This is a genomic window from Streptomyces sp. NPDC040589 (assembly GCF_055594445.1).
The window spans coordinates 344,183-400,203 of sequence record NZ_JBVIWP010000007.1; the positions used below are offsets into that span (position 1 = coordinate 344,183).

The 56,021-nt window shown below is 72.5% G+C and carries 50 protein-coding genes and 1 pseudogene (2 of these 51 running past the window's edge); 17 read left to right on the top strand and 34 right to left on the bottom strand.

Annotated elements, in window-relative coordinates:
• The 3 genes from ACZ58V_RS29630 to ACZ58V_RS29640 form a co-directional block, all read left to right on the top strand.
• On the top strand, positions 1-447 hold the final stretch of the coding sequence (locus ACZ58V_RS29630; protein WP_468192136.1) for an aminotransferase class V-fold PLP-dependent enzyme. It extends 750 nt beyond the left edge of the window; 447 of the gene's 1,197 nt are visible here — the last part of the coding sequence; the start codon falls outside the window, past its left edge; the stop codon is at positions 445-447.
• Positions 448-537: 90 nt separating this feature from the next.
• The gene (locus tag ACZ58V_RS29635) at positions 538-1,302 is read left to right on the top strand and encodes a class I SAM-dependent methyltransferase (RefSeq protein WP_471293685.1); all 765 of its coding nucleotides are present in this window, start codon (positions 538-540) and stop codon (positions 1,300-1,302) included.
• A gap of 152 nt (positions 1,303-1,454) precedes the next feature.
• The gene (locus ACZ58V_RS29640; RefSeq protein WP_189721697.1) at positions 1,455-1,754 is read left to right on the top strand and encodes a hypothetical protein; all 300 of its coding nucleotides are present in this window, start codon (positions 1,455-1,457) and stop codon (positions 1,752-1,754) included.
• Between the two features lie 29 nt (positions 1,755-1,783).
• On the opposite strand, the gene ACZ58V_RS29645 is transcribed toward ACZ58V_RS29640, so the two are convergent.
• From ACZ58V_RS29645 to ACZ58V_RS29670, 6 genes are all read right to left on the bottom strand, one after another.
• Positions 1,784-2,437, bottom strand: a complete 654-nt coding sequence (locus tag ACZ58V_RS29645; RefSeq protein WP_468192140.1) for an ABC transporter ATP-binding protein — start codon at positions 2,435-2,437, stop codon at positions 1,784-1,786.
• Complete coding sequence (locus ACZ58V_RS29650) at positions 2,430-3,356, bottom strand: ABC transporter ATP-binding protein (RefSeq protein ID WP_471293823.1); 927 nt, start codon at positions 3,354-3,356, stop codon at positions 2,430-2,432. The genes ACZ58V_RS29645 and ACZ58V_RS29650 overlap by 8 nt, the downstream gene beginning before the upstream one ends.
• A gap of 95 nt (positions 3,357-3,451) precedes the next feature.
• Positions 3,452-4,351: an ABC transporter permease gene (locus ACZ58V_RS29655; RefSeq protein ID WP_471293689.1), complete on the bottom strand. Its 900-nt coding sequence runs from the start codon at positions 4,349-4,351 to the stop codon at positions 3,452-3,454.
• On the bottom strand, positions 4,341-5,309 hold the full coding sequence (locus ACZ58V_RS29660) for an ABC transporter permease (RefSeq protein WP_468192143.1): 969 nt from the start codon (positions 5,307-5,309) through the stop codon (positions 4,341-4,343). Before ACZ58V_RS29660 ends, ACZ58V_RS29655 begins: the two co-directional genes overlap by 11 nt.
• 20 nt (positions 5,310-5,329) lie before the next feature.
• Positions 5,330-6,916, bottom strand: coding sequence for an ABC transporter substrate-binding protein (locus tag ACZ58V_RS29665; protein ID WP_471293692.1), 1,587 nt, complete (start codon positions 6,914-6,916; stop codon positions 5,330-5,332).
• Between the two features lie 117 nt (positions 6,917-7,033).
• Positions 7,034-7,474: a DUF6299 family protein gene (locus ACZ58V_RS29670; protein WP_471293695.1), complete on the bottom strand. Its 441-nt coding sequence runs from the start codon at positions 7,472-7,474 to the stop codon at positions 7,034-7,036.
• Between the two features lie 244 nt (positions 7,475-7,718).
• Here ACZ58V_RS29670 and ACZ58V_RS29675 point away from each other — a divergent pair, with 244 nt between their 5' ends.
• Positions 7,719-7,910 (top strand): DUF5999 family protein, encoded by a 192-nt coding sequence (locus ACZ58V_RS29675; protein ID WP_468192147.1) that lies wholly within the window; start codon positions 7,719-7,721, stop codon positions 7,908-7,910.
• Between the two features lie 8 nt (positions 7,911-7,918).
• Here ACZ58V_RS29675 and ACZ58V_RS29680 read toward each other — a convergent pair whose 3' ends face one another.
• Both ACZ58V_RS29680 and ACZ58V_RS29685 read right to left on the bottom strand, forming a co-directional pair.
• Positions 7,919-8,317 (bottom strand): RidA family protein, encoded by a 399-nt coding sequence (locus ACZ58V_RS29680; RefSeq protein WP_468192149.1) that lies wholly within the window; start codon positions 8,315-8,317, stop codon positions 7,919-7,921.
• Positions 8,314-9,453 carry an acyl-CoA dehydrogenase family protein gene (locus tag ACZ58V_RS29685; protein WP_468192150.1) on the bottom strand — a complete coding sequence of 380 codons (1,140 nt, stop codon included), beginning with the start codon at positions 9,451-9,453 and terminating at the stop codon, positions 8,314-8,316. Before ACZ58V_RS29685 ends, ACZ58V_RS29680 begins: the two co-directional genes overlap by 4 nt.
• 127 nt (positions 9,454-9,580) lie before the next feature.
• On the opposite strand from ACZ58V_RS29685, the gene ACZ58V_RS29690 reads away from it, so the two are divergent.
• From ACZ58V_RS29690 to ACZ58V_RS29700, 3 genes are all read left to right on the top strand, one after another.
• Positions 9,581-11,203, top strand: coding sequence for an AMP-binding protein (locus ACZ58V_RS29690; protein WP_471293700.1), 1,623 nt, complete (start codon positions 9,581-9,583; stop codon positions 11,201-11,203).
• 15 nt (positions 11,204-11,218) lie between these two features.
• Positions 11,219-12,031, top strand: coding sequence for a PaaX family transcriptional regulator (locus ACZ58V_RS29695; protein WP_468192154.1), 813 nt, complete (start codon positions 11,219-11,221; stop codon positions 12,029-12,031).
• 87 nt (positions 12,032-12,118) lie between these two features.
• A complete protein-coding gene (locus tag ACZ58V_RS29700; protein WP_468192156.1) occupies positions 12,119-12,676 on the top strand; it encodes a cysteine hydrolase family protein in 558 nt (185 codons plus the stop codon).
• A 16-nt stretch (positions 12,677-12,692) separates the two neighbouring features.
• On the opposite strand, the gene ACZ58V_RS29705 is transcribed toward ACZ58V_RS29700, so the two are convergent.
• Both ACZ58V_RS29705 and ACZ58V_RS29710 read right to left on the bottom strand, forming a co-directional pair.
• A complete protein-coding gene (locus ACZ58V_RS29705) occupies positions 12,693-15,098 on the bottom strand; it encodes a bifunctional salicylyl-CoA 5-hydroxylase/oxidoreductase (RefSeq protein WP_471293704.1) in 2,406 nt (801 codons plus the stop codon).
• Positions 15,083-15,910 (bottom strand): enoyl-CoA hydratase family protein, encoded by an 828-nt coding sequence (locus ACZ58V_RS29710; protein WP_471293707.1) that lies wholly within the window; start codon positions 15,908-15,910, stop codon positions 15,083-15,085. Before ACZ58V_RS29710 ends, ACZ58V_RS29705 begins: the two co-directional genes overlap by 16 nt.
• Before the next feature lie 309 nt (positions 15,911-16,219).
• On the opposite strand from ACZ58V_RS29710, the gene ACZ58V_RS29715 reads away from it, so the two are divergent.
• A complete protein-coding gene (locus ACZ58V_RS29715) occupies positions 16,220-16,687 on the top strand; it encodes an ATP-binding protein (RefSeq protein WP_468192161.1) in 468 nt (155 codons plus the stop codon).
• Between the two features lie 7 nt (positions 16,688-16,694).
• Here ACZ58V_RS29715 and argF read toward each other — a convergent pair whose 3' ends face one another.
• The 6 genes from argF to ACZ58V_RS29745 all read right to left on the bottom strand — a co-directional run bounded on the left by argF (position 16,695) and on the right by ACZ58V_RS29745 (position 23,481).
• Positions 16,695-17,702: an ornithine carbamoyltransferase gene (argF, locus tag ACZ58V_RS29720; protein ID WP_471293709.1), complete on the bottom strand. Its 1,008-nt coding sequence runs from the start codon at positions 17,700-17,702 to the stop codon at positions 16,695-16,697.
• 100 nt (positions 17,703-17,802) lie between these two features.
• Complete coding sequence (locus tag ACZ58V_RS29725; RefSeq protein ID WP_399021374.1) at positions 17,803-19,026, bottom strand: arginine deiminase; 1,224 nt, start codon at positions 19,024-19,026, stop codon at positions 17,803-17,805.
• A 93-nt stretch (positions 19,027-19,119) separates the two neighbouring features.
• On the bottom strand, positions 19,120-20,826 hold the full coding sequence (locus tag ACZ58V_RS29730; protein ID WP_471293712.1) for an HEXXH motif domain-containing protein: 1,707 nt from the start codon (positions 20,824-20,826) through the stop codon (positions 19,120-19,122).
• Positions 20,827-20,910: 84 nt separating this feature from the next.
• Positions 20,911-21,138 (bottom strand): hypothetical protein, encoded by a 228-nt coding sequence (locus ACZ58V_RS29735; RefSeq protein WP_189721715.1) that lies wholly within the window; start codon positions 21,136-21,138, stop codon positions 20,911-20,913.
• Between the two features lie 106 nt (positions 21,139-21,244).
• Positions 21,245-22,351, bottom strand: coding sequence for an effector-associated domain 2-containing protein (locus ACZ58V_RS29740; RefSeq protein WP_471293715.1), 1,107 nt, complete (start codon positions 22,349-22,351; stop codon positions 21,245-21,247).
• Complete coding sequence (locus tag ACZ58V_RS29745) at positions 22,348-23,481, bottom strand: alpha/beta fold hydrolase (protein ID WP_471293718.1); 1,134 nt, start codon at positions 23,479-23,481, stop codon at positions 22,348-22,350. The genes ACZ58V_RS29740 and ACZ58V_RS29745 overlap by 4 nt, the downstream gene beginning before the upstream one ends.
• A 185-nt stretch (positions 23,482-23,666) precedes the next feature.
• On the opposite strand from ACZ58V_RS29745, the gene ACZ58V_RS29750 reads away from it, so the two are divergent.
• Positions 23,667-25,031, top strand: coding sequence for a cation:proton antiporter (locus ACZ58V_RS29750; RefSeq protein WP_468192172.1), 1,365 nt, complete (start codon positions 23,667-23,669; stop codon positions 25,029-25,031).
• 46 nt (positions 25,032-25,077) lie between these two features.
• Here ACZ58V_RS29750 and fxsT read toward each other — a convergent pair whose 3' ends face one another.
• The 5 genes from fxsT to ACZ58V_RS29775 all read right to left on the bottom strand — a co-directional run bounded on the left by fxsT (position 25,078) and on the right by ACZ58V_RS29775 (position 36,437).
• The gene (fxsT, locus tag ACZ58V_RS29755; protein ID WP_471293721.1) at positions 25,078-29,562 is read right to left on the bottom strand and encodes an FxSxx-COOH system tetratricopeptide repeat protein; all 4,485 of its coding nucleotides are present in this window, start codon (positions 29,560-29,562) and stop codon (positions 25,078-25,080) included.
• 79 nt (positions 29,563-29,641) lie between these two features.
• The gene (locus ACZ58V_RS29760; protein WP_471293723.1) at positions 29,642-30,733 is read right to left on the bottom strand and encodes an AAA family ATPase; all 1,092 of its coding nucleotides are present in this window, start codon (positions 30,731-30,733) and stop codon (positions 29,642-29,644) included.
• A complete protein-coding gene (locus tag ACZ58V_RS29765) occupies positions 30,730-32,280 on the bottom strand; it encodes a VMAP-C domain-containing protein (protein WP_468192178.1) in 1,551 nt (516 codons plus the stop codon). The genes ACZ58V_RS29760 and ACZ58V_RS29765 overlap by 4 nt, the downstream gene beginning before the upstream one ends.
• Before the next feature lie 156 nt (positions 32,281-32,436).
• The gene (locus ACZ58V_RS29770) at positions 32,437-34,977 is read right to left on the bottom strand and encodes a polynucleotide kinase-phosphatase (protein ID WP_471293726.1); all 2,541 of its coding nucleotides are present in this window, start codon (positions 34,975-34,977) and stop codon (positions 32,437-32,439) included.
• Positions 34,974-36,437 carry a 3' terminal RNA ribose 2'-O-methyltransferase Hen1 gene (locus tag ACZ58V_RS29775; protein WP_471293729.1) on the bottom strand — a complete coding sequence of 488 codons (1,464 nt, stop codon included), beginning with the start codon at positions 36,435-36,437 and terminating at the stop codon, positions 34,974-34,976. The genes ACZ58V_RS29770 and ACZ58V_RS29775 overlap by 4 nt, the downstream gene beginning before the upstream one ends.
• Before the next feature lie 127 nt (positions 36,438-36,564).
• On the opposite strand from ACZ58V_RS29775, the gene ACZ58V_RS29780 reads away from it, so the two are divergent.
• A complete protein-coding gene (locus ACZ58V_RS29780; RefSeq protein WP_468192185.1) occupies positions 36,565-37,356 on the top strand; it encodes an SAM-dependent methyltransferase in 792 nt (263 codons plus the stop codon).
• Between the two features lie 87 nt (positions 37,357-37,443).
• Here the strand turns inward: ACZ58V_RS29780 and ACZ58V_RS29785 are convergent, their stop codons facing one another.
• Complete coding sequence (locus ACZ58V_RS29785; RefSeq protein WP_471293732.1) at positions 37,444-38,367, bottom strand: LLM class F420-dependent oxidoreductase; 924 nt, start codon at positions 38,365-38,367, stop codon at positions 37,444-37,446.
• Positions 38,368-38,605: 238 nt separating this feature from the next.
• Here ACZ58V_RS29785 and ACZ58V_RS29790 point away from each other — a divergent pair, with 238 nt between their 5' ends.
• A complete protein-coding gene (locus ACZ58V_RS29790) occupies positions 38,606-38,779 on the top strand; it encodes a hypothetical protein (protein WP_468192189.1) in 174 nt (57 codons plus the stop codon).
• Between the two features lie 253 nt (positions 38,780-39,032).
• On the opposite strand, the gene ACZ58V_RS29795 is transcribed toward ACZ58V_RS29790, so the two are convergent.
• The 4 genes from ACZ58V_RS29795 to ACZ58V_RS29810 all read right to left on the bottom strand — a co-directional run bounded on the left by ACZ58V_RS29795 (position 39,033) and on the right by ACZ58V_RS29810 (position 41,668).
• Positions 39,033-39,503: a DUF6099 family protein gene (locus ACZ58V_RS29795; RefSeq protein ID WP_468192190.1), complete on the bottom strand. Its 471-nt coding sequence runs from the start codon at positions 39,501-39,503 to the stop codon at positions 39,033-39,035.
• 173 nt (positions 39,504-39,676) lie between these two features.
• Positions 39,677-40,006 carry a nucleotide pyrophosphohydrolase gene (locus ACZ58V_RS29800; protein ID WP_468192192.1) on the bottom strand — a complete coding sequence of 110 codons (330 nt, stop codon included), beginning with the start codon at positions 40,004-40,006 and terminating at the stop codon, positions 39,677-39,679.
• Positions 39,999-41,180, bottom strand: a complete 1,182-nt coding sequence (locus tag ACZ58V_RS29805; RefSeq protein ID WP_471293736.1) for an AAA family ATPase — start codon at positions 41,178-41,180, stop codon at positions 39,999-40,001. Before ACZ58V_RS29805 ends, ACZ58V_RS29800 begins: the two co-directional genes overlap by 8 nt.
• Before the next feature lie 92 nt (positions 41,181-41,272).
• Positions 41,273-41,668, bottom strand: coding sequence for a cell division protein SepF (locus ACZ58V_RS29810; protein ID WP_031134653.1), 396 nt, complete (start codon positions 41,666-41,668; stop codon positions 41,273-41,275).
• A 194-nt stretch (positions 41,669-41,862) separates the two neighbouring features.
• On the opposite strand from ACZ58V_RS29810, the gene ACZ58V_RS29815 reads away from it, so the two are divergent.
• Positions 41,863-45,933: a molybdopterin-dependent oxidoreductase gene (locus ACZ58V_RS29815; RefSeq protein ID WP_471293739.1), complete on the top strand. Its 4,071-nt coding sequence runs from the start codon at positions 41,863-41,865 to the stop codon at positions 45,931-45,933.
• Between the two features lie 25 nt (positions 45,934-45,958).
• Here ACZ58V_RS29815 and ACZ58V_RS29820 read toward each other — a convergent pair whose 3' ends face one another.
• Complete coding sequence (locus ACZ58V_RS29820; protein ID WP_468192197.1) at positions 45,959-46,474, bottom strand: YceI family protein; 516 nt, start codon at positions 46,472-46,474, stop codon at positions 45,959-45,961.
• Positions 46,475-46,593: 119 nt separating this feature from the next.
• Between ACZ58V_RS29820 and ACZ58V_RS29825 the strand changes: the two genes are divergently transcribed.
• From ACZ58V_RS29825 to ACZ58V_RS29845, 5 genes are all read left to right on the top strand, one after another.
• A complete protein-coding gene (locus tag ACZ58V_RS29825; RefSeq protein ID WP_468192198.1) occupies positions 46,594-47,097 on the top strand; it encodes a MarR family winged helix-turn-helix transcriptional regulator in 504 nt (167 codons plus the stop codon).
• A 200-nt stretch (positions 47,098-47,297) separates the two neighbouring features.
• Entirely contained in the window at positions 47,298-48,632 is a 1,335-nt protein-coding gene (locus ACZ58V_RS29830) for a hemolysin family protein (RefSeq protein WP_468192199.1), read from the top strand.
• The gene (locus ACZ58V_RS29835; RefSeq protein WP_471293743.1) at positions 48,629-49,651 is read left to right on the top strand and encodes a hemolysin family protein; all 1,023 of its coding nucleotides are present in this window, start codon (positions 48,629-48,631) and stop codon (positions 49,649-49,651) included. Before ACZ58V_RS29830 ends, ACZ58V_RS29835 begins: the two co-directional genes overlap by 4 nt.
• 411 nt (positions 49,652-50,062) lie before the next feature.
• On the top strand, positions 50,063-50,287 hold the full coding sequence (locus ACZ58V_RS29840) for a hypothetical protein (protein WP_189721733.1): 225 nt from the start codon (positions 50,063-50,065) through the stop codon (positions 50,285-50,287).
• Between the two features lie 192 nt (positions 50,288-50,479).
• Positions 50,480-50,647: a hypothetical protein gene (locus ACZ58V_RS29845; RefSeq protein WP_189721941.1), complete on the top strand. Its 168-nt coding sequence runs from the start codon at positions 50,480-50,482 to the stop codon at positions 50,645-50,647.
• Here ACZ58V_RS29845 and ACZ58V_RS29850 read toward each other — a convergent pair.
• From ACZ58V_RS29850 to ACZ58V_RS29880, 7 genes and pseudogenes are all read right to left on the bottom strand, one after another.
• Positions 50,616-50,705 (bottom strand): annotated as a pseudogene (locus tag ACZ58V_RS29850) (DUF3140 domain-containing protein); the annotation flags it as partial. The gene ACZ58V_RS29845 and the pseudogene ACZ58V_RS29850 sit on opposite strands and share 32 nt — an antisense overlap.
• Positions 50,706-50,770: 65 nt before the next feature.
• Positions 50,771-51,001 carry a hypervirulence associated TUDOR domain-containing protein gene (locus ACZ58V_RS29855; protein WP_471293746.1) on the bottom strand — a complete coding sequence of 77 codons (231 nt, stop codon included), beginning with the start codon at positions 50,999-51,001 and terminating at the stop codon, positions 50,771-50,773.
• A 55-nt stretch (positions 51,002-51,056) separates the two neighbouring features.
• Positions 51,057-52,148 (bottom strand): acyltransferase family protein, encoded by a 1,092-nt coding sequence (locus ACZ58V_RS29860; protein WP_471293749.1) that lies wholly within the window; start codon positions 52,146-52,148, stop codon positions 51,057-51,059.
• Positions 52,149-52,289: 141 nt separating this feature from the next.
• Positions 52,290-54,251 (bottom strand): ABC transporter ATP-binding protein, encoded by a 1,962-nt coding sequence (locus tag ACZ58V_RS29865; protein WP_471293752.1) that lies wholly within the window; start codon positions 54,249-54,251, stop codon positions 52,290-52,292.
• A complete protein-coding gene (locus ACZ58V_RS29870) occupies positions 54,248-55,024 on the bottom strand; it encodes an ABC transporter permease subunit (protein ID WP_468192454.1) in 777 nt (258 codons plus the stop codon). The genes ACZ58V_RS29865 and ACZ58V_RS29870 overlap by 4 nt, the downstream gene beginning before the upstream one ends.
• 14 nt (positions 55,025-55,038) lie before the next feature.
• Complete coding sequence (locus tag ACZ58V_RS29875; protein WP_471293755.1) at positions 55,039-55,998, bottom strand: ABC transporter permease; 960 nt, start codon at positions 55,996-55,998, stop codon at positions 55,039-55,041.
• Positions 55,995-56,021: the 3' end of an ABC transporter substrate-binding protein gene (locus ACZ58V_RS29880; RefSeq protein WP_471293758.1), read on the bottom strand. It continues 1,548 nt past the right edge of the window; 27 of the gene's 1,575 nt are visible here — the last part of the coding sequence; its start codon lies beyond the right edge, outside the window; it ends in the stop codon at positions 55,995-55,997. Before ACZ58V_RS29880 ends, ACZ58V_RS29875 begins: the two co-directional genes overlap by 4 nt.

Consider the following 56,021-nt stretch of genomic DNA (forward strand, 5'->3'; position numbering starts at 1 on the left):
GCCCGGCAGGCGCGCGGCCCGGCGTTCACACCCGGCGGGTGGAGCGGCACGCCGAACACCGTGGGCATCGCCTCGCTCGAAGCGGCCCTGGACTGGCTGGACGCCGCCGGTGTGGAGCGCATCGAGCGGTGGACCGTCGCCCTGGCGGCCCGGCTCACCGACGGGCTGCGCCGCCTGGACGCCTACGAGATCCTCGGCTGCCCGCTCAGCCTGGCGGCCGACTCGACCGTGCAGCGGCGCCAGAGCATCGTGACCCTGCGGCACCGCGCCATCGACTCGGGCGACCTGGGCTTCATCCTCTTCAGCCACGGTTTCATGGTCCGCTCCGACCACCACTGCCAGGGCGACGCGGGCGAGAAGACCGGTTCGGTGCGGGTGAGTCTGCATGTGTACAACACCGTTGAGGAGATCGACCGGCTGTTGACCGTCCTTGCGTCACTCCAGTGACTCCGCCGACTGGGCGTAATGGGAACCGTTTCCACCTGTAGGCTCGGGCCGGCAGGAGTCAGGTGCGAAACGGCAAGGTGGCGCGTCCGGATGGGGCTGAGTCTGGCGACGGCGGAGCGATGGGTGGAGCGCTGGGAGCTCCAGCAGCAGCGGTACGCCGTCGACCGCGAGGAGCGGTTCACGGTGATCGCCGATGTCGTCGAGCACGTCACGGCGGGGCGCGAGGGCCGGCCGCTCGTCGTCGACCTGGGGTGCGGGCCCGGCTCCCTGGCGGCCCGGCTGGTCCGGCGGCTGCCGGACGCGGAGATCGTGGCCGTGGACCGGGACCCCGTCCTGCTGGAACTGGGCCGGACCCACCACCCGGACGCGGCCCGCTACGTCGACGCGGAGATCGGCGCGCCCGGCTGGACCGGGACACTGGGACTGGACCGGCCCCTGGACGCGGCCGTCTCCACGACGGCCCTGCACTACCTCGACCGCGACACACTGCTGCGCACCTACCGGCAGCTCGCCTCGCTGCTGCGACCCGGGGGCGTCCTCGTCAACGGCGACCATCTCCCCCAGGACGACACGGGCCCGGCCGGGATCGCCGCCCATGTCGGGCAGTGCCGGGCCCACCGGCAGCGGGTGTTCGCCCATGAGGACTGGGGCTCCTGGTGGACCGCCCTCTCCCGCGACCCCGAGCTGACCGACCTCCTCGCGGAGCGCCGCCGCCGGGAGGAGCCTCTCGACACCGGCCGCCCCGCGGAGCTGCCCCTCTCGGCCCATCTGGAGCTGTTGCGGCAGGCGGGGTTCGGCACAGCGGGGCTGGTCTGGCAGTACGGGGACAGTTGCGTGGTCGTCGCGGTGCGCTAGGGCCCGCATGGCCCCTTCGCGCTCCGTCAGATGGCGGACGGCGGCGAGTGCTCGGACAATGTACGCAGAAATCGCCATACAGTCCTGCCGCCGAACCGCAGCCCCGCCGAAGGGCCAGGGGCCGTAGCGCCCACACCTGAGGAGCCACCCCCATGACCACCGCCGAGCACATCACGCACGAGGACCACCCGCACGCCCACGGCGACGACTGCGGGCACGTCGCCTTCGCCCACGGGGACCACACGGACTACGCCCATGACGGCCACATCCACCGGATGCACGAGGGTCACATCGACGAGTGCGCGAACGGCGGCCACACGGTGCACCAGAACCACGACCACCAGCACGGCGACGACTGCGGCCATCTGGCCGTGCGGCACGGCGACCACACCGACTACGTGCACGACGGTCACCGTCACGCCGGCCACGAGGGGCACTGGGACGATCACTGAACCGTGACAGAACGCCGCGGTAGCGCTTCTCAGGACAGGTTGTCCCAGTCGGCCGTGCGGTCGCACCAGCGCCCGAGCAGCGTGCGGTCGTGGCCGACGGCCAGCAGGGCGGCGCCGGTCGCGGCCCGGTAGTCCTCGACGGCCGAGACCAGGGCGGCGGCGGTGGAGGCGTCGAGCATGGCGGTCATCTCGTCGCACACCAGCAGGCGCGGGCGCAGTACGAGGGCGCGGGCGAGGCAGGCGCGTTGCAGCTGGCCGTCGCTGACCTCGTGCGGCCGTCGGGTCAGCAGGTCAGGGGTGAGGCCGACGGCGGGGGCCAACTCGGCCACACGGTCGGGGATTTCCCTGCTCCGGCCGGTGGCGCGCAAGGGTTCGGCGATCAGGTCGGTGAGCGGCAGCCGGGGGTCGGCGGAGAGTCGGGCCTGCTGGAAGACGACCCCGAAGGCGGTGCGCAGGGCGCGCGGCGCGCGGTGGCGCCAGTGCCGTACGGGGTCGCCGTCGAGGACGAGGGTTCCGGAGTCGGGCCGGTGCAGCAGGGCCGCGACCCGCGCCAGGGTGGACTTGCCGCAGCCGCTCGGGCCCAGCAGGCCGACGGACTCGCCGGCTGCCACGGTCAGGGAGACGTCCCGGACCACCGGCGCGTTCCTGGTGTATCCGGCGGTGATGGAGCGCAGTTCAAGCACGGACGTCCTCCGGCATGTGCGGGTGGTGGCAGGCGACCGCGCCCGGGGGCGGCGGGGCGGCACAGGTGCCGGTGGCCCGGTCGCAGCGGGCGGCGAAGGCGCAGCCGTCGGGGAGGTCGCCGAGTTCGGGCGGCATGCCGGGGATGGCCGTGAAGGCGCGGTCGGGGAGGGCCTGGAGCAGGCCGCGGCTGTAGGGGTGGCGGGGCCCCGGTGAGCCGAAGAAGTCCGCGGCGGCGGCCAGTTCGACGATCCGGCCCGCGTACATCACGGCGACCCGGTCGGCGATGCGCTCGGCGGCCGCCAGGTCATGGGTGATCATCAGCAAGCCCCGTCCCCGGCCGCCCGCCTCCCCCGGCTCGTCGACGTGCCGCCGCAGTTCGCCGACCGTACGGTCCACCAGGTCGCGGTCGAGCCCGGTGGTCGGTTCGTCGGCGAGCAGCAGGGGCGCGTCGCCGACGAGGGCGAGGGCGGTGGCGGCGCGCTGCGCCAGGCCTCCGGAGAGCTGGTGGGGGTGGCGGTCGAGGTGGTCCGCGGGGAACGCGGCCCGTTCGGCGGCGGCCTCGGCGGCGGCGCGCAGGGCGGCGCGGCCCCGGGTCGCGGTCAACGCGGCGACGGTCTCCTCCAGTTGGGAGCGGACGGTGCGCACGGGGGTGAGGTGGGCGGCCGGGCTCTGCGGTACGAGGCCGATGAGCCGGCCCCGTACGGTACGGGCGAGGGTCCGCTCGCCGGCCGCGAGCAGGTCCAGGTCGCCGAGGTGAGCCGCCCCGGCGGTCTGCGCGTTGCCGGGGAGCAGGCCGAGCAGGGCGGAGACCAGCACGGACTTGCCGCAGCCGCTCTCCCCGATCAGGGCCAGGCACTCACCGGCCGCCACGTCGAACCGGGCGTCGGTGACGGCGGCGACACGTCGTCCGCCGGGCATGAGGAACCGCACGGAGAGGCCGCGCACCGACAGCACGGGCCCGTCTCCGGTCGGCACCGCGGCGACTTCGTCCGGGCCGGTCTCGACTCCGGTGCTCACAGCATCAGCTCCGATCGGTGGCGGGGATGGATCCGCTCCCGCCAGGCTCCGGCGAGGCCGGCGATCGCGAGGGTGGGGACGATGAGGAACAGGCCCGGGAACAGGGTCGGCCACCACTGTCCGGCGAGCAGGGAGCCGCGGGCCGTCTGGATCAGGGTGCCGAGGCTCGCCGTGTGGGTGGGCAGCCCGAGTCCGAGGAAGGACAGCGCCGACTCGTGCCACATGGCGTGCGGCACCATCAGCACGGCGGCGAGGGCGGCTTGGGGAAGGACGGCGGGCAGCAGATGCCGTACCGTCACCCGCCACCGGGACGCCCCGCCGGAGACGGCGGCGTCGACGTACGGCCTGGACCGCAGGGACAGCACCTCGGCGCGGACGATCCGCGCGGTGGACAGCCAGTGGGTCAACGCGACCGAGATGACCACCGGCCAGACACCGGGGCGGAACATCGCGACGATGAAGATGCCGAGCAGCAGATGCGGCACGGAGGAGAACGCGTCGACCACCCGCATCAGGGCGCGATCGGCCCAGCCGCCCAGGGCACCCGCCGCCGCGCCCACGGCGGTACCGACCACCGTCGCCGTCAGCGCCGCCGCCACCCCGACGAGCAGCGAGACGCGCAGGCCGTAGACGCAGCGCAGCAGCAGGTCGCGGCCGACGTCGTCGGTGCCGAAGGGGTGGGACCAGGACGGCGGCCGGAGCTTGGCCGCCAGGTCGACGGCCTGCTGGTCGAGCTGGACCAGCGGGGGTACGAGCAGCACGGCGAGGACGGTCGCGCCCACCAGTACGGCGGAGGTGCGCACACGCAGGGTGCGGGTGGAGCGGCGTTTCGGGCCGTGCGAGCGCCACTCGGTCTCGGCCGGGGCGCCGGCGGGCGCCGGTGCGTCACATGTCACTGAGCTTCACCCTCGGGTCGAACAGTCCGTAGAGCAGGTCGGCGAGCAGGTTCCCGGCGAGGACGGCGGCGGTGGCCAGGGTCGTCAGGGCGGCGAGCAGCGGGAAGTCGACGGCGGTCGCCGCCTCGACGGTGGCTGCGGCGATGCCCGGCCAGCTGAAGACGCTCTCCACCAGCAGGGCCCCGGTGATGAGTTCGGGCACGCGGGAGCCGATCAGGGTGAGCACCGGCAGCACTCCGGAGCGCAGGGCGTGGCCGAGCAGGACGGTGCGTTCGCTCAGGCCGCGTGCGCGGGCGCCGCGTACCGGGTCCTCCGCCAGGGCGTCGGCGACGCCCTGGCGGACGTAGAGCGTGAACCAGGGCAGTTGGGAGACAGCGAGGACCCCGGCCGGCAGGACGAGGTGGCTGGCGACCTGTCCCGCCGTGACCTGTTCGCTGGCGGTGTCCGTCAGGCCGCCCGCCGGGAGGACGTCCCACTGGAGGGCGAACAGCCAGACGGCGAGCAGGGCGATCCAGAAGACCGGGGCCGCCTCCAGGGTGTAGGCGAGGGAGGTGACGGTCCGGTCGAGGAGCGAGCCGGGCCGGCGGGCGGCGAGCACGCCGAGGAGAGTGCCCATCAGCACGGCGGCGGCGAAGGCGACCGCGCACAGCAGCGAGGACCACACGAGCCGTTCGCCGATCACCTGGGCGACCGGCTGGCGCAGCACGCTGGAGTGGCCGAGGTCGCCGGTGAGCGCGGAGGTCAGCCACTGCCACCAGCGGGCGGCGAAGGGCTGGTCCGCGCCGAGGTTCTCGCGCAGCCGGTCCAGGGTCTGCTGGTCGGCGCCGAGCGCGGCGGTGCCGGCGTAGGCCTTGACGGGGTCGAACGGGGAGGCGGCGGCGATGGCGAACACGCCGAAGGTGACGACGAGCAGGACGGGGACGGCGAACAGCGCCCGGCGTCCCGCCAGTCGTGCCATCGCTCCCCAGGGGAGTCGGTTCACCGCTTCGGCTGCCAGTCCTCGATGTTCCACCAGGGGCCGCTGGCGAAGCCGTGCTCGTGCGGCTCCAGCTGGGTGCTCAGGCCGTCCCAGCGGTCGGCCAGGACGTAGAGGTGGTCGATGTGGGTGAGGAAGGTGTAGCCGGGGTCCTGCACCAGGGCGCGCTGGAGCTTGTCGTAGGCGGCCTCGCGCTCCGCCGGGTCCTGGCTGCGGCGGCCGTTGTCGAGGGCGCGGTCCACGGCCGGGTTGTCATAACGGGCCATGTTGTTGAAGCCGTCACCGGCGAGGGAGGAGTGCAGCAGGGTGTACAGGCCGAAGTCGGGGTCGCCGGTGCTGCCGAAGCCCGCGAGGACGGCGGTGTCCTTCATGCGCGGCTCGATGACCTCCCAGGTGGCGCTCTCCGCCTTCACCTCGATGCCGGCCTTCCTGGCGTCGGAGGCGTAGGCGAGGGCGTGGTCCTGGCGGACCTTGTCGCCGGAGGGGTAGAGGAGGGTGAAGGACGCCCGCTGTCCGTCCTTGGCTCGGATGCCGTCCCCGGCGGGCTTCCAGCCGGCCTCGTCCAGGATCCTCCTGGCCTTGCCGAGGTCCTGGGCGCGCTCGACGGCCTTGGTGAAGGCGGGGTCGTCGACGGGCAGCGGCCCGTACGCCGGGCGGCCGGCGCCGTCGAGGATCTTGCCGACCATGGCCTCGCGGTCCACGGCTGCGTCGAGGGCCTGCCGGACGGCGCGGTCGCCGGTGACCTTGTTCGGGGTGGGGAGGGTGACGGCCCGGAAGTCGTAGGACCTGGCGTCGTACGTGCGCTTGCCGTCGTCGCTCTTGAACGTGGCGGCGAGGTTGGGCGGGAGGACCGCGCCGTCGAGGTCGCCGGAGCGCAGCCGGGTGGCGCGTACGTCGTCGTCGGCGATGACCGCCATGGTGAAGGTCTTCACCTTCGGCTTGCCGCCCCAGTAGCGGGGGTTGGCCTTGAAGGTGAGCTTCTCGCCCTTGCTCCACTTGGAGAGGACGTACGGGCCGGTGCCGACCGGCTCGGTGTTGAAGGAGCCGGTGTTGGGGTCCTGCTCGCCGGCGAGGTGCTCGGGGACGATGGGCAGCACGGTGCGGGCGGCGAAGGCGGCGTAGGGGTACTTGAGGGTGAAGACGACCTTGTCGTCGCCGCTCGCCCGGACCTCCTTGACGGCGTCCAGCTCGCTCTTGAAGGTGTTGTTGGTCTTGGCGTCGAGGACGGTGCGGTACGTGTAGACGACGTCGGCGGCCGTCAGCGGCTCGCCGTCGCTGAACTCCACCCCGTCGCGCAGCGTGTAGGTGTAGGTGCGGCCGCCGTCGGCGATCTCGGGGAGCGCCGTCGCCAGGGCGGGCTTCAGCTTCAGGTCGGCGTCGCGGGCGAGCAGCCCGTCGAAGATCTTGGAGTTGCCGTCCTTGCCGTAGCCGAGCAGCGGGCTGAGGGTGTCCGGCTCGGAAGCCACCCCGATGACGACGGATCCGGACTTGGCGTCACTCTGACCGCCGCTGCCGGGGGCCGAGCAGGCGGTGACCGCCGCGGCCAGTGCCGCCGTGACGGCGGCTCCTCGTATCCGACGGGTCGACATATGACCTCACCCCGTTGTTGCTGTAGTCAAGTTCTTGCACAGACTTCGCAATTAAACAGTCAGGGAGGGCCTCCGCGCACCACCGCGGTGCGGGAGGCCCAGGTCACCGGCTCGTGCTCAGGGCCGGGTCAGGGTGATGTCCCGGCCGTGGACCGCGTGGAAGCTGGGCAGCGGCAGGCCGCTGAAGGTGCGCAGTTCCATCAGGGTGGCCTCGACGTGGGCCGCTCCGGGCGCGAGCGCGCCCGGAGCGGGCCGGCCCGTGTTCATCCAGCGGTGCTTCACGCCGTCGCACACGGCCCGGGTGCCGCCGATGCCGTAGCGGGTGGTGGAGGCGCCCTGGCTCACGGAGGAGCTGACGAAGACCGGGCCGACGGCGCTCCGGCAGCGGTAGGTGCCGGAGAGGGTGACGGTGCCGTCGGCGGTGATCCGGCCCACCGCGTCGACCGTCACGGCCTCGTACGGGGCCGCGGCGGACGCGGTGGCGGGTGCCGCGGTGGCACCGGTGAGCAGGAGCAGCGCGGCACCGGCCGTCGCGCCGAGCAGGGGACGTACACGCATGGGGAAGAACCTCCCGAGAGGAGTGGTTTTTTGTTCCACTCGTACCCGGCACGCGGGTCCACGTCCGCGCCCCTCACTCCTTCGGTGGTGAGTCCGCACCGACCGTCGTGGAACGGTCCGGGGAATGTCCGGGGCGTGTCACGCTTCCCGGAGGGCCGTTCCGATGTGTTCGAGTCGGGAGCATGGTCTGTACGTAAGAGTCATACGAATCCTCCGGATGGCCCTACCGACGTGGAGGTGCGCCATGTGTGCCCACCAGACCCAGTGCCCCGCGACCGACTCCGCCGCGACCCATGTCGTCGCCGCCCACCCCGAGCAGGGCTGGAGCCTGCTGTGCGACGGGGCGATCGTCTTCGACGACACCGGTGAGCTGCTGCCGGACGGACGTGTGGTGGAGCCGCACCGGGTGACGGCGGGGCTGACCGTCGCGGCCTGAGAGCGGACCTACGGCAGCACCGCGAAGCCGTCGAGTTCGACCATCGCCTCTTCGTCCCACAGCCGGACGACCTCGACGACGGCCATGGCGGGGTAGTCGCGCCCGGCCGCCTCGCGCCACAGCCGGCCCAGTTCGGGGGCGTGGGCGCGGTACGCGGCGACGTCCGTGGCGTAGACGGTGACGCGGGCGAGGTCGGACGGTGTGCCGCCGGCCGCGGTGAGAGCGGCCAGCAGGTTCGTCAGCGCCTTCGCGAACTGTTCCGGCAGGGTCCGCCCCACCACTTTGCCGTCGGTGTCGAGGGCGGTCTGGCCCGCCAGGAACACCACCCTCGACCCGGAGGCCACGACGGCGTGGGAGAAGCCGGTGGGCGGGGACAGGTCGGGCGGGTTGACGCGCTCGGTGGTCACCGGGCCTCCTGGTGGACGTACAACGTGGCGTACAACTCCTTGGCGATGATGCCGCGTTGCACCTCGCTGGCCCCCTCGTAGACGCGCGGCGCGCGCACCTCGCGGTAGAGGTGTTCGAGCAGGTGCCCGCGTTGCAGCGCCCGGGCGCCGTGCAACTGGACGGCCGTGTCGACGACGTACTGCGCGGTCTCGGTGGCGAGCAGTTTCGCCATGGCTGCACGCTGGGGCACGTCCGGGGCGTCCTCGTCGTACGCCGTCGCCGCCGCGTAGACCATCAGGCGGGCCGCCTCCGTGCGCAGGGCCATCTCGGCGACCTGGTGGGAGACGGTCTGGAGGTCCTTCAGCTTGCCGCCGAAGGCGTCCCGCCCGGCGGTGTGGGCGAGGGTCGCGTCGAGGGCGGCCCGGGCCATGCCGACCGCGAAGGCGCCGACGCTGGGGCGGAACAGATTGAGCGTCCCCATCGCGACCCGGAACCCCCGGTCCACCTCGCCGAGCACGTCCGCGGCCGTCACCGGTACGGCGTCGAAGTGGAGGGCGCCGATGGGGTGCGGGGAGAGCATGTCGAGGCCGGTGCCGGTCAGCCCCGGGCGGTCGGCGGGCACCAGGAAGGCCGTGACGCCCCGGGCCCCGGCATCGGGGGACGTACGGGCGAAGACGGTGTAGAAGTCGGCCTCGGGGGCGTTGGAGATCCAGCACTTCTCGCCGGTCAGGCGCCAACGGGCCGGGCCGTCCCGCTCGGCTCGCAGGGCCAGCGCCGCCGCGTCCGACCCCGCCCCGGGCTCGCTCAGCGCGAACGCCGCGACCGCCGTGCCGTCGGCCACCCGGGGGAGCCAGCGGGCGCGCTGGGGCCCGGTGCCGTGGGCGTGGACCGGGTGGGCGCCGAGGCCCTGGAGGGCGAGGGCCGTCTCGGCCTCCGTGCAGCCGTGGGCCAGGGACTCGCGCATCAGGCACAGATCGAGGGCGCCGGACGTGAAGAGCCGTTCGAGCAGGCCCAGTCGGCCGAGTTCGGCGACCAGGGCGCGGTTCACATGACCCGGTTCCCCCTTCTCGGCCAGCGGGCGGAGCCGCTCGGCGGCCAGGGCGCGCAGCTCGGCGCACCAGGCGAGTTGTGCCGGTTCGAGCGAGAATGCGGTCATTGCCGGTCCCTTCTCCGCCACCCTGCTTCCCGGCTGGGCCACTCCGAGGCTATCGCGGACCGTTGACTGTCGTCACCAACACGATACGCTCCAGGGGCGAGCCCACCACGCCAAGGGGGCGAACCGTATGAATCCACCGGACACGGCGCACGTCGACACCTTCGCCCGCGACCATCTGCCACCCCGGGACCACTGGCCCGAGCTCCGTTTCGACCTGCCGGAGCTGCGCTATCCCGAACGGCTCAACTGCGCCGCCGAACTGCTCCACGGCCCTGACGACGACCGGCCCGCGTTCCTCACCCCCACCGGTGAGCCATGGACGTACGGCGAGCTGCGCGCCCGGGTCGACCGCATCGCGCATCTGCTCACCGGTGACCTCGGCGTCGTCCCCGGCAACCGGGTGCTGCTGCGCGGCCCCACCACACCGTGGCTCGCCGCCTGCTGGCTGGCCGTGCTGAAGGCGGGGGCCGTGGCGGTCACGGTGCTCGCCCAGCAGCGCCCGCACGAGCTGGGCACGATGTGCGAGATCGCCCGGGTCCGGCACGCGCTGTGCGACATCCGGGCCGTCGACGACCTCGCCAAGGCCGACATCCCCGACCTGCGGATCACGACGTACGGCGGTGACGCCCCGGACGACCTGCTCAACCGCCCGGCGCCCGGCACGCCGTACGGGGCCGCCCGGACGGCGGCCGATGACGTGGCGCTGATCGCCTTCACCTCCGGCACCACCGGCCGCCCCAAGGGCTGTATGCACTTCCACCGGGACGTGCTGGCGATCGCCGACACCTTCTCCCGGCATGTGCTCAGGCCCCGCGCCGACGACGTCTTCACCGGCAGTCCGCCCCTGGGCTTCACCTTCGGGCTGGGCGGGCTGGTGATCTTCCCGCTGCGGGCCGGGGCGAGCGCCCTGCTGCTGGAGCAGGCCGGCCCCAAACAGCTGCTGCCCGCCATCGCCCGGCACCGGGTCTCCGTCCTGTTCACCGCGCCCACGGCCTACCGCGCGATGCTCGACGAGCTCGACGGCCACGACGTCTCGTCCCTGCGCCGCTGCGTCTCGGCCGGCGAGAACCTGCCCGCGGCCACCTGGCGGGCGTGGCACGAACGCACCGGCGTGCGCGTCATCAACGGCATCGGCGCCACCGAGCTGCTGCACATCTTCATCTCCGCGGCCGACGAACGGATCCGGCCCGGGGCGACGGGCGTTCCCGTACCGGGCTGGCACGCGCGCGTGCAGGACGCGGACGGCCGGCCGGTGCCCGACGGGCAGCCGGGGCTGCTCGCCGTGCGCGGACCGGTCGGCTGCCGGTATCTCGCCGACCCGAGGCAGCGGGAGTACGTGCGCGGCGGCTGGAACCTCACGGGCGACACCTACGTCCGCGAACCCGACGGCTACTTCCGGTACGTCGCCCGCGCCGACGACATGATCATCTCGGCCGGGTACAACATCGCCGGACCCGAGGTCGAGGACGCGCTGCTGCGGCACCCGGGCGTGCTGGAGGCGGCGGTCGTGGGACGGCCCGACGAGGCGCGCGGGCAGGTCGTGGTGGCCTACGCCGTCCTCAAGGAGGGCGCGGAACGGGACGCCGGGGCGCTGCGCGCCTTCGTGAAGAGCGAGCTGGCGCCGTACAAGTGCCCGCGCGAGATCGTCTTCCTGGACGCGCTGCCGCGCACCGCCACCGGCAAGCTCCAGCGGTTCCGGCTGCGCGGCGCGGGAGTCCCGGACGGCGGCACCGCAGGCGACCAGGATTGATCCGTACGACCTAAGATGATCAACGTGTCCGACCAGCATGCACCACGGTCTCTCATCGTCACGCTCTACGGCGCGTACGGCCGCTTCGTACCGGGCCCCGTGCCGGTAGCCGAACTGATCCGGCTACTGGCCGCGGTCGGTGTGGACGCCCCGTCCGTACGCTCCTCGGTGTCGCGGCTCAAGAGACGGGGACTGCTCGTGCCCGCCCGCACCGCTCAGGGTGCGGCCGGGTACGAACTCTCACCGGACGCGAGGCAGTTGCTCGACGACGGCGACCGGCGCGTCTACGCCACGGCTCCGCCCGAGGACGAGGGCTGGGTGCTCGCCGTGTTCTCCGTGCCGGAGTCGGAGCGGCAGAAGCGGCACGTGCTGCGCTCCCGGCTGGCCGGCCTCGGTTTCGGCACGGCGGCTCCGGGCGTGTGGATCGCGCCCGCGCGGCTGTACGAGGAGTCCCGGCACACCCTCCAGCGGCTGCGGCTCGACGGGTACGTCGACTTCTTCCGCGGCGGCCACCTCGGCTTCGCGCCGACCGCCGAGGCCGTCACCCGCTGGTGGGACCTGGCCGCCATCGCCAAGCAGCACGAGGCGTTCCTCGACCGCCACGCGCCCGTCCTGCATGGCTGGGAGAAGCGCGAGGACACCCCGCCCGAGGAGGCCTACCGCGACTACCTCCTCGCCCTGGACTCCTGGCGCCACCTCCCCTACATCGACCCCGGCCTGCCGTCCGCGCTGCTCCCCCGGGACTGGCCCGGGGAGCGCTCCTCGGCGGTGTTCCGGGGGCTGCACGAGCGGCTGCGGGACGCGGGGGCGGGGTTCGTGGGGGTGTGACCGCGGCCCCTTGTTAGGCCCACCAGGCCACCGGGTACTCGCCAGCGCGTTCCCGGAACCCGCACCACACGCTCATCGGGAGACACGATGGAACGGCGGGCAGGCCCTGTGCGGCCGGCTCTGATCGTGGTCGACATGATCAACACGTACGACCACGAGGACTCCGAGCTGCTCGTGCCGTCCGCCGAACGGGTCGTGCCCGTCATCGCCGAGCTGATCGGCCGGGCCCGCGAGGCGGACGTGCCGGTGATCTACGCGAACGACAACTTCGGACTGTGGCGATCACACCACGGAGAGCTCGTGGAGAGCGCGCTGGCCAGGCCGCACGCCGACCTGATCGAGCCGATACGACCGGACGACGAATCGCTCTTCGTGGTGAAGGCCCGCCATTCGGTCTTCTTCGAGACGCCCCTGTCCTACCTCCTGTGGAGCCTGGGCGTCGGACACGTCGTGCTGACCGGACAGGTCACCGAGCAGTGCGTCCTCTACTCCGCCCTCGACGCGCACATCCGCCACCTGGAGGTCACGGTGCCCAGGGACGCCGTCGCCTCCATCCACCCTCATCTGGCGTCCGCCGCCCTGGAGATGATGGAGCGCAACATGAGCGCCCGGATCAACGCGGCGAAGGAGACGGAGTTCACCTGAGCGGTCCCCCGTCACCTCACAGGCTCAGCCGCGGCTTCGGCGCGTCCGTGCGGCCCGTCTGGGGACGGCGGCTGCCCGCGCGGTACGGGGCCGGCCAGGCGACGCCCGGGCCCGTGTAGCCCTGTTCGGCCGCCGCGTGCAGGGTCCAGTGCGGGTCGTAGAGGTGCGGGCGGGCCAGGGCGCACAGGTCCGTGCGGCCCGCCAGGATCAGGGAGTTGACGTCGTCCCAGGAGGAGATCGCGCCGACCGCGATCACCGGGACACCGGTGGCGCGACGGATACGGTCCGCGAACGGCGTCTGGTACGACCGCCCGTACTCCGGCCGCTCGTCCGCCACGACCTGCCCCGTCGACACGTCGATCGCGTCGGCGCCGTGCGCGGCGAAGGCCCGGGCGATCTCGACGGCGTCCTCGGCCGTGGTCCCGCCCTCGGCCCAGTCGGTGGCGGAGATGCGCACGGTCAGGGGCCGCTCCCCCGGCCACACGTTCCGTACGGCGTCGAACACCTCCAGCGGGAAACGGAGCCGCTTCTCCGGCGAGCCGCCGTAGGCGTCGGTACGCCGGTTGGTCAGCGGGGAGAGGAAACCGGAGAGCAGGTAGCCGTGGGCGCAGTGCAGTTCGAGCAGGTCGAAGCCGGCCCGGGCGGCGCGGCAGGCGGCTGCCGTGAACTGCTCACGGATGTCGGTGAGCTGGGCGCGGGACAGCGCGCGCGGGGTCTGGCTGTACGGCTTGTACGGGAGCGCGGAGGCGGCCACGAGCGGCCAGTTGCCCTCCTGAAGGGGCTCGTCCATGCCCTCCCACATCAGCTTCGTGGAGCCCTTGCGGCCGCTGTGGCCGAGCTGCACGCCGATCGCGGTGCCGGGCGCCTGGGCGTGCACGAAGTCCGTGACACGCCGCCACGCCTCGGCCTGCCGGCCGGTGTAGAGGCCGGCGCAGCCGGGCGTGATCCGGCCCTCCTCGCTGACGCACACCATCTCGGTCATCACCAGCCCGGCCCCGCCCAGCGCCCGCGCGCCCAGATGGACCAGGTGGAAGTCGCCGGGCACGCCGTCGACCGCCGAGTACATGTCCATGGGCGAGACGACGACCCGGTTGCGCAGGGTCAGACCGCGCAGCCGGAACGGGGTGAACATCGGGGGCGTACCGGGCGGACAGCCGAACTCGCGCTCCACCGCCTCCGTGAAGTCCGCGTCGCGCAGCCGGAGGTTGTCGTGGGTGACGCGGCGGCTGCGGGTGAGCAGGTTGAAGGCGAACTGCCGGGGCGGCTGGTCCAGGTACAGGCCGAGGTTCTCGAACCACTCCAGGCTGGCGCGGGCCGCGCGCTGCGTGGACGCGACCACGGGCCGCCGCTCCGCCTCGTACGCGGCCAGGGCCTCCTCCAGCGACTCCCGCTCCTCCAGGCAGGCGGCCAGGGCCAGGGCGTCCTCGACGGCGAGCTTGGTGCCGGAGCCGATGGAGAAGTGGGCGGTGTGGGCGGCGTCGCCGAGCAGGACGACGTTGCCGTGCGACCAGCGGTCGTTGACGACCGTGCGGAAGGTCGTCCACGCAGAGTTGTTGGACCGCAGGGGGTGGCCGCGGAGTGCTTCCGCGAAGATCTTGCCGCAGCGTTCGATCGACTCGGTCTCGTCGAGCTCGTCGAAACCGGCCCTCCGCCAGACCTCCTCGCGCATCTCGATGATCACGGTGGAGGCGCCGGATTGATTCCGCGGCCCGGAGGGCCTCGTTGAGGGGTGGTGGTCGGGCGACGGGCGGGCATAGGGGTAGCCGTGCAGTTGCATCACGCCGTGTTCGGTCTCGGCGATGTCGAAGCGGAAGGAGTCGAAGGGGAAGTCGGTGGCGAGCCAGATGTAGCGGCAGTGGTGTGTGGTGACCTGGGGGTGGAAGACGTCCGCGTAGGTCTCGCGGGTGGTGCTGTGGATGCCGTCCGCGGCGATGACCAGGTCGTGGGTCTGCGGGAGGTCTTTCGGGGCGTCGGTGTGGAAGCGGAGGGTTACGCCGAGGTCGCGGCAGCGGGTGTGGAGGATTTCGAGGAGCCGTTTGCGACCCAGGGCTGCGAAACCGTGGCCTCCGGAGGTCTGGCGGGTGGTGCGGTGGGTGATGTCGATGTCGTCCCAGCGGATGAAGTCCCTCTGGAGGGCCTCGTAGACCTGGGGGTCGGCGTGTTCTATGCCGCCGAGGGTTTCGTCGGAGAGGACGACGCCGAAGCCGAAGGTGTCGTCGGGGGCGTTGCGTTCCCAGACGGTGATGTCTCGGGTGGGGTCGAGGCGTTTGAGGAGGGCGGCGGCGTAGAGGCCTCCCGGACCTCCGCCGATGACCGCCACGCGTAGGGGGTGGCTTGTGTCGTTGGGCGGGTGCGGGCCGGTTGCGGCTTGTCGCGCGGTTCCCCGCGCTCCTGAGGGTGCCGCGGTCACCGTCCGCTCCATTTCGGGGGGCGTTTTTCTGTGAACGCCGCGTGGAACTCCGCGTAGTCCTCTCCGGTCATCAGGAGGGCCTGGGTCGAGGCGTCCAGTTCCACTGATGCCGCCAAGGGCATGTCCAGCTCGGCCGTGAGGAGGGCCTTGGTCTGGGCGAAGGCCAGGGCCGGGCCGTCCGCCAGGCGGTGGGCCAGTTGCCGTGCGGCCTCGTCGGCGGCGCCCTCCTCCGTCAGTTCGCTGATCAGGCCGATGCGCTCGGCCTCGGGGGCCCGCACCGGATCGCCCAGCATCAGGAGGCGGGTCGCGTGGCCCAGGCCCACGACCCTGGGCAGGAGGTAGGCCGCGCCCATGTCGCCGCCGGAGAGGCCGACCCGGGTGAAGAGGAAGGCGAAGCGGGCCGAGGGGTCGGCGACGCGGAAGTCCGCCGCCAGGGCGAGCACCGCTCCGGCGCCCGCCGCCACACCGTGCACCGCCGCGATCACCGGGAAGGGGCACTCCCGGATGGCGCGCACCACCTGGCCGGTCATGCGGTTGAAGTCCAGGAGCCGGGCGGTGTCCATGCCGAGGGTGGCGCCGATGATCTCGTCGACGTCGCCGCCGGAGCAGAAGCCGCGTCCCTCTCCGGCCAGCACCAGGGCCCGCACGGACCGCTCCCGGGACAGCTCCGCGAGCAGGTCGCGCAGATCGGCGTAGGCGCCGAAGGTGAGCGCGTTGAGTTTCTCGGGGCGGGCCAGGGTGACGGTGGCGACGCCGTCGGTGAGATCGACGCGCAGGTGCTCCCAGCGGGGGGTGCGGGCGGCGGAGCCGGTGAAGGGACTCATGACGTGCGGCCTCCTCGGGCGGGCACTGTCTCACTGAGCTCTACCCCACGAAGCTATCACTCATCCGTGACTGTCGTCATGAGTGCGCGATAGACCGTTCGGGTAGGACTTCTGTGTGGATCCGGGGTGACCCGGGCCGGTCACATCCGTCACAGATCATCCACACCGGCGTAACGGCGGGAGCAGCCGCGCGCGGCACCGCGTTCACCTGGGTAAGCCGTCCGGCAAGGGGGCGAAGGTGCCCCCGACGATGGCCCCTCGGACGCCCCTGAAGAGCGGCGCCGTACCATTCATCAGGTTGAAAGCAGGATGTCCTGCTCCATGAACGGACCCGCCGTGTACGAACTCCCCTCAGCCCCCGCCTCCTGGCGCATCGCGCTGCCGCACACCGTCGCGGCCGTGCCCGTGGCCCGTGCCCTGGTCCGTACGGCGCTGGCCGAGCTGGAGCACGGGGCCGACTGCGACACGGCGGAGCTGCTCACGGCGGAGCTGGTGGCCAACGCGGTGGAGCACACCCCCGGCGAGGCACCGATAGAGCTGGTCGTGGAGCTGATGCCGTCGGGATGTCAGGTCGAGGTGCACGACACCGACCCGGCCCCGCCCGGCGACCTCACCCGCCCGGCCGGCGGACCGCCCGACCCCTGGCAGGAGCACGGGCGCGGGCTGCTGCTGATCCGCACCCTGAGCTCGTCGTGCGGGCACCGGCCGACCGAGTCGGGCAAGGCGGTCTGGTTCAGGCTGCCGGCCGTACCGGCTCAGCGGCGCCGGTCGGCGTAAGGCCTGTTCAGGCCAGGGTCGCCACCAGGACCGCCTTGATGGTGTGCATCCGGTTCTCCGCCTCGTCGAAGACCACCGAGTGGGCCGACTCGAAGACCTCGTCGGAGACCTCCAGGTACGCCAGGCCGTGCGAGGTGTGGATCTCGCGGCCGACCTTGGTGCCCAGGTCGTGGAAGGCCGGCAGGCAGTGCAGGAACTTCACGTCCGGGTTGCCGGTGGCGCGCAGGACGTCCATGGTCACGGCGTACGGGCCGAGGGCGGTGATGCGCTCGTCCCAGACCTCCTTCGGCTCGCCCATGGAGACCCAGACGTCCGTGGCGACGAAGTCGGCGCCACGGACGCCGTCGTCCAGGGTCTCGGTGAGCGTGATGCGGGCGCCGCTGTTCTCGGCGAGCGCGCGGGCCCGGTCGACGACCTCCTCGGCCGGCCAGTAGGCCTTCGGCGCGACCAGACGCACGTCCATGCCGAGCAGGGCGCCGGTGACCAGGTAGGAGTTGCCCATGTTGAAGCGGGCGTCGCCCAGGTAGGCGAAGGAGATCTCGTTCAGCGGCTTGGCGCAGTGCTCGGTCATGGTCAGCACGTCGGCCAGCATCTGGGTGGGGTGCCAGTCGTCCGTGAGCCCGTTGAAGACCGGCACCCCGGCGTGTGCCGCCAGTTCCTCGACCTTCTGCTGACTGTCGCCCCGGTACTCGATCCCGTCGTACATCCGGCCCAGCACCCGCGCGGTGTCCCTGACCGACTCCTTGTGGCCGATCTGCGAGCCGGACGGATCGAGGTACGTGGTCGAGGCGCCCTGGTCGGCGGCCGCGACCTCGAACGCGCAGCGGGTGCGGGTGGAGGTCTTCTCGAAGATCAGCGCGATGTTCCGGCCCCGCAGGTGCTGGGTCTCGGTCCCGGCCTTCTTGGCGGCCTTCAGCTCGGCGGCCAGCTCGACCAGACCGCGGAACTCCTCCTCGGTGAAGTCCAGCTCCTTGAGGAAGTGGCGGCCGGCGAGGGCGCTCGGGGCTGTCGCCATGGGGGCGCTCCAGGGATACGGGGACACAGACTCCTGGAATACTATACGAAGCTCAGCATGCCTATACGGGGTCGGTCCGCGTGGCCTCTGCCGGCGCCGCCTACACGGGCTCCCGTTCCACGGGACAGCTCATGCAGCGCGGCCCGCCCCTCCCCCGCCCCAGCTCGCTGCCCGGGATCTCTATCACCTCGATGCCCTGCTTGCGCAGGTGGGTGTTGGTGGTGGCGTTCCGTTCGTAGGCGACCACGACGCCCGGTTCGACGGCCAGGACGTTGCAGCCGTCGTCCCACTGCTCGCGCTCGGCCGCGTGCACGTCCTGGGTGGCGGTCAGCACCCGGATCTCGTTCAGGCCGAGCGCGGCGGCGATCGCGCGGTGCATGTGCTCCGCCGGATGGTCGGTGACCTTCAGCTCCTTCTCGCCGACGCCCGGCTCGATGGTGTACGAGCGGAGCATGCCCAGGCCCGCGTACTGGGTGAAGGTGTCGCCGTCGACCATCGTCATCACGGTGTCGAGGTGCATGAAGGCACGCCGCTTGGGCATGTCGAGCGCCACGATCGTCTCCGCGGAACCGGCGGCGAACAGCTTGTGCGCGAGCATCTCTACGGCTTGCGGTGTGGTGCGCTCGCTCATCCCGATGAGGACGGCCCCGTTGCCGATGACCAGGACATCCCCGCCCTCGATGGTCGACGGGTAGTCGGCCTGCCCCTCGGACCACACGTGGAAGGTCTCGTCCCGGAACAGCGGGTGGTGCCGGTAGATCGCCTCGAAGTGCACGGTCTCGCGCTGCCGGGCGGGCCAGCGCATGGCGTTGATGGAGACGCCGTCGTAGATCCAGGCGGACGTGTCGCGGGTGAAGAGGTGGTTGGGCAGGGGGTCCAGCAGGAAGTCGTCCAGGTCCATGACGTGGAAGCGGACCGAGGTCGGCTCGGGGTGCCCGTCCAGGAACTCGCGTTTCGTCATGCCGCCGACCAGGAGCTCGGCCAGTTCCCGCGCGGGCAGGTTCTCGAAGGCGGCTCTGAGGTGGTCGGTGGCCAGGGGGCCGTACTCCTTCTCGTCGAAGACCCGGTCCAGGACGAGGGTTCTGGCCGCCGGGACCTGAAGGGTCTCGGCCAGGAGGTCACCGAAGAGGTGGACGGCGACGCCCCGGTCGCGCAGCACGTCGGCGAATCCGTCGTGCTCGGCGCGGGCCCTGCGCACCCACAGCACGTCGTCGAAGAGCAGCGAGGTCTTGTTGCTGGGGGTGAGCCTTTTGAGCTCGAGATCGGGCCGGTGCAGGATGACGCGGCGCAGCCGCCCGGCCTCGGAGTGGACGTGGTATGCCATGCCTCCATCCTGACCATCGCGGCGCCCGTTGACGCGCTGCTCGCGCGTTTCCACGAACTCTTGTTTGCGTCTCCGTGACGACAACCGGCACGGTCATCCGCTGGGCAGCGGCTGGAGCAGTTCCGGCCGCGCCAGCATCCGCCGGGTCGTCCGCCCCGGGTCGAGCACGGCGCGCGCGACGATCCAGCCGGCCAGGGCGTGCGGTTCGGCGGGATCGGTGGCCAGCTGGTCGGCGTACCGGGCGAGCGCGGCCGCGGCGTCCCCGGCGGCGAGCTGCTCGTCGGCGGTGTCCGGGGCGACGGGGCGGGCGGCGAAGGCATGGGTGCGGACGTCGGGCCAGGAGATGCGGTCGGGGCGGAAGCGGGGGCCTTCGGAGCCGGAGGAGGGCGGGGCGACGTTGCGCAGGCGCCACTCGGTGCGGTGCAGTGCCGCGGCCGTCCGGGCCCGGGTGAGCGCGGCGTACGGGACCGGCTCGCGCAGCCAGCCGTCGAGCGTGCGGGCGAGCCCCGACACGAGGGCCCGGCCCTGCGGGGTGAGACGCCCCTCCACCAGCAGGGTGCGCACGACGAGCCGGCTCTGCAGGCGGCGCAGCGCGAAGTGGTACCCGGCGATGTCGGCCGCCCCGTCGTCCCGCGCCACGGCCATGCGGTCCCGCCAGAAGCCCGCGACACCGGTGAAGGCGTACGCCCCGTGCAGCAGACCGGTGAGATGCCGCGGGTCGGGCCGCCAGGGGGCGTAGTAGCGCTCCTCCCGGTCGTCGTCGAGCAGCGGGAAGAGGTGCAGGAGGGCGGCCAGTTTGCTGTGCTGGAACTCGTGGACGAGGGTCTCGGCGAGCGCCACGGTGGACGACGGACGGGCGATCACCATGGCCCCGAACGAGTCACCGCTGGAGGCGGACACCGGGACGGTCGGCGGGGCGGGCGGCAGGGTGCCGGTACGCCCCCAGGGCACCACGGCCCGTATCGCGCCGGGGTCGAACCGGCCCGGCCCTTCGCCGCCCGGTGCGGCGAGCAGCGCGACGGCCTCCTCGAACAGCCGCTGCCAGGCCTCGGCTTCGTCGGCGTCGAGCCGTGCGGGCGGCAAGGGGTCGTCCAGGTCGCGGTAGGGGTCGAGGTCATCGAGGGGGATGGCGACGGTTCCGGCGGGGGTGGGGTGGGTGAGGGTGCGCAGGGGTGACCAGGCGGGGGCGGTGTCCGGCGCCGTCGGTGTCGGTCTCGGCAGGGGTTGTGTCGCCGGGCTGATCGTCACGGCGACGGTGCCGCCGTCGCGGCCCGGGCCGGACAGCGTCAGCTCGCCCCCGCTCGTCCGGGCGCGGGCGACCGTCAACCCGCCTTCCGCTCCGGCGAGTCGGGCCAGCCCCAGCCCCGGCAGCGACAGTCCGCCGTCGGCGAGGGGCACCCTGAGGTCCGCCCGCGTACCGGCACGCAGCGCCGCCGCGACGGCCAGGGCGCACAGATGCCCGGCCTCCGCCCACAGCGGCGGGCCCGACGCGGTGCCGTGCAGCCGGCGCAGCACATGGGCGAGCCAGCCGCCGGTCGCCGGGGCGAGCAGCAGCCGGTCGACCGGCCCGGGTGCCGCGGCGGCGGCCTCCTTGAGGACGTCCCAGGCCTCGGCGGCCGGGCTCAGCGGCGTCCGCAGCGTGCCGAGTCGGTCCAGCAGGGTCCGCAGAAGCAGCAGCCTCCGCGCCCGCTCCGCCCGTTCGAGAAAGGCGACGGCCTCGGCGGACCCCCCTCCCCCGGCCAGTTCCGCGAAGAGCCGTTCGGGCATGCGGAACGGGGCGTGACGCGGCTCGCTGGGCATGCGGGACCTCCGGTCGGGGTCAGGAAGCAGGGCCCCGGCGGTCTGCGAGGCCTCCCTGGCCGCCTGCCGTCGGGGACTGGAGGGCTATTCGGCCCGGGCGGTCCCCTCGTTCCCTCCTCTGATACTGCCGCGTGCGCGCAGTACCTCCCCGAGCAGCCGGGCGGAGGGTCCCAGCGGGGCGACACCGTCCAGGGCGGTCAGGGGCAGCCCCGTCAGGTCGGCAAGATCCGACTCCCAGACGTCGGTACCCGCAGCGGTGGCATGCTCACGGACGGCGGCTCCGGCGTGGCACAGAGCGGGCGGCTGATCCAAGGTGCTCCCCCTTCTCGCACGGTGGCACGCGATGCCCCGTGCCCGTCTCCTTTTCCATCATGGCCATTCCTGCCCGGGTCGAAAACCGTACGATCACGCCACTCGATCATTTCCGATCACGCGGACGTATCGCCGAGGCCTCGAATTCCCTTAACGCAGCGTCCAGTTCGCCCTTGAGGTCCGGATCGTCATCTAGGGAGACCACGGCGTCGAACAGTTCCCACAGTGTCTCCGGCCGGACCTGGGCCAGCCTGTTGAGGATGCCGACGACATCGGTGCGGGCCTTATGGTGACGGGACAGCGTGGCAGTGACACGGGGGTCCAACGAGGCGACCATCGTCTGCCGTTCGGTGGGGTCCCTCATCAGCGGATAGGCGAGGAGGGCGTCCACGGCCCGTTGCAACGGTGAAGCCCGACGCTTCTCGGGCGACGGTACGGCCGACGCCACGATCTCGGTGCGCTCGGGGCTCTGGAGCCGAATCTCCGGATACTGGAGAGTACGTCCCGCTTCCCTGAGGGCCGCGATACGTGCTCGTACGGCCGGAAACAGTTCCTCCGGATCGGGCGTGGCGGGCAGGACGGCCGTCTGCTCGGCCAACAGCCCGAGCAGGATCTCGGAAAAGAGCCCCGTACCGCGCTCCGGGTCGTTGGCGGCGACCCGCCCGCGCCCGGCCGCCCGCAGCAGCGTCTGCCGATGGGCGAGGTTGCGCCGCCCTACCGGCAGAGCGTCCGGCGGCAGCTGCTCCCGGAAGGCCAGGTCCTCTTCGAAGGTCTCGCAGGCGTCCACGATCCACAGCTGATCGCCGAAGGCCGGTACGGCGTCCCCGGCGTACCGATCGAGGGCGGAGTCCAGGTCGATCCCCAGCTTGTCGGCGGTACTGGCGTCCGAGCAGAACAGCCGCAGGCGCCCGGCCCGGTCGAGGACGCCGTGCCCGCCCCACCAGACCCAGAGGACATCCCCCTGGGCCAGGGGCAGTTCGCGGACGAGGACGCGGCGCAGAGTCGCGTGATCGGCGGGTCGGCAGGCGACCTCGGGAACGTACGGCGGCAACGGGGCGAGGTGCAGCCGGAGCTGGTCCTCCGGCACCCCGGCTTCCCGCAACAGCCGGTGGAAGGCGACGGCGTCCCGTGCCGGCCCGGGCAGGTCCCAGCCGGTCCCGGCGTCGTACCGCTCGACACCGACGATCAGCGCATGTACCCGGGCGGGGTTCACGGCAGCCGTTCCACGATGTGCCGGTAGACCTCGGGGTTCGTCCAATAGGCGCTGTGCGAGGCCGGGAAGGGCTGACGGCTGTCGACCGCCACGTCCGTGACCCGTCCGGGGAACAGGCCCGCGCCCAGATAGGAGAGCAGGTCGCGGGGGTCGTACAGGTTCAACCAGTCCGGTACGTGCGACGGCAGGGGTGCGGGGTGTTCGAGGGAGGGCAGGGATCCGGACTCGTAGAGGAACGGCCCCTGGGATCCCGCCGTCACCAAGAGCCGGACCTGCGGCAGCCGGGCGGAGACCAGGGTGTCCAGGGCGATGATGCCGCCCAGGCTGTGGCCGACGAGGGTGACGGGCGGTTCGAGGCCCGTCACCAGGTCACGCAGCTCGGCGCGGACCGCCTCGCCGCGGCTGAGGTAACGCAGGATGTCACCGGCGGCGGGGTGGGCGGCCTCGGTGAGGGCGCGGCGGCGGCGCACCACGGCACGGGATGCCGCCGTACCCGCGACCCGCAGCACCAGGGAGCGCACCCCGCGTTCCGTGCCCCGGGGCTGTGCACCGAGTGCCACGCCGAGCCGGTCGGCGACGCCGTCACGGCTGTCGCCGACCGGAACCAACGGGGCGTCGGAGTCCAGAGCGTCGGCGATGACCCGGGCCGTGAGACTGCGGGCGGCGAGGGCGGCGAGATCGTCGGCGGCGAGGGCAACGGCAGCCGGAGCGAGCAGTGGATGGGCGGCAAGGTCGGTGGCGGCGCGGGCCAGGCCTGGACCCAGCTCGGCGGCTGGAGCGTCGCCTTGGGCCGCGAGGGCGGTGAGCCGCGCCCGTATCGCCTGGTCAGGGGGGAGGGAACCGGGCGCACGCTCGACGGCCTGCGGCGCACCGGCCGCGGCGAGCACGAGTTCGGCGTACGGGTCGGCGTAGAGGGCGGCCCATGCGGCGGGCGACGCGTCGTCGGAGTCACCCTCCGCCAGGCCCCGGGCCGTGCCGCCCGGCTCGGCGGGAAGGCTGACCCCGCCCGCCGCGAGCGTGGCGCCGTGCGTGCCACCCCAGTAGTACGGCACGATGCGTAGTCCGTCGCGCAGGGCGGTCAGTCCGGCCGCCACGCGCCCCGCAAGCTTCGAGAAGCCTGGTTCGCGCACCCCTGTTCCATGAATGAAGACGACCGTCGCCATGTGCCCCCCGTGACACCGGTACAGAGTTGTGTACGACTGCCGATACGCCGTCAACTTACCAGTATCATAAGGAGGTTGGGGGTCGAGCACACGTGCGAGGACCCGCCTGCGGCCGAACCACCGGCCATGAAAACTGGACACAGGGGGACGCAGTGAACGCTGACGCGGTGGTCACGCATTTCCTGTTCGCCTCGGCCCTGATCCTCGCGGTCGGCCATGGCGCCGGCTGGGTGGCCCAGCGGCTGAGGCAGCCGTACATCGTCGGGCAGCTGACAGCGGGCATCGCCCTCGGTCCTTCGTTGCTCGGCAGTACGGCGCCGGATGCCTACCGGATGCTGTTCCCCCAGGAGATCGGCACCGCGCTGACCGGGCTCGCGCAGTTCGCCCTGGTGGTCTTCCTGTTCGCGGTGGGGTACGAGCTGGATCTGAAGATCCTGGGCGACCGGGCGCGCACGGTCGTGACGGTGGCGCTGGCGGCGTTCGTGGTCCCGATGATCGTGGGCAGTGGCTGTGCGCTGCTGTTCCGGGAGCAGTTGCGGGCCCTGGACATGCCCCCGCTCACCACCGGCATGGTGCTCTTCGCCGGGGTCGCCCTGTCGATAACCGCCGTACCGGTCCTGACGGCCATCGTGCGGGAGAACAACCTGGCCGACACGGTGCCTGGCGTCCTCGCGGTGTCCGCGGCAGGGCTGCTCGATGTGATCGGCTGGACGGTGCTGGCCGGGACGATGCTGGACAGCGACAGCGGTGAGCACGCGCTGGGCTGGCAGTGGCGGGCCGTCATCGCGGCCGGTTTCGCCGTGCTCATGCTGGTGGCGGCCCGGCCCGTGCTGCGCCGGGTGCTGTGGCGGACCCGGATGGAGCCGTCGTTGCGGCTGGCTCTGCTCATCGGCTTCGCCTGTGCGTCGGCGTCCGTGACGCAGTACCTCGGGCTGCACGCCATCTGCGGTGCGCTGCTCGCGGGGATCGTCTGCCCGCGTGAGCAAGGCGGCACCCTCGACCCTGATCTGCTGCGGCCGCTGCATGTCGTCAGCTCGCTGCTGGTGCCCTACTTCTTCGTCTTCTCCGGACAGTCCGTCACCCTCAACAGCATGAATGCCACCGGGTGGATCACGCTGCTGGTGGTGACGGTGCTGGCGGTCACCACGAAGGTCGGCAGCGGCGTGGTGGCGGCCCGGATGGGCGGACTGGACCGGGACGACGCACGGACCGTCGGTGTGCTGCTGAGCGCCCGCGGCCTCACGGAGCTGATCGCCCTCAACGCCGGTTTCCAGGCGGGTCTGGTGAGCAAGCCCCTCTACACGGTGCTGGTCTTCATGGCCCTGGCCACGACGCTGCTCACCCAGCCCCTGCTGATCCTGGTCCGCCGCCTGTCGGACCACGAGCCGACCCACGCCCCGGGCCCCGCCGAGGTCGTGCCCGTGCACCTGGCCCTCCCGGACCACGCCAGCGACGGCCCGGTGTCCCGTCACCCCTCGGACGGCGCACCCCCCACACCGGTGGCGGACGCGGGCTGACCGGTCCGGGGCGGCACGCGGGTGCCGCCCCGGCCGAGGCAGTGGTCTACAGCGGCATCGGCGCCATGTCGCACTCGATACGGCGGCCCTGGCGTGCGGCCACATGCCACGGGTGGTCGGCACGAACCACGCGAGCGAAGCCGTCCGTCGCCTTGCGCTGCAGCTCGTCGGCCTCCGCCCTGCGGCCCAGGCCGCGCAGGTCGAGGCCGAGGTTGGCCATGCAAGCCAGCGTCAACGGGTGCTCCTCGCCGGCGATCTCGGCGAGCAGCGGCAGATTGGCCTGGTCGATCTCGTGCGCCCGCTCGAAGTCGACGCGTGCGTAGGCCGTGTTGGCCTGACCGATGGCGACGGTCAGCGCGGTGATGTGCCGGGGGCCCACACCTGCGGCCAGCCGGCTCGCCGCGTCGTCCTCCAGCTCCTGAGCCTGGTCCAGTGCGCCGAGGGCACGCAGGGTGGCGGCCAGGTTCGCCTTGGTCAGGAGGGTGTACGCGTGGCTCTCACCGAGGCGCTGCTCGAATCGCCGCAGCGTCTCCTCCGCCAGCTCCCGGGAGCCGTCGAGGTCACCGTTCAGGCGCCGGTCGACGGAAACGTTGGTCGCCGACGACACGGCGTCGAAGTGGTCCTTTCCGTAGCGGGCGACGAAGCGCCGCAGCGTCTCGTCCGAGAGCTTGGCCGCCTCTTCGTGGGCCCCGTCCCGGCGTCGGCAGACCGCGAGATTGCGGGCGATGCGCAAGGTGAGCGGATGTTCCTCACCGAGTTCGGTGCGCGCTCGGCGATACGCGTCCTCCTGGAAATCGCGGGCGCCGGGATAGTCCCCGCTCTCGCGCATGTCGATGGAGAGCGCGTTGAGGGTGTTGAGGGTGAAGAAGCTGGCGGGGCCGAACAGCAGCTCACGCTGCTGGGCGTTCTCCTGGTCCAGCGGCAGCGCGTCCCTGAACCGGCCGCACAACCGCAGAGCGACTCCCCAGGCGTGGGTGGCACGCAGCGTCATCGGATCGTCCGGGCCGAACAGGGACCGGGCCAGCTCGGTGGCCTCCTGCGTCAGCGCCCGGGCTTCCTCGAATCCACCCTGGTAGCCGCGGGCGTCCGCCATCTCGCACAGCGAGTCGATCAGGTTCTCCGAGTCGACATCGGTGCGGCGCGAGATCTCCAGGGCCTTCTCGGTGAGCGGGATGGACTCGGGGACCTGGCCGTTCTGCCGCAACAGGAATCCGAGGCTCTTCGTCATCCGGAGGACGTGGAGGTCCTCCTCGCCCGAGGATCCGATCCAGGCGCTCCAGGCCTGGCGGGCGAAGTCGGCGGCGCCCACGTGGTCTCCCCAGTAGTAGAGGAACCACACCGTGTCGAAGACCAGCTCCCGCACATAGGTGTCGGTGCTCGTCACGGCCTGTGAGGTGAGCACGTGGGGCAGCAGCGCCTGATACGCACGCCATTCCAGTGACGAGCCGGAGGGGCCGGGCTTGGCGGCCGACAGCAGCTGATGCGCGGCGTCGCGCATCCGCTCCCGCTCATCGACGCTCAGCTTGGCCAGGAGCACCGTCTGCAGCAGGCGGTGCATCTGGAGGGTGTCGGAACGCGGGTCCACCCGGACCAGGGAGAACTGGCTCAGGTCGCGGACGGCGCGGTTGAGTTTGATCGATTCCCTCAACAGGGGATCGACCTCGGGTGTGACGTTGACGCCGCGGCTGCCGCGCAGCATCGCCCTCGGGATGGGCTCGGGGGCCATGCTGGCGCAGATGTCGAGCAGCTGCCGGGCGCCGGGGTTGTTCTCCTTGATCCGCTCCAGCGAGATGTCCCATGCGGCGGCGACGGAGACCGGATAGTCGGGAGCCGGGTCGAGTTCGAGGATCTCGGGGCTGCGCTGCGCGAGCAGATCGAGGTACTCGTCGACCTGCATGCCGGTCACCGCGCGCCAGGCTCCCGCCTGCTCGACCGCGAGCGGCAGGTCGCCCAGTGCCTCGGCGAGCCGCCCGGCGTCCTCGATGGACAGGTCGGGCGAGCGCCTCTGAAGCAGCTCGACCGACTCCTCTCGCTCGAACACGTTGACCGGCAGCGACGTGGCCACCCTCTCCCAGGCCCGGTTCCGGGACGTGACGATGACCTTGCCCGGTCCGTTGGCCGGGAAGTACTGGCGCACCGTGTCGACGTCCTCGGCGTTGTCGAAGACGAGCAGCCAGCTGTCGTACGGCGTTCCGGTGCTCAGCGCCTCCAGCACGGCCGGCACCGCCGTGTTGGCGGCGGGGGCGCCGAGGCTGTCCTGACCGGTGGGGGCGACGCCCAGCTGTGCCGCCAACTGGGCCAACGCGGCGAGAATGAGGCTTTCTCGCTCGGCGGGGATCCAGCAGATCACCCGATAGTCGTGCTGGTGGGTGTAGACGTACTCGAGTGCCAGCTGGGACTTGCCGACGCCACCGAGGCCATGCAGGGCGTTGGGGAGCACCGCCGCCGTGTCCTGAGCCCCCAGCTGCTCCTCCACGGCACTCAGCAGCGCCTGCCGGCCGACGAACGACGTGTTACGCAGAGGCACGTTCACCAGGAGGGCGGCGGGCGTTCCGGTCGTGGTGCTCGGCATGGGGGGCTCAGCCTCCGGGGGTTCTTGTGGGATGGCGTCGGATACCAGGGGTGGCACGGGTGGTTCTCCAGCTTCTTGGGGGGCGGTCGACGGTGGCACACTTCCCGTTCCGTCGGACAATCCCCCAGGAGCCGCGCGGTTCACCTCAGAAGTTGCAGCTCCGGACATTCCCGGACTCACTCGTTCGGCGTCACCGGGCCCCCGGGCCCTGGACAGACCGGGCTCGATTCGGCGGGCCCGCTCGGAGTACGGCCCCGAGAGCGCGCGCATCACGGCCAGCTCGCTGCGCACCCAGCCTCGCTCCGACGGGTCGGGCAGCGTGGTGCCCATCGGGTCTCGCAGGGCGGCACGCAGCGCGACACCCCGGGCGCCCGCGCCGGGCAGCTCGCCCACCACGCTGACGGTGTGGGCGAGTTGGCTGCGGGTGGTGGTGGCGAGCAGTTCCTCGCGGACTCCGTCGGCGAACTCGGGGCGCCCCTCGCCGCCGCTGTCCCAGTCGATCAGCCCGCCCATCAGGATCTCGGCGAGGTGGTCCGGGCCGGTCTCCGGCATGGTGCGCCGCCGCAGCTGTTCGACGAGGTCGAACTCGAAGGGAATGGCGGCGAGTTGGGTGGCAAGCCGACGAGCGGCGGGGGTGGCCAGCGTGAAGAATCGGCGTACGGCGGCTTTGGCGGCGCGCGGGAAGCGGGGGGCGCGCAGGCCTGGCGCGGGCGATCCCTTGGTGAGGGTGCCGGCCAGGACGACGGGCAGGGCACGGCGCACTCCGCGTTCCCCGGTGACGAGGTCGGCCCAGGCCGCGAGCGAGGCGGGCTTCAGGGAGAGCACGGGGACGGGCACGGAGCCGTCGCCCGCGTCGGGCAGCGGTCGCAGGGGGTCGGGGCCGCCGGGCGGAGCCCAGTGCTCGAGCCCGTCGTTGGCGGCGCCGAATCCGCCGGCCTCCAGAACGGCCGGATACGGGTAGAGCGAGGCGCGGTGGCGCAGATGCGGCGGGAGCAGGTGCACCAGGGCCGTGGGGCCGGCGTGGGCGAGCCGGGCGAGCAGGTCGTCGGCGGCGGGCGCGGCCCAGCCGTGGGCGAGTCCGTCGGTGACCACGAGGAAGACGCGGTCGCCGCGCCCGTCGAGGAGTTCTGCGGGGTCGGCGGCGGCCCGGCCGGCGCTCCAGCGCAGGGTGGCGGTCCCGGTGCGCGGCACGTTCACCCGGACCGTTCGTACGGCCCGGAAGGCGCCGCTGTGCTCCGCGGCCTCGGCGAGGCGGGCGGTGGACTCCTCCCAGATCCGCAGGGTGGGCGCGTCGTCGACCAGCAGGACCAGGTCGAAGGCGGCCGTACGGGCGGGACGCAGGAACGGCATCCACATGCCGTCGATGATCCCCTGCTCGGCGGTGGTCTCCTCGTCGAGCTCGAGGGTGTCGCGCGACGGCACGCGGCGGGCCAGCTGGTGCAGGGCGCGGGCGAAGCGGGCGGTGGTGCGGCCCGGGGCCTGCTGCGGGCGGTCGTCGGCGGGCAGCAGCGGCTGCCCGAGGCGCAGGGTGAAACGGCCCTCGGCGTCGGGTAACAGACGGGCCGCGGCGCCCGGTTCTCCGGGCAGGGCGGCGCCGGTCCCCGGCCGCGACCGGTCGCCGAGGCCCTCGGGAGTGGCCGGCACGCCTGCGGTGGCGGGCGGGCGCGGGACGCGTGCGGCGTCAGGGGTGGCGCCGGAGGGCCGGGACTGGTCGGCCGGTGGGGTGTCCGGCTGGTCCGCGGCCTCCGCTTCCCGCGGGCGGGCGGGCGGCGGGGCCGTGGATGCGGCCGCCCGGCCCTGCGCGGGCTCCGGGACGGACGCGGCCGGGCCGCCGTGGCGGTTCCAGTGCGCGGCGAGCCAGACCGCGTCGGCGACGTCCTGCCAGCGCGTGACGGGCTGTTCCAGGGCGGCCGGGACCGGCGCTCCGTGCTCTGCTGCCTGGTCGGCGGACTCGGGCAACGCCGAAGGAGGCGACGACCCCGAAACGGGAAATCCGTCGCCGAGCCCGGATGCGTGCTCCCTGGGATAGCCCTTCAATTCAGCGGCCCTTCGCGAGGTCGCGCAGGAGCATTTCCACGAGCTTACGCCCGTCACCATCCGCCTGGAAACCACCCGCCGTCGTCATCTGGACAGCGTTGAGCAACTGGTCCAGGGAGTGGGAACCGCCGGCCTGGACCCGCTGAACGAACAGGTCGACGAGGTCTTCCGTGCCCTGCGGGCGCGTTCCGAGGTGCCCTTCGACCATGGCCAGAAGTTGCTCCCGGGTGGGCGTGCGCATCTCCAGCGGCAGACAGCGCCGGCGGAAGGCCGCGGGGAATTCGCGTTCTCCGTTACTGGTGATCACCACGACCGGGAACTCCCGGCACTCGACCCGCCCGTCGCGCACCTCCGCGCGGCCCCCGGGGTCGCTGGTGTGGACGCGTGCGCTGTCCGCGGCGTCGCGTACCAGCTCGGGGACGTCATAGCTTCCGTTCTCCAGGACGTGCAACAGGTCGTTCGGCAGGTCGATGTCGCTCTTGTCGAGCTCGTCGACGAGAAGCACACGGGGACGATCGTAGGGCAGCAGCGCGGTCCCCAGGGCGCCGAGAGTGACGAAGTCGCCCAGAACCGGGGGAAGTTGGCGAGGTTTTTGAGGAAGCGCGGTGTTGACGTCCGTAACCGGGTCGGCGTCATCCGGTTCCAGGGACGCGGCGTGCCGCAGGCCGGCCCGCCAGGCGGCGATGGCCTGGGCGCGGCCCATGGCGTCGTGGGCGTAGAGACCCTCGCGCAGGGTGGTGCGGCTGACGATGTTCCATTCCAGGACCCGGCCGAGGCCGAGTTCGCGGGAGATGAGGTAGGCGAGGGTGGACTTTCCGACGCCGGGCGGGCCGGTGATCAGCAGGGGCCGGCGCAGCAGCAGCGCGGCGTTGACGACGTCGATCTCTTCCTCGCCCAGCTGCGGGGTGACGTCGCCGGGGCCCAGTCGGCGCAGCGCGGCCTGGGGGTCGGCCGCCGGTACGGGCCGGGGCGGGTCGCCCCGGAAGCGGCGCCAGGGCGGCGGCGCGGGCAGGTCGGGCGGGACGGCGGGGGCACTGCCCGTGCCGTGGAAGATCCGCCAGCCGTTCGGGACCGTCTGCTCCTGCGCGCTCATGCGGATGCCTCCTCGCTGGCGAGATCGCCTGGGTCGGTGGGCTGGAAGTCGACGGGACGTGTCGGATCGTCCCAGAAAAAGCCGATGTGCCGGCCGAGCAGCTCGCCGGGGCCCCGGCCCTCGCTCTCGGCGTTCCTGCGCAGGAGGTGAACGGCCACCGGGATCCTCGCCGGGGTGGGCGCCGCGGCGAACAGGGCGGTCACCACTTCCCGGCGCTCCTCGCGGAAGACGCCTCTGCGGTCCCAGATCGCGAGTCCCACTCCTTCCGCTATGGCGGCCTTGAGGGCCTCCAGTGCCAGGACGTCGGCGGGGGCGTCGAGCACCACCGCCGTATGTCTTGGTTCCCCGGCGAGCCCGGCCTGCCACGCGCCGAGCCGGCCGCCGTCCGGTTCGCGCCAGCCGTGCACCAGGACGCCGTGCTCGCGCAGGGTTCGCCAACGCTCCTGCCACTGGTCCCGGACCAGGGCGTCGTCCGTGCGCATCCGCTCCAGGCTGCGCAGGTGCACCCCGTACTTCAGGCTGAGCGGCAGCGGCTGACCGTCACCGACCCGGAAGGTCAGACCGGCCACATCGTGGTTGAGGAGGTCGTACGGAAGGACGAACTCGATGTACGGCGGTGGCTGCCGGCGTCCGCCCGGGTCGGGTTCGCGGGGCGCCGACCAGAGGCGGGCACCCTGCCGTAACGCGCACTGGACGGCCGTGCCGAGCTCGTCGAGGGTGGTCGTGGCGGGTTCGCCAGGCTGCGGGTCCCAGCGGCCGGGGACGGTGTTGAGCCAGGGACGGACGACGATCTCGCCGGAACCGTCCCGTGCCGGTTCGACGGCGACGACCAGGCAGCGCGGGATGTCCGGATCGCTCTCCGTCGTGCCGCGGGCCTTCCGGCGTTCCTCCACCGGTCCGGTCAGGCCGGCGCGGCGAGCCCAGTCGTCGGCCCAGCCGGACAGGACGGAGCGGTGCCCGGGGGTGGCGGCGAACCGGGCGGCGTGGTCGATCAGCAGGACGGCGGGGGGCAGTCCGTCCGGCTGCACGTTCCGGTCCAGGAGGTGCGCGAAGAGCTGTTCCGGGGCGAGTCCGGTGGGCAGGTCGAGGCCGTTGAGCTCCTCGACCAGGGCGTCGCGCAGCCGGGCGGCGGGGAGTTCGCCCTTGGCGAGGACGGCGCGGGCGCTGGTCTCGTCGTCCCGGGAGAGGGGGCCTTGGAGGGCGGGGGGCGGGGCGGGCGCGAGCCACTGGTCGAGCAGCTGGTCGAGTTCGTCGCCCGCCATGTCTCCTTCGAGGATCCGCACCACCTCGACCAGTACGCGTTCTCCGCCCGGCATGTTCAGCGCGGCGCGCGTCAGCAGTACCACGTCCTCGCGCAATTTGACGCCGCGCAGGTCGATCTGACGCCCCAGCAGGTCTCCCAGGACGGCACCGAAGTGCAGCCGCCCCTGCGCGTCCTCCATGCAGCCCAGGCCGCACAGGGCGTTGGTCATCCCCAGCAGCAGCCGTAAGCCGTCCGCACGCCCGGACCCGCCCTCGGGTTCGCCGAACCCCGCGTGTGTTTCCACCGACTTTCCCCCTGAGCCGGTATACCTGCCTGATCGACCAGCGAAGTTAGCACGGCAACCAGCGGTTAACCAGGGACGAATGGGACGGGAACGATGACGTCCGGCCAGGATCGCCCCAGTCGGGACAAGCCTGGCCGAAATCGATCGGCTTCCGGCTCACAGCCTCGGGTCCACCGGCTCCGACTCCAGCGCCAGCACCCCGAAGACCGCCTCATGCACCCGCCACAGCGGCTCACCGTCGGCCAGCCGGTCCAGGGCCTCCAGGCCCAGGGCGTATTCGCGGATCGCCAGGGACCGCTTGTGGTTGAGGAACCGCGAGCGCAGGCGGGCCAGGTTCTCGGGGCGGGTGTACTCGGGGCCGTAGATGATCCGCAGGTACTCGCGGCCGCGGCACTTGATGCCGGGCTGGACGAGGCGGCCCTGGGGGTCGCGGACGAGTGCGCCGATCGGCTTGACGACCATGCCCTCGCCGCCCCGGCCGGTCATCTCCAGCCACCAGTCGACACCGGCCCGGACGGACTCGGGGTCGGCCGTGTCGACGTACAGCCGCCGGGTGGTCCGGAGCAGGCCGCTGCCGTCGTGCTCGACGAGCCGGTCGAGCAGGGCGAGCTGCTCGTCGTGGGGCAGGGCGGCGAGGCTGCGGCCCTGGACCGCGAGGATCTGGAACGGTGCCAGGTGGACGCCGTCCAGGCCGTCCGTGGGCCAGCAGTAGCGGCGGTAGGCCGCGGTGAACGCGGCGGCGTCGGCGGACCGTTCGCGGGTGCGGGCCAGCAGGCCGGCCACGTCCACGCCGCGTGCGGCCGTGCCCTCCAGCGCCGCCAGCGCGCCGGGGAGCACCGCGCCGGAGGCGGCACCCACGGCGGCGTACTGCGACCGCAGCAGCCCGGACGCCTTGAGCGACCAGGGCATCAGCTCGGCGTCCAGCAGCAGCCAGTCGGTCGCCAGTTCGTCCCAGAGGCCGGCCTCGCCGATCGCCGTACGCACGCGGTCGAGGACCTCCGCGGTGAGGGAGTCGTCGTCGAGGAACGGGCGGCCGGTGCGGGTGTAGAGGGACCCGGTGGAGCCGTCCACCCCGAAGCGCTTGCGGGCCGTCTCCGCGTCCCGGCACACCAGGGCCACCGCCCGCGACCCCATGTGCTTCTCCTCGCACACGACCCGCTCGACACCGTCCGCCGCGTACTGCGCGAAGGCCTCCACCGGGTGTTCGAGGTAGCCGTCGACCTTGCTGGTCGCCGTCGGTGCCATCGTCGGCGGGAGGTACGGCAGCAGCCGCGGGTCCACCGCGAAGCGGCTCATGACCTCGAGGGCCGCGGCCGCGTTCTCCTCGCGGATCGAGATCCGGCCCTGGTGCCGGGTCTCCACGATCCGGCGGCCGTGCACGTCCGCCAGGTCCAGCGGGCGGCCGTCGTGCCCGCCGGGTGCCTCGGTACGCAGCGGCCTCAGCGGCTCGTACCAGACGCGCTCCGCCGCTACCTCGACCAGCTCGCGCTCCGGCCAGCGCAGCGCGGTGAGCTTGCCGCCGAAGACGGCGCCGGTGTCCAGGCAGATGGTGTTGTTGAGCCAGGTGGCCTCCGGGACGGGCGTGTGGCCGTAGACGACCGCCGCCCGGCCTCGGTAGTCCTCCGCCCACGGGTAGCGCACCGGCAGCCCGAACTCGTCGGTCTCCCCCGTCGTGTCGCCGTACAGGGCGTGGCTGCGGACCCGGCCGGAGGTGCGGCCGTGGTACTTCTCGGGCAGCCCGGCGTGGCAGACGACCAGCCGGCCGCCGTCGAGGACGTAGTGGCTGACGAGGCCGTCGAGGAACTCCCGTACCTCGGCGACGAACTCCTCGCTCTCGCCCGCCATCTGCTCGATGGTCTCTGCGAGGCCGTGGGTGTGCTGGACCTTGCGGCCGCGCAGGTGGCGGCCGTACTTGTTCTCGTGGTTGCCGGGCACGCACAGGGCGTTGCCGGACTTCACCATCGCCATGACGCGGCGCAGCACGCCCGGGCTGTCGGGGCCGCGGTCGACCAGGTCGCCGACGAAGACGGCGGTACGGCCCTCGGGGTGGACTCCGTCGGTGTAGCCCAGCTTGCCGAGCAGCGCCTCCAGTTCGGCGGCACAGCCGTGGATGTCGCCGACGATGTCGAAGGGGCCGGTGAGGTGGGCCAGGTCGTTGAAGCGCTTCTCGGTGACGATCGTGGCGTGCTCGACCTCGTCGACGCCGCGCAGGACGTGCACCTTGCGGAAGCCCTCGCGCTCCAGGTGCCTGAGCGAGCGGCGCAGTTCGCGGGTGTGGCGGTGGATGACCCGGCGGGGCATGTCCGCGCGGTCGGTGCGGCCCGCGTTGCGCTCGGCGCACACCTCCTCGGGCACGTCGAGCACGATGGCTATCGGCAGGACGTCGTACTCCCGGGCCAGGTCGATCAGCTGGCGGCGGGCGTCGGACTGCACGCTGGTCGCGTCCACGATCGTGCGGCGGCCGGCGGCCAGGCGCTTGCCCGCGATGTAGTGCAGGACGTCGAAGGCGTCCTTGGTGGCGCTCTGGTCGTTCTCGTCGTCCGAGACGAGGCCGCGGCAGAAGTCGGACGAGATGATCTCCGTGGGCTTGAAGTGCCTGCGGGCGAACGTGGACTTGCCGGAGCCGGAGGCGCCGACGAGCACCACCAGGGAGAGGTCGGTGACGGGCAGGACCCGCCCCTCGCGTACGTCGGTCATGCCGCCTTCGCCTCCTTCGGGGTGGTCAGGGTGAACACGGCCATCTGGGTGGGCGGCCCCACCTCGGGGTCGTCGGGGCCGACGGGGAGGAACTCGGCCGTGTAGCCGTGCCGTTCGGCGACCGCCTCCGCCCAGGCCCGGAACTCCGCCCGGGTCCATTCGAAGCGGTGGTCGCGATGGCGGACGTGGCCGGCCGGGAGGCTCTCCCAGCGCACGTTGTACTCGACGTTCGGGGTCGTCACGAGGACGGTGCGCGGGCGGGCCGAGCCGAACACCGCGTACTCCAGGGCCGGCAGCCGGGGCAGGTCGAGGTGCTCGACGACCTCGCTGAGCACGGCGGCGTCGTAGCCCTTGATCCGCTGGTCGGTGTAGGCGAGCGAGCCCTGGAAGAGCTGGACGCGCGCGGCCTGCCGCTCCCCCATGCGGTCCAGCTTGAGCCGCCGGGAGGCGATGGTGAGCGCCCGCATCGACACGTCCACGCCCACGATCTCGGTGAACGCCGGGTCCTTGAGGAGTGCCTGCACCAACTGGCCCTGACCGCAGCCGAGATCCAGGACACGGGCGGCCCCGGACGCCTTGAGCGCGACGGTGACGGCCTCCCGGCGCTGCACGGCCAGCGGGGTCGGCCGCTCCTCGGTCTCGGTCTCCGCCCCGACCGCGTTGTCGATCTCCTCGACCTCGCTGTCGTCCGTCTCGGCCAGCCGTACCAGCTCCAGCCGCTCCGTCGCGGCACGGGTCAGCGACCAGCGGCGCGAGAGATAGCGGCTGGTGATCAGCTTCTGCTCCGGGTGGCCGGGCAGCCAGCCCTCACCGGCGCGCAGCAGCTTGTCGACCTCGTCGGGGGCGACCCAGTAGTGCTTGGCGTCGTCCAGGACCGGGAGCAGGACGTAGAGGTGGCGCAGGGCCTCGGCGAGGGTGCGGTCCGTGGACTCCAGTTCGAGTCGGACGTAGCGGGAGTCGCCCCACTGCGGGAACTCGGTGTCCAGCGGCACGGGTTCGGCGGTGACCGTCCAGCCCAGCGGCTCGAAGAGCCGCCGCACCAGCCCGGGGCCGCCGCGCGCGGGCAGCGCCGGCACCTCGATACGCAACGGCCGGGGTACGGCGGGCAGTTCGGGCCGGGCGTTGCAGACGCCCTTCATCGCGCTGGAGAAGACGCTGCTCAGTGCCACGGCGAGAAGGGAGGAGGCCGCGTAGGGGCGGTCGTTGACGTACTGCGCGAGTGCCGCGTCCGGGGCGCCGCCCCGGCCCTTGCCCTTGCCCCGCCTGACCAGTGCCACCGCGTCCACCTCCAGCAACAGGGCCGCCGTGCAGCGCCCGGCGTCCGCCTCGGGGTAGAGGACGTGGGCCGTGCCGTAGGAGGTGGAGAACGCCTGCGCCTTCTCGGGGTGCTTGTGCAGCAGGTAGCCGAGATCGGTGGCGGGGCGCTCCGGGGTGCCGGTCGTGGTGATGGTCAGAAACACGGTAGGTCGACCTTTGATCAGTGGCCTGAACTGCGGATACGGCCACCGTACAGAGAGGGCGCCGACGGGACCCGGGAATTTTCGCTAGCCTCCGGTCGACCGGGCGTTCGAGGGAGGATGTGCGACTGTGGGCACCATCGACACCAGCAAGCCCCATGCGGCGCGGATGTACGACTACTTCCTCGGCGGGAAGGACAACTATCCGGTCGACGTGGCGGCGGCCGAGCAGGTGACCTCGCACTTCCCCGCCGTGAGCGCGATGGCGCGGACCAATCGCGCCTTCATGCACCGCGCCTCCCGGTTGCTGGCCGAGCGGGGCATCCGCCAGTTCCTCGACATCGGGACCGGCATCCCGACCGAGCCGAACCTGCACCAGATCGTCCAGGGGGTCGCCCCCGACGCTCGGGTGGTCTACGCGGACAACGACCCGATCGTTCTCCGGCACGCCGAGGCCCTGCTGCACAGCGCGCCGGAGGGGAGGACCGCCTATGTCCAGGCCGATGTGCGAAACCCCGGAAAGATCATCGCGACGGCCCGCGAGACCCTCGACTTCAGCCGGCCGATCGCCCTCTCCCTGGTGGCACTCCTGCACCTGGTGGGCGACGAGGACGAGCCCCTCCGGCTCGTACGAGAACTCCTCGAACCGCTGGCACCCGGAAGCCACCTGACGCTGTCCCACGCGACCGGCGACTTCGACCCGGAGACCTGGGAGCGGGTCGTCGAGGTGTACCGCAAGGGCGGTACGGCGGCACAGGTGCGCAGCCTCAAAGAGTTCTCGGAGTTCTTCACCGGCCTTGAGCTGGTGGACCCCGGTGTGGTCCTGGCCGCGCGGTGGCACCCCGAACTCGGCGAACCGCGCGGAGTGGACGGCGGAGGCGAGGAGATCCCCCTCTACGTGGCGGTCGCCCGCAAGCCCTGACCGAGGCCCGGCGGATCACGCTCCACGGCCCGATCCGCCGGACGGCCGACGTACCGTGCCGGACCCACGACAGCTGCGACGCCGGCCTTACGACAGCTGCGACTGCACCTGCGAGGAGATCAGCTCCAGGTGGTCGAGGTCGTCCAGGTCGAGGATCTGGAGGTAGATCCGCTGGGCGCCGATCTCGGCGTAGCGGCCGATCTTGTCCACGACCTCGGACGGGGAGCCGGCCAGGCCGTTGAGCTTCAGCTCGTCGGCCTCGCGGCCGATCGCGGCGGCGCGGCGGGCGACCTCGGCCTCGTCCCGGCCGACGCAGACGACGAGGGCGTTGGAGTAGGTCAGATCGCCGCCGTCGCGGCCGGCCTCCTCGGCGGCGGCGCGCACCCGGCCGAACTGGCGCTCGCTGTCCTCTATGGAGGCGAAGGGGATGTTGAACTCGTCGGCGTACCGCGCGGCCAGCCGCGGGGTGCGGGTGGCGCCGTGGCCGCCGACGAGCACGGGGATCTTCTTCTGCGCGGGCTTGGGCAGCGCGGGAGAGTTCGTGAGGTCGTAGTGGGTGCCGTGGAAGTCGAAGGTCTTGCCGAGGTCCGTCGCCCAGAGGCCGGTGACGATCTCCAGCTGTTCCTCGAGGCGGGAGAACTTCTCCTTGGGGAACGGGATGCCGTAGGCCTTGTGCTCCTCCTCGAACCAGCCGGTGCCGAGGCCGAGCTCGACGCGGCCGCCGGACATCTGGTCGACCTGCGCGACCTGGATGGCGAGCACACCGGGCAGCCGGAAGGTGCCGGCGGTCATCAGGGTGCCGAGCCGGATGCGCTTGGTCTCCCGGGCGAGTCCGGCCAGGGTCAGCCAGGCGTCGGTGGGGCCGGGCAGGCCGTCGCCGTCGCCCATGCGGAGATAGTGGTCTGAGCGGAAAAAGGCGTCGAAGCCGAGGTCCTCGGTGGCCTTGGCGACGGCGAGCAACGTGTCATAGGTGGCCCCCTGCTGGGGCTCGGTGAAGATGCGGAGATCCATGCTTCCATCCTGCACGCCGGGGTGCGGGGCGCCACGGTCGGTCCCCCGTCCCGCGTTGTCCCCGGTCGGGTGAAATTACGTGAATACCGCGGGTGCCGCCTGACCCGGCCAGTGACCGGCCCCGATGGTGATCGTTGGCTCGGGCGGAGCCGGAGCCCCCGGCTTCCGCACCGGCCCGCGACCGCCGGGGCGTCACCCGCGTCGGCCTCCCCGGGGGCCATGGGCCGAGGAGGCCGTCATGTCCGAAGAGACCGTGCCGCAGCAGGGCGGGACCGGGCAGCCGAAAGGGCTGTTGCAGCAGATGGAGGAGCTGATGGCGGCGTTGAACGCGGACCTGTCGGCGTTGGACGCGGATCTTCAGGCAGCGGGGGATGCCGGCCGGGGGGCGGGCGAGGAGGGTTCTGCGGGCTGAGGGGTGGGGTGGGGGTGGTCAGGGTGGGGGCGGCGTCCGTCAGGGGGCTTCTGCCGGGGGGGGCGGGGCGGGGGCGGCGCCGTCCGGGGTCGGCGCCGGGTAGTTGCTCGGGGGTGGGGCTCGTCGGCTGCGGCGCCGTTGTGGCCGGTCGCGCAGTTCCCCGCGCCCCTTGAGGGCGTTGCCACAGGGGCGGCGCGGGGAACTGCGCGAACACCCCCGCCGGCCCGCAGTCGGCGCTCCAGCGGCCCCTGAGCTAGCCCGCCTCCCTCTCCGGTACCACCTGCTCGCGGTCCGCGAGTCTGCGGAGCATTTCGAGGACTCGGTCGCGGGACTCGTCCGCCGCGTCGATGGCCTCCATGCACTGCCAGTACGTGCCCTCGTCGTCCGCGGCGCAGGCGAGGCCGACCAAGGCTATGCCGACCTCGCCGAGGAGGCCGCCGAGGAACATCAGGGTGTGGCGGGCGTCGCCCAACTCGGTGAGCTGGCCCGCCCGCAGCTCACCGGGGGCCAGTTCGGGCGGGTCGAGGACGCCGCAGCCTCGGCCCGCCAACTCCGTCAATCCCAATGCCTCGCCGCGCAGTTCGGGCGGTCCGGCGACCGCGAGGCGGCTGCCTATCGCCTGTGCGAGGGCCTGCGCCTGCCACACCTCGGCCAGGATCTCCCGCACGCTGCCACCCGCGGCCAGGGACCGCCTGCTCGTCACGATGAGCCGCACCGCGTCCATGCGCTGCCCCCGTCTGTCCCGACGCGCTCCCGCGCGTACGCCTGCCCGAACTCCCTAGTTCACTACCCAGAGTGAAGGGGCGTGAGACCAAAAGCCAGAGGAAGACGGAAAATTGCGGACAACAATTCGGATTCGAGCCGCATTTTGGTTACGTAGCGTACAAACGGACTTTGCTACTCCTCGACCGGGAACCTCCGCTCGTTCCGGTCGATCTTCGCGTCCAGCGCCGCCAGCGGGTCGATGCCGAGCACCTCGCACAGCTGCAGCAGATACGCGAGCACGTCGGCGACCTCGTCGGTGACGCGGGGCGCGGTGTCGGGGTCGGCCATGACGCGGGCCGACTCCTCAGGGGTCAACCACTGGAAGATCTCGACCAGTTCGGAGGCCTCCACGCTGAGCGCGGCGACCAGGTTCTTGGGGGTGTGGTACTGCTGCCAGTTCCGCGCGGCCGCGAAATCGGCCAGGCGGCGTTGCAGTTCGGCCACGTCCAGGTGATCAGTCACGGTCCAGGTGTACCACCGTGACACCCGCCGTCCCGGCGGCCCACGAGGCGTCACTGACCGTGCCGATGAGACGGATGTGCCCCCGCTCGCACATCCGGGCCGCCAGTCGCAGCAGTTCCAGCCGCTGCCGTCCGTCCAGGCCCCGGTCGAAGCCGTCGGCGAGGACGGTGAGGGTCTGGAGTGCGGCGGGCACCTCGCCGGCCGGGTCGACCTCCAGCACACCCGGTCCGGTGAGCAGGACCAACGCGAGAGCCACGTAGCGCAGTTCGCCGTCGCCGAGCCGCCGCAGGTCCGTCAGGACGCCGTCGCCCCGGTCGAGCGTCGCACGGACCGCTCCCGTTCCCTCCTCAGCCCGGGCGAGGACGCCCGCGACCGGCCCGGCGCAGCCGGCGCGTACCGCCGCCACGAACAGCGCGTGCCGCCGTCCGCACTCGGTGCGGGTGCGTTCCAGCACGTCGGCCAGATTGCCGCAGCCGCGGAGCAGCCGGCCGGACCCGGACGGTACGGGGGCGCGCATCCTGGCGGGCTGGGGGTCGCAGGCGAAGACGGAGCGCAGGGCGACCACCATCTGCTCGGCGGCGGCCAGCACCCTGCGCTGGCCGGGTGTCTTGCCGGCCACGCGCAGCGGCAGCAGGGCCGTGCCGAGCCGGTCGTCCGGCAGCGGACCGCGGGTCACGGGCGTGGGCCCGGCCGTGTGCCAGGCGGCCTGCACGGTGCGCTTGCCGGGGTCGCGCAGGGCGGTCTCCAGGAGGACAAGGCCGTCGGCCGTCAACCGTTCGCCCACGACGCGCAGTTCGGGCTCGGCCTGCACGGCCACGTCGAGCCGGACCGGGCCCGCGGGGCCGTCGGCCGTGCAGCCGATGCGGAAGCCGCGGCGGCGCTGCGCGTCGGGCCGGGCCCGCTCCGGCACACAGGCGACGGGGTCCGGGAACGCCTCGCCGAGCCCGGCGCCGCCGCCGAGCCGGGCCAGGGCCTCGTACGCCCGCAGCGCGCTGGTCTTGCCGCAGCCGCTGGGGCCGGCGAGAAGGGTGAGCGGCCCGAGCGGGAAGGCGGCGCGGCGGTGGGTGGTGAACGCGGCCAGGCGCAGTTCGGTGAGGCGGGGGCGGTCGGGGTGCGTGAGACCCGCGGGAGGTGCGGAGGATGTGGCGGGTGTGGGTGCGGGGGGCTGGGTCATATCCGGACCGTAGGGCTCCGGCGACGGGACGAACCGTTCCGTCTCCGGGGCGTTCCTACGATCGAGCTACCGTCACACCGATCGAGCCGCCGTCACACCCCGGGAAGCCCGGCCCCCTCCATCAGCCCGGTCACCTCGGTGCCCGCCGGTGTCAGCAGGAACACGTTGCGGTCCACGCGGTGCATCCCGCTCGCCAGGCCGAAGACGACGCCCGTGCTGAAGTCGAGGACGCGCTTGGCGACCTCCGTCTCCGCGCCGGTCAGGTCGAGCAACACGGGCACCCCCGCCATCAGCCTCTCGGCGACGTCACGGGCGTCGGCGAAGACGTTCACCCGCAGGACGACGAAGCGGCGGCGCGTCTCCGTCTCGGCCTCGGGTATGGAACGGTGGCCGACGGAGGACGGCCAGGCGTCCCGGCCCCGCAGCGGCACGACCTGGGCGAGCCCCTCCCACTGTTCGTCGGTGACATCGTGGCTGTTCACCGGCATGCTCCGTCCTGGCTCGCGCTGACTGTCTGCATCGGGCAATTCTTGCGCAGAGTCACCCGTTCGGCCCAACAGCGACACGCTCCGCGACCTCAATGCACCTCACAACGGCCGGAAGGCGGTTGTGTGACGGGCGTAACTCCTCGTGATCAAGCAATGTGACACCTGCGTAACGGGGCCTTCGTACCGTCGACGGCATGACCACGATCCCCCGGCCGCAGCAGGAGACGCAGCAGGTGCGCACCGTCTGCTCCTACTGCGGTGTGGGCTGCGGCCTCGTCCTCGATGTCGGGGCGGGACCGGACGGCCGGCGCACGATCTTCAAGGCGTCCGGTGACAAGGCGCATCCGGCGAACGCGGGGCGGCTCTGCACCAAGGGCGCGACCACGGCCGACATGCTCGCCGCTCCCGGGCGGCTGACCAGCGCGCTGGTGCGGGACGACCGGGGCGAGGAGGCGGTCCCGGCGCCGGTGGCCGGCGCGATCGCCGAGACAGCGGCGCGGCTGCGGGCGATCGTCGACGAGCACGGGCCGGACGCGGTCGCCTTCTACGTCTCCGGGCAGATGAGCCTGGAGGCGCAGTACCTGGCGAACAAGCTGGCCAAGGGGTTCGTGCGGACGAACGGGATCGAGTCGAACTCGCGGCTGTGCATGGCGAGCGCGGGCACCGGCTACAAGCTGTCGCTGGGGGCGGACGGGCCGCCCGGGTCGTACGAGGACTTCGATCAGGCGGATGCCTTTCTCGTCATCGGGTCGAACATGGCCGACTGCCATCCGATCCTCTTCCTGCGGATGATGGAGCGGGTCAAGGCGGGCGCCAAGCTGATCGTCGTCGATCCCCGGCGGACCGCGACCGCCGCCAAGGCCGATCTGTTCCTGCAGGTCAAGCCGGGGACCGACCTCGCGCTGCTGAACGGTCTGCTGCAGCTGCTGCACGAGGGCGGGCACACCGACCCCGCGTTCATGGCCGAGCACACCGAGGGCTGGGAGGCCCTGCCCGGGTTTCTCGCCGACTACGCCCCGGCCGCGGTCGCGGAGATCACCGGGATCGCGGAGGACGATCTGCGCACCGCCGCCCGGATGGTCGGCGAGGCGGGCAAGCGGTGGATGAGCTGCTGGACCATGGGGCTCAACCAGTCCACGCACGGCACCTGGAACACCAACGCCCTGGTCAATCTGCATCTGGCGACGGGGGCGATCTGCCGTCCGGGCGCCGGGCCGTTCTCCCTCACCGGTCAGCCCAACGCCATGGGCGGGCGCGAGATGGGGTACATGGGCCCGGGGCTGCCGGGGCAGCGGTCGGTGCTCGTGGACGAGGAGCGGGCGTTCACCGAGGACGTGTGGGAGCTGCCGCCGGGGACCCTGCGGAAGGACGGAGTCGGCAAGGGCACCGTCGAGATGTTCCGGAAGATGGCCGACGGGGAGATCAAGGCCTGCTGGATCATCTGCACCAACCCGGTCGCCTCGGTCGCCAACCGCCGTACGGTCATCGAGGGTCTGGAGGCCGCCGAGTTCGTCGTCACGCAGGACGTGTTCACCGACACCGAGACGAACGCGTACGCCGACGTCGTCCTGCCGGGCGCGATGTGGACCGAGGCGGAGGGCGTCTTCGTCAACAGCGAGCGCAACCTCACGCTGACACAGCCGGCCGCGGACCCGCCCGGGGAGGCGATGGCCGACTGGCGGATCATCGCGAAGGTGGCGTGCGCGATGGGGTACGAGAAGGGGTTCTCGTACGACAGCGCCGAGCAGGTCTTCGAGGAGATCCGGCGGTTCTGGAACCCGAAGACCGGGTGGGACCTGCGCGGGGTGTCCTACGAGCGGCTGCGCGAGACGCCCGTGCAGTGGCCGGCCGCGCGGGAGGACGGGCCGGAGCGCAATCCCATCCGGTACGTCGGTGACGACGGGCTCCGTTTTCCGACGGCCTCCGGGCGGGGGGTCTTCTTCGCGCGCCCGCATCTGCCCGCCGCCGAGACGCCGGACGACGACTATCCGTTCGTGCTCAACACCGGGCGGGTGCAGCACCAGTGGCACACGCTCACCAAGACCGGGAAGGTCGCGAAGCTCAACAAGCTGAACTCCGGGCCCTTCGTGGAGCTCCATCCCGAGGACGCGGGCGCGCTGGGCGTCGCGGAGGGCGATCTGGTCGAGGTCGCCTCGCGGCGCGGGCGGGCCGTGCTGCCCGCGGTGGTGACGGACCGGGTGCGGCCGGGGTGCTGCTTCGCGCCGTTCCACTGGAACGACCTGTTCGGCGAGTATCTGAGCATCAACGCGGTGACGAGCGACGCGGTCGATCCGCTGTCGTTCCAGCCGGAGTTCAAGGTGTGCGCGGTTTCGCTCGCGAAGGTGGCCGCACCGGCACCGGCACCGCCCGCCGAGGCGCTCGTGCCGACGGAGGTGACCCCGGGCGCCGCCGATCCCTTCGGCCTGGAACCCTCCCCTCCGCCGGTCCTCTCCGCCCAGGAACGCCGGTACCTCACCGGTTTCCTCGCCGGGCTCGGCTCGGGCACCCTCGGCGGTGTCCCGGTGCTGCCGCCCGACGCGCCCTTCTCCGCCGAGCACGCCCTGTGGGTCAACGGGGTCCTCGCCGGCATGTACTCCCGGGCCTCCGGGACCGCGACCGCCGCGCCGCAGGAACCCGCCGGGCGCGAGATCGTCGTGCTGTGGGCCTCGCAGACCGGGAACGCCGAGGAGTTCGCCTCCGCCACCGCCGAGCGGCTGACCGCGACCGGGCATCGCGCGCGCCTCGTCGGGATGGACGAGGCCGATGTCGGAACGCTCGCCCGCACGGCCGATCTGCTCTTCATCACCAGCACCTTCGGGGACGGCGACGCTCCCGACAACGGCAGCGGCCTCTGGGACGCGCTCGCCGACGCCGGGGCCCCGCGCCTGGACGGGGTGCGGTACGCCGTGCTCGCCTTCGGCGACTCCTCCTACGACGACTTCTGCGGGCACGGGCGGCGGCTGGACGCGCGGCTCGACGAGCTGGGCGGGGTGCGGCTGGCCCCGCGTACGGACTGCGAGCCGGACTACGAGCCCTCCGCCGGGGAGTGGCTCGACCAGGTGCTCTCGGCGCTGGGCGGCACGAGCACGGCCTCGGCCCCGACCTCGGCCCCGGCCTCGGACCCGGCTGAGCAGCCGAGGACCAAGTCCAAGCCCGCCGCCACCGCCGCCCGGCTCGTCGGCAACGAGTTGCTCAGCCGGCCCGGCGCGGGCAAGGAGGTCCGCCGGTTCACCTTCGACACGAGCGGGACGGACCTGGCGTACGAGGCCGGGGACGCGCTCGGCGTCCGGCCGGTCAACGCGCCCGCCCTCGTGGACGAGTGGCTGGCGGTGACCGGCCTGGACGGGACAACAGCCGTGCAGGTCAAGGGCGTTGGCGAGGTGCCGTTCGCCGAGGCCCTGCACCGGCACTTCGACATCACGCGGATCACGCCCGACCTGCTGCGCTTCGTCGCCGAACGCGCCCGGGACAAGCACGAGTTGCGCAGGCTGCTGCGGCCCGACAACAAGGACGGGCTGGCGCAGTGGAGCTGGGGCCGGCAGGCCGTGGACGTGGTCGCCGAGTACGCGGTGCGGGCGAGTGCCGAGGAGTGGGCCGGGGTGCTGCGGGGGCTTCAGCCGCGGCTGTACTCCATATCGTCCAGCCCGCTGGTCGACGCCGGGCGGGTTTCGCTGACGGTGTCCGTGGTGCGGTACGAGAACCTGCACGGCCGGGCGCGCGGCGGGGTCTGCTCGCCCTTCCTCGCGGATGCCGAAGCGGACACGGAGGTACCGGTGTTCGTGCAGCGCTCGCCGCACTTCCGGCCCCCGGGCGACGCCTCGACGCCGATGGTCATGGTCGGCCCGGGCACCGGTGTCGCGCCGTTCGTCGGTTTCCTCCAGGAGCGGCGGGCGCTCGGCCACCGGGCTCCCAACTGGCTGTTCTTCGGCGAGCAGCACCGCGCGACGGACTTCTACTACGAGGACGAGCTGACCGCGCTGCTCGACGAGGGCACCCTCACCCGGCTGGACACCGCCTTCTCCCGTGACCAGCGCAACAAGGTGTACGTGCAGGACCGGATGCGCGAGCACGGGCCCGAGCTGTGGCACTGGCTGTGCGAGGGGGCGCGCTTCTACGTCTGCGGCGACGCCTCGCGCATGGCCAAGGACGTGGACCGGGCGCTCAGGGACATCGCGGTGACGCACGGCGGGCTGAGCGAGGCGGAGGCCGCCGCGTACGTGAAGCAGCTCGCGGCGGACAAGCGGTATGTGCGGGACGTGTACTGACCCACGGAGGACGGCCTGAGTGCTGTCAGCCCGTGGCGCGGACGAACCGGAGGGCGGCGGTGACCGTGGTCCGGCCGCGGATCATGCCCAGCTGGTTCCAGCCCAGGCCGAACTGGTCCCGGTCCACGCTGAACTCGGTGTCCAGGGTGAGCCCGGTGGCGTCCCCGTCCGCCAGGCGCGCGGTGAGGGACAGCGGCCTGCTGATGCCGCGCACGGTCAGCTGGCCGACGACGTGCACCTGGTCGCCGTCGCGGAGCTCGGCGCTGCGGGCCGCGAAGGTGATCTCGGGGTGGTGGTCCGCGTCGAAGAAGTCGGCGGACCTCAGATGGGTGTCGCGCTTGGCGTTCCCGGTGTCGAGGGAGGCGACGTCGAAGGTCAGGGTGCCGACGGCGGACCCGTCGGGCCGGACCTCGCCCGTGCCGCTCAGCGCGCCGAAGCCGCCCTTCACGGTGACCAGGCCCCACATGGTCTTGTGCCGGATGCCGACGGTCGAGGCGGTCGCGTCGAGCTGCCACAGTCCGGTTTCCACGGCGACGGTCATGATCCTTCTCCCACTCGTATGGTCCAAATTTGGATGACTGCAATGAGTGCACGTTAGCGGCTGGTCCAAATTTGAACAACCCTCTGCTCCAAATTTGGACGACACGTAGACTGGGCGGCATGGCCGACCCCGAGGAGCACCCCGCCGACCTGCCCGGATGTCCCTCCGCCGAGGGCAACGGGCTGCTGCCCCCCGAGCTGCGCGCCTGGATGCTGCTGCTCGCCGCGACGGGAGCGGTGGAGCAGCGGCTGCGGGCGGTCGTGAAGGAGAAGCTGGACATCTCGCACGACGAGTTCCTGATCCTGTGCCTGCTCGCCGAGCAGCCCGAGGGCGGCCTGCGCATGACGCGCGTCGCGGAACTGCTGGGCCGCCCCAAGACCCGCCTCACCTACCAGATCGCCTGCCTTCAGCACGCCGGCCTTGTCACCCGCGGGTCGGTGTGCGGGGACAAGCGCGGCATCGAGGTCACCCTGACGGACAAGGCCCGGGGCCTTCTGGCCGAGGCCTCCGGAGCGCTCGCCGAGACGGTCACCCAGTCGCTCGCCCGCTTCATGGGCCCGGACCAGCGCGCGGCGCTGTGCGGGCTGGTGCCGGATCTCGCGGAGGAGTCCCACCCGGAGTGAGGGGCACCCGGAGCGGGGCAGTGTTCTCTACACCGTCGTAGAATTCGGGAACACGGGCGCGACGATGGTCGTTGACCCGAGTACACACCACACATGAGGAGCGAGTTCTTGTCCGCCAGACCGACGGACCCTCCGGGGCACAGTCCCCGACCATCCCGCCACGGCATCAGTGATCGCGGCACACGGCGGGGTGGTGTTTGATGAGTGCCGCCGAGGCCCTGCTGGGCCTGCTCGCCGTGTTCGTGCTGACCGCCGGCACCGGCTACTTCGTGGCCCAGGAGTTCGCCTACGTCTCCGCCGACCGGCTCGCCCTCGCGCGTGCGGCCGAGGCCGGGGACCGCAAGGCCGCCCGGGCCCTGAAGGTGCTGGAGCGGCTGTCGTTCATGCTGTCGGGCGCGCAGCTCGGCATCACCGTCACCGGCCTGGTCGTCGGCTTCATCGCCGAGCCGTCGGTGTCCGCGCTGCTGAGGCCCGCCCTGTCCGGGATCGGCCTGCCCGACGCGGCCGTCAGCGGTATCGCCGTCGTCCTCGCCTTCGTGCTGGCCACGGTCGTGCAGATGGTGCTGGGCGAGCTGGCCCCGAAGAACCTCGCGATCGCGGTGCCCGAGCGGCTGGCGAAGGCGCTGGCCCCGTCCACGCTTGCGTATCTGAAGGTCGTCGGCCCGGTCGTGCGCGTCTTCGACAACGCGGCGAACAAGCTGCTGCGCAAGGCCGGTATCGAGCCGGTCGAGGAACTGCACCACGGCGCCACGCTGGAGGAGCTGGGCCATCTGATCGGCGAGTCCCACGAGCGGGGCGCGCTGCCGAAGGACACCGCCGCGCTGCTGGACCACGCGCTGGAGTTCTCCGAGCGCTCCCTCGACGAGGTGATGGTGCCGCGCGCCGACGCCGTCTTCGTCCGCAAGGACGCCGGTGCCGAGGAGGCGATCGGTCTGATCGCCGGGCACGGCCACTCCAACTACCCCGTCCTCGGCGACCACCCGGACGACATCGCCGGTGTGCTGGGCGTGCGCGAGCTGATGGCGCTGCCCGCCGCCCGCATCGCCGGCGCGACCGCCGGTGAGGTGGCCCGGCGGCCCCTGCTGCTGCCGGACACGCTCGCGCTGCCCGACGCGGTGACGCGGATGCGGGAGCAGGACGACGAGTTCGCGGTCGTCCTCGACGAGCACGGCGGCGTGGCGGGCATCGTCACCTACGAGGACATCGCAGAGGAACTGGTCGGTGACATCGCGGACGAGTCCGACACCGTCACGGTGCTCGCCGTCGCGGACGGCGACGGCTGGCTCGTGGACGCCGGGCGCCGGCTGGACGAGGTGGCCGAGGCCACCGGTGTCCGGCTGCCGGAGGACGACGACTACGACACCGTGGCCGGCCTGGTCGTGGACCGGCTCGGCCGCTTCCCGACGGTCGGCGACCACGTCACGGTCGAGCTGCCCGAGGGCGGCCGGGCCGTGATCGACGTCCGCACGCTCGACCGGCACGTGGCCGACCGGGTGCGGATCAGTCCGCTCGTGGAAGCCGAGGAGATGGCGTGAGTTTCCCCATGGCGGTCTTCGTGACCGTGCTGCTGCTGATCGGCAGCGGCTTCTTCGTGGCGGCCGAGTTCGCGCTGGTCGCCGCCAAACGGCACCGCATGGAGAAGGCGGCGGCCGAGGGGCGGCGTGGCGCCGGGGCGGCACTGGCCGGTATTCGCGAGCTGTCGCTGATGCTGGCCGGCGCCCAGCTGGGTATCACCGTGTGCACGCTGGGCCTGGGCTCGGTGTCCAAGCCGGCGATCTCGCACGAATTCGACCCGCTGCTGCACAAGCTGGGCCTGCCCAGTGCCGTGAGCTACGGCGTGGCCTTCGCCGTGGCGATGGTCGTGGTGGTGTTCCTGCACATGGTGGTCGGCGAGATGGCGCCCAAGTCCTGGGCGATCGCCCACCCCGAGCGCTCGGCGATGCTGCTCTCCCCGCCCTTCCGGGCCGTGGTGCGGGCCGTGCGCCCGCTGATCCGGCTGCTCAACGCGGTGAGCAACGCGCTGGTACGGCTGTGCCGGGTGGCCCCGCGCGACGAGCTGGCCTCGGTGCACGACCGGGAGCAGCTGACGCACCTGGTGGAGGAGTCCGAGCGGCTGGGCCTGATCAGCGCGACCGACTCGGAGCTGCTGACCCGTTCACTGACCGAGCCGGAGACGCCGGTCGCGGCGCTGCGGATCCCGGCCGCGGAGATCACCTGGGCCGAGGGCGGCGCGGACGTCGACGCGCTGTTGCGTTTCGCCGCCGAGCACGACCGCACCCGGCTGCTCGTCCGGGAGAACGGCGTCGTCCTCGGCTCGGTCCACGCCCGTGACGCGCTGGTCGCCCGGGCCCGGGGGCGTGCCACGACCGCGCGCGAACTGGCCCGTCCGGTGCCCGAGCTGACGGAGGCGACCACGGTCGCGGACGCGATCGAGGTGCTGCGCCGCCGCCGGTCGTCCCTGGCCGTCGTCCGCGACCCCGCCGGCGGTCTCACCGGACTGGTCACCCTGGACGACCTGCTGGCCCGTCTGATGCAGCCGGCCGAGGCGGTCTGACGGCGCGACCTGACGGGGCGGGACCTGGGCGGGACCGAACATCCAGCACATCTGCACACCGCCCGCCAGGACGCCGCGGGGCGGTGCGCCCGGCGCCAAGTCCGTCTTGCGGCATGGGAAATTGACGCCGAAGTGCCCGCTTCGGAATTCGGGGCGCAATACACCTGCGTGCCGACGGGCGACAGGATGTGTGAAGGAGTGGGCGCAATTCAGCGACCCCGTGGTCATGGCGGTGAAGGTGGTCACCGAAATGCCGGGTGCGGCGACGGCATGCGGCTGGCCCTCCGCTCAGCGGAATGTTTTGATCCTGCGCACGGCGGCACCGCGGATGCGGGATCCCGGTCCCCGGAATCCCGCGATCACCCGCGCCGCTCCGCCATTGCGCACATTCACGCGAAGGGAAACACCCCCATGAACCTCACCCCCCGGGTCGACATCGCCGAGCTCTCCGACGCGGACCTGGAGCAGGTCTCCGGCGGCAACGCGGGCGGCGCTGCCTCCGCGGGCCTCGCGGGCGGCCTCTCCGCCGGCCTGGTCGGGCCGCTGACCGCCGAGGTCTGCGGGAACCTGCAGGCGGCGCTGTCGACGGAGGGCGCGGCGGGCGCCAACGCGGGCGTTCACACGACCTCGCTCTGACGAACCTCCCGCGAAGGGCCCCGGGCGCGACTCCCGGGGCCCTTCGCGCTGTCCATGGTCACAATGTTGGGGAATTCGCGAAGCACGTGACGGGAATATGAGCATGACGGGGGTGGGTAACACCGCAGAGGGTCATGACGCAGACTTACACGGGCCCCTCAGACCCGGCTGTAAAGCGATAGGACCAACCCTGTGAAACCCGACTCGATCCGGACCGAAGAACTTCCGATCTACGAGAGCCTCATCCGCGAACGCGGTGACGTCGTCGAGGAGGCCCGCGTGGTGGCCGAAGAGACGCAGCACCAGATGACGGAGGCGCTGAACGGCCTCACGCCGGCGGGCCGTGGCCCCAGTTCATGAGTGAGGGGCGCCACCGGCAGTCCTCCACGTCGCCGGAGGGCCGCCGAGCCAGGTGCCGGAGGCGTGCCCGGTGGACTCGCCCCGCCCTGCTGCTGCCCGGCGCTCCTCGCCGTCCGCGCCGGCTCACTGCTTCCTCTTGAGCGCGGACGGCTTGTGCACGGCGGACCTGCCGGACTTGTCGCTGCGCACCTGGTACTGCGGATCGTCGGACGAGGCGTCGACGGTGCGGCCCGCTGCCCGGGTCCGCTCGGTGATCTCCTTCTCCACCTCGCCCTCGGTCCGGCTGCCGTGACTGCTCCAGGTGACCTTGTCGCCTTTCTTCGGCTTCCCGCCCTCACCGCGGCGCTTCGCCATGCCCGTGCTCCCTCGCGGAGAAGTGTGCTGTCTCTCCAGCGTGCGGGCTCGACGCTCACCCCGCCGCTCGGCGGAAGGCCCCCTCCATCCCCGGTTCCGTCACGCAGCGGAACAGACGCCGTACGGACGGCGTGCACAGCGCGGTCATGACCGCGGCGGCCACCAGGGTGGCCGTGAGCGCGCCGACGGGCCCCTGGACCCAGGCCGGTTCGTACCAGCCCCAGTACTTGGCGGCCTGCGCGACGAAGCCGTGCAGCAGATAGCCGCACAGCGTGCCCGCGCCCAGCACGGTGAACCACATCCGGCGCCCCGGCACCCAGGCGAGGAAACAGACGACCAGGACGACCGAGCAGCCGAAGGCGGCCAGGGTCATCAGGGGCCCGTACCAGAAGGGCGCGGCCAGGGCCCGGGCGCTGTCGGCATGGAAGAACCAGGCGTAGTTCATCCGCGGAACCGCCCAGTACGCCACGGCGAGGGCGCAGACGGCGACCGGCACGGCGAGGATGCGCACCTTGCGCCGGCGCACCAGCCGGAAGTGCTCCGGCCGCAGCAGCAGCCCGAAGACGAAATACGGCAGGAACTGCAGGGTGCGTTGCAGGTCGAGGTCGTTGCCGAGGGACGGCGAGAGCGTCGCCAGCATCGCGATGACGAAGGCCAGCGGCAGCGGCCACCGCACATGACGCCAGAGCGGCGTCGTCAGCCGCCAGATGAACAGCGCCGCGAGGAACCAGGTCAGGTACAGCGGATCCAGCAGGCTGATCGGCCGGTCCGGGTCCTGGCTGGTCCAGCGGGTGAACAGGGTGTACGCCGTCTCGAACACGACGTACGGGACGACGACGCCGGTGACCAGGCGCTTCAGCTTCCCCGGGCTTCCGTCGAAGGTGCGCGAGAAGTAGCCGGAGATGATGATGAACGCCGGCATGTGGAAGGCGTAGACGAGCATGTAGAGCGCGGTGACGGCCCTGCTGCCCGGCCGCAACGGCTCCCAGGCGTGCCCCACGGCCACCAGCACGATCGCCAGGTACTTGGCGTTGTCGAAGAACGCGTCCCGCTGCCGGGCCGGTCGGGCCGGCACGTCCTGCTCTTTGGTCCGAGTGGCCCGGGCTTGTTCGGCCGCCGGGCGGGCCGTTGTCACCGTGTCACTCACGGGCCCTCCCCCAGCGACTCGAAGCGGCAGTGCCTCGTCTTGCGTGGAGTAAGGGAGTGGTGTCTGCGCAGAACATCGTCCGCACCCTAATCACAGGGCCGTGCCCTCGTTCAACTCGTAACGGGTGTGACTCGCTTCGGTTCATGCCCGGGTATACGTACCGAGACGGGCGATCGTCTCCGCGAGGGCGGCGGTGAAAGGGTGCCGCGGCTCGGTCAGGATCCTTCGGGCCGGGCCCTGTTCGACGACTTCGCCCGCGTCCAGGACGGCGATGCGGTGGGCGAGTGCCGCCGTGTCCAGGTCGTGGGTGATGAGCACGAGGGCGAGGTCGGGTCCGTGAAGTCCCGTCGTCCGCCCGGAGGGCGGGCCCTGCGGCGTCTGGTGCGTGCTCTCGGCGTGCCGGGCGGAGCCCCTCGTACTGGATGTACTTGGGGGTCCGGCCGGTGCGGCGAGAGGGCGTGCCAGGCGTCGCGGGGCAGGCGGGCCTTTGCGGACACGACCTGGGTCGTCGCGGTCGCGGACCAGTGCGGTGAGCAGGTCGAGGATGCCGCGCCGGGTGACGGTGTCGAGGCCGGAGGTGATCTCGTCGCAGACCAGGACCCGGGGGCGGGCGAGGAGGGCGCGGGCGAGGGCGGCGCGCTGGAGTTCACCGCCGGAGAGCTCGCCGGGGCGGCGGCGGACGAGACCGTCCGGGAGCCCGAGGCTCGCGAGTGTGGTCAGGGCCTCGTCCGTGGCCGTCTTCTCGTCGGTGCCGCGCAGCCGGACGGCGGTACGGGCGACCTGGGCGAGGACGGGCCGGTGCTCGTCGAAGGCGGCCCGGGCGTCCTGGAAGACGTACTGCACGGCCGCCAGTTGCGCACGACTGCGCTGCCGCAGGCTGCGCGGCAGCGCGGTCCCGTCGAGCAGGATCTCACCGTCGTGGTCCTGGTGGAGTCCGGCCAGGCAGCGGGCGAGGGTGGTCTTGCCGCTGCCCGAACGGCCGACGACGGCGAGGCATTCGCCGGGGTGCAGGTCGAGGTGCGGGGCGCGCAGGACGGTGGTGGTGCCTCGGCGGGTGCCGCCGTGGTGGCGGGCGGTGAGGTGGCTTACGCGCAGGACGGGGGGAGGGACCAGGTCGGGTGTGTCCTCGGCTCGGGGGCGGGCGGGTTCCGGCAGGGCGGGGCGACGGGCGGAGGCGGGGCTGTCGTCGTCCTGCGCCCGGGCAGGGCGCTCGGGCGTCGGCGAGGCGGGGGCACGGACAGGGGCCAGGCTGTCGTCGTCCTGCGCCCGGGCAGCCAGATCGCGTACGCGCGAGGCGGGGCCACGGACGGAGGCGAGGCCGTTCTGCGCCAAGTCAGCGCCGGCCTCGCCGGCGAGAGCCGGGACGTGTTCTGCGAGGAGGCGGCGGGTCCATTCGTGGCGGGGTGCGTGCCACAGGCGTTGGGCGGGGCCCGACTCGACGACGCGGCCCGTGCTCAGGACGAGGACCTCGTCCGCGAGCGCGCGGACCACGTCCAGGTCGTGGCTGAGCAGGACGACCGCGATGCCGCGGGCCGCGACCGCCGCCAGCTGGTCGACGATGCCGCTCTTGGTCAGCGCGTCCTGGCCGGTGGTGGGTTCGTCGGCGACGATGACGCGGGCGCCGAGGAGGAGGGCCTGGGCGAGGACGACGCGTTGCTGCTGGCCGCCGGAGAGCTGGTGGGGGTAGCGGCTCAACATGACTTCGGGGTCCCGGAGTTGGGCCTCCGTCAGGGCTTCGAGCACCCGTTCCCGGGCCGCCGTGCGGCGCTGCGCGCGGGGCAGGTGGCGTACCTGGGCGCGGGCGATGTCGTCGAGCAGGGCGCTGACGCGGCGGGCCGGGTTGAGGACGGCGGCGGGATGCTGGGGCACGTACCCGACCGGGCCGTCCCCGGACCGGCGCACCTCCCCGGTGATCTGGGCGCCGGGCGGATACTCCCCCAGCAGTGCGAGGCCGGTGGTGGTCTTGCCGCTCCCGGAGGCGCCGACCAGGGCGGTCACCCGGCCGGGGAGCACGCGCAGGTCCACCCCGTCGACGATGGCCCGGCCGGCGATCTCGACGCGCAGGTCACGGATCTCGGCGACCAGGTAGGTCTGATGGCTCACGGGCGTCGCCCTTTCTTGTCCAGTGCGGCGTCGAAGAGCAGGTTGGTGCCCGTCGTCAGGGCGACGATCAGCAGGGCGGGCACGACCACGGCCCAGGGCTGGATGAACAGGCCCGTGCGGTTGCGGTCGACCATGACCGCCCAGTCGGCGGCGTCCGGGGCGACGCCCACGCCGAGGAACGCGGCCGTCGACACCAGGTACAGCACGCCGGTCAGCCGGACACCGGCGTCGGCGGCCAGGGTGCGCAGGGCGGAACGGCCGACGTAGCCGACGGCGACGCGCCACCACGACTCGCCCTGCATGCGCAGCGCCTCCACAGCGGGCCGGGCCGCCGCCTCGGCCGCCGCGGCCCGTACGATCCGGGCGGCGTCGGGCACGTTCACCAGCGCGACGAGCAGCGCGAGGCCGGCCGCGCCCGGCGAGAACACGGACGCCACGAGCAGGATCAGCAGCAGCGAGGGTACGGCGAGCAGCACGTCCAGCGGCCGCATCAGCAGCTCCTCAAGCCACCGTGCGTGGGTGACCGCGGCGGCGAGTCCGACCGGCAGGGCGACGAGGTAGGCGAGGGCGGTCGCGGCGAGCGCGGTCAGCACGACCGTACGGCCGCCGTGCAGCACCTGCTGCCAGACATCCCGGCCGACGAAGTCGGTGCCGAGCCAGTGGCCGCCGCCAAAGGTGAAGGAGACGGCGCGGGGGCCGGGATCGCCGGCGAACAGAGGCCCCAGGAGGGCGAGAAGCAGCGGGACGGCGACGACGGCGAGGCCGAGCAGCATGCGGCGCGGGGCCCTCACGCCGCCACCCCCGCCCGCGGCGTCAGCCGGTACGCCACCACGTCCGCGCCCAGATTCAGTACGACGGTCAGCACGCCGAACACCACCGCCAGCCCCTGCACCACCGGCACGTCCCGCTCGGCGACGGCGTTGAGGAGGACGGTTCCGAGGCCGGGGATCACGAAGAGCGCCTCCACGACGATGACCCCGCACAGCAGCCAGTCGACGGTGCGGGCGAGTTGCTGGGCGGCCGGGGCCAGGGCGTTGGGCAGGGCGTGGGCGTAGCGGACACGGGCGCCGGGGACGCCGTAGCGGCGGGCGTGGGCGGCGTAGGGCGAGGCGAGGGCGTCGACCATGCCGGCCCGGACCAGGCGGGACAGGGAGCAGACCGGGCGGGACAGCAGGACCAGCACCGGCAGGACGAGCACGGCCGGGTGACCGAGCAGGTCCGTGCCGTAGCCCACCGCCGTCGGCGGCAGCCAGGCCAGTTTCAGCGCGACGACCGTCACCAGCAGCACCCCGAGGGCGAATTCGGGCACGGCGTACACGGCGAGTGTCACCGAGCTGACCAGCCGGTCGATCAGCCGCCCCTCGTGGCGGGCGGCGAGTACGCCGAGACCGAAGCCGAGCGGGACGAGCAGGGCGACGGTGAGCGCGGCCAGCAGCAGGCTCGGGCCGAAGCCGTCGGCGATGTAGTCGGCGACGGGGCGGCCGGAGGTCAGGGAGGTGCCGAAGTCGCCCCGCGGGAGGCCCGCCGCCCAGTCCGCCAGCCGTGCGTACGCGGGCCGGTCCAGCTCCAGGGTCTCGCGGATCGCCGCGATGCGCGCGGGGTCGGGCTGGTCGCCCGCGAGGGCCACGGCGGCGTCGCCCGGGAGGGCCTCGGTGAGCGCGAAGACCAGCAGCACCACGGCCACGGTCTGGGCGAGGCCGAGGAGCAGCCGCCGGACGACGAACGAGCCCAGGCCGCTCGCTTTCACGCGAGCCACACCTTGTCGAAGCG

Bases quoted from the DNA above. Each gene is read 5' to 3' on its own strand.
- argF (WP_471293709.1), bottom strand. From the start codon at position 17,702: ATGGCGACAGCCCCGAGCGCCCTCGCCGGCCGCCACTTCCTCAAGGAG.
- ACZ58V_RS29785 (WP_471293732.1), bottom strand. From the start codon at position 38,367: ATGGATCTCCGCATCTTCACCGAGCCCCAGCAGGGGGCCACCTATGAC.
- ACZ58V_RS29805 (WP_471293736.1), bottom strand. From the start codon at position 41,180: ATGACCCAGCCCCCCGCACCCACACCCGCCACATCCTCCGCACCTCCC.
- ACZ58V_RS29820 (WP_468192197.1), bottom strand. From the start codon at position 46,474: ATGACCGTCGCCGTGGAAACCGGACTGTGGCAGCTCGACGCGACCGCC.
- ACZ58V_RS29695 (WP_468192154.1), top strand. From the start codon at position 11,219: ATGATCAACGTGTCCGACCAGCATGCACCACGGTCTCTCATCGTCACG.
- ACZ58V_RS29700 (WP_468192156.1), top strand. From the start codon at position 12,119: ATGGAACGGCGGGCAGGCCCTGTGCGGCCGGCTCTGATCGTGGTCGAC.
- ACZ58V_RS29635 (WP_471293685.1), top strand. From the start codon at position 538: ATGGGGCTGAGTCTGGCGACGGCGGAGCGATGGGTGGAGCGCTGGGAG.
- ACZ58V_RS29870 (WP_468192454.1), bottom strand. From the start codon at position 55,024: ATGCTGCTCGGCCTCGCCGTCGTCGCCGTCCCGCTGCTTCTCGCCCTC.
- ACZ58V_RS29715 (WP_468192161.1), top strand. From the start codon at position 16,220: ATGTCCTGCTCCATGAACGGACCCGCCGTGTACGAACTCCCCTCAGCC.
- ACZ58V_RS29810 (WP_031134653.1), bottom strand. From the start codon at position 41,668: ATGCCGGTGAACAGCCACGATGTCACCGACGAACAGTGGGAGGGGCTC.
- ACZ58V_RS29710 (WP_471293707.1), bottom strand. From the start codon at position 15,910: ATGAGTCCCTTCACCGGCTCCGCCGCCCGCACCCCCCGCTGGGAGCAC.
- ACZ58V_RS29685 (WP_468192150.1), bottom strand. From the start codon at position 9,453: ATGACCGCATTCTCGCTCGAACCGGCACAACTCGCCTGGTGCGCCGAG.
- ACZ58V_RS29790 (WP_468192189.1), top strand. From the start codon at position 38,606: ATGTCCGAAGAGACCGTGCCGCAGCAGGGCGGGACCGGGCAGCCGAAA.
- ACZ58V_RS29650 (WP_471293823.1), bottom strand. From the start codon at position 3,356: ATGCCCGGCGGACGACGTGTCGCCGCCGTCACCGACGCCCGGTTCGAC.
- ACZ58V_RS29725 (WP_399021374.1), bottom strand. From the start codon at position 19,026: ATGGCATACCACGTCCACTCCGAGGCCGGGCGGCTGCGCCGCGTCATC.
- ACZ58V_RS29730 (WP_471293712.1), bottom strand. From the start codon at position 20,826: ATGCCCAGCGAGCCGCGTCACGCCCCGTTCCGCATGCCCGAACGGCTC.
- ACZ58V_RS29825 (WP_468192198.1), top strand. From the start codon at position 46,594: ATGGCCGACCCCGAGGAGCACCCCGCCGACCTGCCCGGATGTCCCTCC.
- ACZ58V_RS29795 (WP_468192190.1), bottom strand. From the start codon at position 39,503: ATGGACGCGGTGCGGCTCATCGTGACGAGCAGGCGGTCCCTGGCCGCG.
- ACZ58V_RS29660 (WP_468192143.1), bottom strand. From the start codon at position 5,309: ATGGCACGACTGGCGGGACGCCGGGCGCTGTTCGCCGTCCCCGTCCTG.
- ACZ58V_RS29675 (WP_468192147.1), top strand. From the start codon at position 7,719: ATGTGTGCCCACCAGACCCAGTGCCCCGCGACCGACTCCGCCGCGACC.
- ACZ58V_RS29840 (WP_189721733.1), top strand. From the start codon at position 50,063: ATGAACCTCACCCCCCGGGTCGACATCGCCGAGCTCTCCGACGCGGAC.
- ACZ58V_RS29705 (WP_471293704.1), bottom strand. From the start codon at position 15,098: ATGGAGCGGACGGTGACCGCGGCACCCTCAGGAGCGCGGGGAACCGCG.
- ACZ58V_RS29770 (WP_471293726.1), bottom strand. From the start codon at position 34,977: ATGACCGACGTACGCGAGGGGCGGGTCCTGCCCGTCACCGACCTCTCC.
- ACZ58V_RS29760 (WP_471293723.1), bottom strand. From the start codon at position 30,733: ATGAGCGCGCAGGAGCAGACGGTCCCGAACGGCTGGCGGATCTTCCAC.
- ACZ58V_RS29670 (WP_471293695.1), bottom strand. From the start codon at position 7,474: ATGCGTGTACGTCCCCTGCTCGGCGCGACGGCCGGTGCCGCGCTGCTC.
- ACZ58V_RS29640 (WP_189721697.1), top strand. From the start codon at position 1,455: ATGACCACCGCCGAGCACATCACGCACGAGGACCACCCGCACGCCCAC.
- ACZ58V_RS29815 (WP_471293739.1), top strand. From the start codon at position 41,863: ATGACCACGATCCCCCGGCCGCAGCAGGAGACGCAGCAGGTGCGCACC.
- ACZ58V_RS29665 (WP_471293692.1), bottom strand. From the start codon at position 6,916: ATGTCGACCCGTCGGATACGAGGAGCCGCCGTCACGGCGGCACTGGCC.
- ACZ58V_RS29690 (WP_471293700.1), top strand. From the start codon at position 9,581: ATGAATCCACCGGACACGGCGCACGTCGACACCTTCGCCCGCGACCAT.
- ACZ58V_RS29855 (WP_471293746.1), bottom strand. From the start codon at position 51,001: ATGGCGAAGCGCCGCGGTGAGGGCGGGAAGCCGAAGAAAGGCGACAAG.
- ACZ58V_RS29830 (WP_468192199.1), top strand. From the start codon at position 47,298: ATGAGTGCCGCCGAGGCCCTGCTGGGCCTGCTCGCCGTGTTCGTGCTG.